General features: G+C 59.8%; 53 protein-coding genes and 1 rRNA gene. 24 read left to right on the forward strand and 30 right to left on the reverse strand.

Annotation, left to right across the window (positions count from 1 at the left end; genetic code table 11):
* Together LGN17_RS34735 and LGN17_RS34740 are read left to right on the forward strand one after the other, a co-directional pair.
* Positions 1-115: transposase (locus tag LGN17_RS34735; protein ID WP_197360042.1), on the forward strand; the 115-nt coding region annotated here is incomplete at its 5' end.
* A gap of 165 nt (positions 116-280) precedes the next feature.
* Complete coding sequence (locus tag LGN17_RS34740; protein WP_226201335.1) at positions 281-748, forward strand: hypothetical protein; 468 nt, start codon at positions 281-283, stop codon at positions 746-748.
* A 32-nt stretch (positions 749-780) separates the two neighbouring features.
* On the opposite strand, the gene LGN17_RS34745 is transcribed toward LGN17_RS34740, so the two are convergent.
* The 4 genes from LGN17_RS34745 to LGN17_RS34760 all read right to left on the reverse strand — a co-directional run bounded on the left by LGN17_RS34745 (position 781) and on the right by LGN17_RS34760 (position 5,040).
* Positions 781-1,545, reverse strand: a complete 765-nt coding sequence (locus LGN17_RS34745; protein ID WP_226201336.1) for a hypothetical protein — start codon at positions 1,543-1,545, stop codon at positions 781-783.
* 123 nt (positions 1,546-1,668) lie between these two features.
* Positions 1,669-3,435 carry a hypothetical protein gene (locus tag LGN17_RS34750; RefSeq protein WP_226201337.1) on the reverse strand — a complete coding sequence of 589 codons (1,767 nt, stop codon included), beginning with the start codon at positions 3,433-3,435 and terminating at the stop codon, positions 1,669-1,671.
* Between the two features lie 30 nt (positions 3,436-3,465).
* Positions 3,466-4,293 (reverse strand): hypothetical protein, encoded by an 828-nt coding sequence (locus tag LGN17_RS34755; protein WP_226201338.1) that lies wholly within the window; start codon positions 4,291-4,293, stop codon positions 3,466-3,468.
* A 21-nt stretch (positions 4,294-4,314) separates the two neighbouring features.
* Entirely contained in the window at positions 4,315-5,040 is a 726-nt protein-coding gene (locus LGN17_RS34760) for a hypothetical protein (RefSeq protein ID WP_226201339.1), read from the reverse strand.
* 76 nt (positions 5,041-5,116) lie between these two features.
* Here LGN17_RS34760 and LGN17_RS34765 point away from each other — a divergent pair, with 76 nt between their 5' ends.
* Both LGN17_RS34765 and LGN17_RS34770 read left to right on the forward strand, forming a co-directional pair.
* Positions 5,117-5,653 (forward strand): hypothetical protein, encoded by a 537-nt coding sequence (locus tag LGN17_RS34765; RefSeq protein WP_226201340.1) that lies wholly within the window; start codon positions 5,117-5,119, stop codon positions 5,651-5,653.
* Positions 5,654-5,662: 9 nt separating this feature from the next.
* The gene (locus tag LGN17_RS34770) at positions 5,663-5,866 is read left to right on the forward strand and encodes a hypothetical protein (RefSeq protein ID WP_226201341.1); all 204 of its coding nucleotides are present in this window, start codon (positions 5,663-5,665) and stop codon (positions 5,864-5,866) included.
* Positions 5,867-6,006: 140 nt separating this feature from the next.
* On the opposite strand, the gene LGN17_RS34775 is transcribed toward LGN17_RS34770, so the two are convergent.
* The 10 genes from LGN17_RS34775 to LGN17_RS34820 form a co-directional block, all read right to left on the reverse strand.
* The gene (locus LGN17_RS34775; protein WP_226201342.1) at positions 6,007-6,531 is read right to left on the reverse strand and encodes an ATP-binding protein; all 525 of its coding nucleotides are present in this window, start codon (positions 6,529-6,531) and stop codon (positions 6,007-6,009) included.
* Positions 6,528-6,992 (reverse strand): ASCH domain-containing protein, encoded by a 465-nt coding sequence (locus LGN17_RS34780; RefSeq protein WP_226201343.1) that lies wholly within the window; start codon positions 6,990-6,992, stop codon positions 6,528-6,530. Before LGN17_RS34780 ends, LGN17_RS34775 begins: the two co-directional genes overlap by 4 nt.
* Positions 6,952-8,403 carry a GNAT family N-acetyltransferase gene (locus LGN17_RS34785; protein ID WP_226201344.1) on the reverse strand — a complete coding sequence of 484 codons (1,452 nt, stop codon included), beginning with the start codon at positions 8,401-8,403 and terminating at the stop codon, positions 6,952-6,954. The genes LGN17_RS34780 and LGN17_RS34785 overlap by 41 nt, the downstream gene beginning before the upstream one ends.
* 98 nt (positions 8,404-8,501) lie before the next feature.
* A complete protein-coding gene (locus LGN17_RS34790; RefSeq protein ID WP_226201345.1) occupies positions 8,502-8,930 on the reverse strand; it encodes a hypothetical protein in 429 nt (142 codons plus the stop codon).
* Between the two features lie 256 nt (positions 8,931-9,186).
* On the reverse strand, positions 9,187-9,762 hold the full coding sequence (locus tag LGN17_RS34795; RefSeq protein WP_226201346.1) for a hypothetical protein: 576 nt from the start codon (positions 9,760-9,762) through the stop codon (positions 9,187-9,189).
* Positions 9,763-9,836: 74 nt separating this feature from the next.
* Positions 9,837-10,079: a hypothetical protein gene (locus LGN17_RS34800; protein WP_226201347.1), complete on the reverse strand. Its 243-nt coding sequence runs from the start codon at positions 10,077-10,079 to the stop codon at positions 9,837-9,839.
* A gap of 25 nt (positions 10,080-10,104) precedes the next feature.
* On the reverse strand, positions 10,105-11,142 hold the full coding sequence (locus LGN17_RS34805) for an FRG domain-containing protein (protein ID WP_226201348.1): 1,038 nt from the start codon (positions 11,140-11,142) through the stop codon (positions 10,105-10,107).
* A 191-nt stretch (positions 11,143-11,333) separates the two neighbouring features.
* Entirely contained in the window at positions 11,334-12,089 is a 756-nt protein-coding gene (locus LGN17_RS34810; RefSeq protein ID WP_226201349.1) for a hypothetical protein, read from the reverse strand.
* Between the two features lie 120 nt (positions 12,090-12,209).
* A complete protein-coding gene (locus LGN17_RS34815; RefSeq protein ID WP_226201350.1) occupies positions 12,210-12,788 on the reverse strand; it encodes a hypothetical protein in 579 nt (192 codons plus the stop codon).
* A gap of 211 nt (positions 12,789-12,999) precedes the next feature.
* Entirely contained in the window at positions 13,000-13,251 is a 252-nt protein-coding gene (locus tag LGN17_RS34820; RefSeq protein WP_226201351.1) for a helix-turn-helix domain-containing protein, read from the reverse strand.
* A 165-nt stretch (positions 13,252-13,416) separates the two neighbouring features.
* Here LGN17_RS34820 and LGN17_RS34825 point away from each other — a divergent pair, with 165 nt between their 5' ends.
* Complete coding sequence (locus tag LGN17_RS34825; RefSeq protein WP_226201352.1) at positions 13,417-14,397, forward strand: OB-fold protein; 981 nt, start codon at positions 13,417-13,419, stop codon at positions 14,395-14,397.
* A gap of 56 nt (positions 14,398-14,453) precedes the next feature.
* A complete protein-coding gene (locus LGN17_RS34830; protein WP_226201353.1) occupies positions 14,454-15,272 on the forward strand; it encodes a hypothetical protein in 819 nt (272 codons plus the stop codon).
* A gap of 489 nt (positions 15,273-15,761) precedes the next feature.
* Here the strand turns inward: LGN17_RS34830 and LGN17_RS34835 are convergent, their stop codons facing one another.
* Positions 15,762-16,481 (reverse strand): recombinase family protein, encoded by a 720-nt coding sequence (locus LGN17_RS34835; protein ID WP_226201354.1) that lies wholly within the window; start codon positions 16,479-16,481, stop codon positions 15,762-15,764.
* Positions 16,482-16,955: 474 nt separating this feature from the next.
* On the opposite strand from LGN17_RS34835, the gene LGN17_RS34840 reads away from it, so the two are divergent.
* Complete coding sequence (locus LGN17_RS34840) at positions 16,956-19,697, forward strand: 3'-5' exonuclease (protein ID WP_226201355.1); 2,742 nt, start codon at positions 16,956-16,958, stop codon at positions 19,695-19,697.
* Here LGN17_RS34840 and LGN17_RS34845 read toward each other — a convergent pair.
* On the reverse strand, positions 19,597-20,820 hold the full coding sequence (locus LGN17_RS34845) for a tyrosine-type recombinase/integrase (protein ID WP_226201356.1): 1,224 nt from the start codon (positions 20,818-20,820) through the stop codon (positions 19,597-19,599). The two genes, LGN17_RS34840 and LGN17_RS34845, sit on opposite strands and share 101 nt — an antisense overlap.
* A gap of 876 nt (positions 20,821-21,696) precedes the next feature.
* Here LGN17_RS34845 and LGN17_RS34850 point away from each other — a divergent pair.
* The gene (locus LGN17_RS34850; RefSeq protein ID WP_226201357.1) at positions 21,697-22,299 is read left to right on the forward strand and encodes a hypothetical protein; all 603 of its coding nucleotides are present in this window, start codon (positions 21,697-21,699) and stop codon (positions 22,297-22,299) included.
* A 50-nt stretch (positions 22,300-22,349) separates the two neighbouring features.
* On the opposite strand, the gene LGN17_RS34855 is transcribed toward LGN17_RS34850, so the two are convergent.
* From LGN17_RS34855 to acs, 3 genes are all read right to left on the reverse strand, one after another.
* Positions 22,350-24,365, reverse strand: coding sequence for a sodium:solute symporter family protein (locus LGN17_RS34855; protein WP_226201358.1), 2,016 nt, complete (start codon positions 24,363-24,365; stop codon positions 22,350-22,352).
* A gap of 3 nt (positions 24,366-24,368) precedes the next feature.
* Positions 24,369-24,713 (reverse strand): DUF4212 domain-containing protein, encoded by a 345-nt coding sequence (locus LGN17_RS34860; RefSeq protein WP_226201359.1) that lies wholly within the window; start codon positions 24,711-24,713, stop codon positions 24,369-24,371.
* An 83-nt stretch (positions 24,714-24,796) separates the two neighbouring features.
* A complete protein-coding gene (gene acs, locus LGN17_RS34865) occupies positions 24,797-26,779 on the reverse strand; it encodes an acetate--CoA ligase (protein ID WP_226201360.1) in 1,983 nt (660 codons plus the stop codon).
* Between the two features lie 316 nt (positions 26,780-27,095).
* Here acs and LGN17_RS34870 point away from each other — a divergent pair, with 316 nt between their 5' ends.
* From LGN17_RS34870 to LGN17_RS34910, 9 genes are all read left to right on the forward strand, one after another.
* Positions 27,096-27,992 carry a DMT family transporter gene (locus tag LGN17_RS34870; RefSeq protein ID WP_226201361.1) on the forward strand — a complete coding sequence of 299 codons (897 nt, stop codon included), beginning with the start codon at positions 27,096-27,098 and terminating at the stop codon, positions 27,990-27,992.
* A 113-nt stretch (positions 27,993-28,105) separates the two neighbouring features.
* Positions 28,106-28,729: a TIGR00645 family protein gene (locus tag LGN17_RS34875; protein WP_175953659.1), complete on the forward strand. Its 624-nt coding sequence runs from the start codon at positions 28,106-28,108 to the stop codon at positions 28,727-28,729.
* 34 nt (positions 28,730-28,763) lie between these two features.
* Complete coding sequence (locus LGN17_RS34880) at positions 28,764-30,287, forward strand: fumarate hydratase (protein WP_039370104.1); 1,524 nt, start codon at positions 28,764-28,766, stop codon at positions 30,285-30,287.
* A gap of 194 nt (positions 30,288-30,481) precedes the next feature.
* Positions 30,482-30,958, forward strand: a complete 477-nt coding sequence (bfr, locus tag LGN17_RS34885) for a bacterioferritin (RefSeq protein WP_226201362.1) — start codon at positions 30,482-30,484, stop codon at positions 30,956-30,958.
* 40 nt (positions 30,959-30,998) lie between these two features.
* Entirely contained in the window at positions 30,999-31,859 is an 861-nt protein-coding gene (murI, locus tag LGN17_RS34890; protein WP_226201363.1) for a glutamate racemase, read from the forward strand.
* A 150-nt stretch (positions 31,860-32,009) separates the two neighbouring features.
* Positions 32,010-32,246 (forward strand): bacterioferritin-associated ferredoxin, encoded by a 237-nt coding sequence (locus LGN17_RS34895; protein WP_175953665.1) that lies wholly within the window; start codon positions 32,010-32,012, stop codon positions 32,244-32,246.
* A 218-nt stretch (positions 32,247-32,464) separates the two neighbouring features.
* Positions 32,465-33,196 carry an energy transducer TonB gene (locus LGN17_RS34900; RefSeq protein WP_226201364.1) on the forward strand — a complete coding sequence of 244 codons (732 nt, stop codon included), beginning with the start codon at positions 32,465-32,467 and terminating at the stop codon, positions 33,194-33,196.
* A 36-nt stretch (positions 33,197-33,232) separates the two neighbouring features.
* Positions 33,233-33,964, forward strand: a complete 732-nt coding sequence (locus LGN17_RS34905; RefSeq protein WP_175972041.1) for a MotA/TolQ/ExbB proton channel family protein — start codon at positions 33,233-33,235, stop codon at positions 33,962-33,964.
* Positions 33,965-33,977: 13 nt separating this feature from the next.
* The gene (locus tag LGN17_RS34910; protein ID WP_021163407.1) at positions 33,978-34,406 is read left to right on the forward strand and encodes an ExbD/TolR family protein; all 429 of its coding nucleotides are present in this window, start codon (positions 33,978-33,980) and stop codon (positions 34,404-34,406) included.
* A 368-nt stretch (positions 34,407-34,774) separates the two neighbouring features.
* Here the strand turns inward: LGN17_RS34910 and LGN17_RS34915 are convergent, their stop codons facing one another.
* Positions 34,775-35,749: a LysR family transcriptional regulator gene (locus LGN17_RS34915; protein ID WP_175972043.1), complete on the reverse strand. Its 975-nt coding sequence runs from the start codon at positions 35,747-35,749 to the stop codon at positions 34,775-34,777.
* 122 nt (positions 35,750-35,871) lie between these two features.
* On the opposite strand from LGN17_RS34915, the gene LGN17_RS34920 reads away from it, so the two are divergent.
* From LGN17_RS34920 to LGN17_RS34935, 4 genes are all read left to right on the forward strand, one after another.
* A complete protein-coding gene (locus LGN17_RS34920; RefSeq protein WP_226201365.1) occupies positions 35,872-36,744 on the forward strand; it encodes a pirin family protein in 873 nt (290 codons plus the stop codon).
* A gap of 100 nt (positions 36,745-36,844) precedes the next feature.
* Positions 36,845-37,327, forward strand: a complete 483-nt coding sequence (locus LGN17_RS34925; protein WP_226201366.1) for an SRPBCC family protein — start codon at positions 36,845-36,847, stop codon at positions 37,325-37,327.
* Between the two features lie 138 nt (positions 37,328-37,465).
* Entirely contained in the window at positions 37,466-37,711 is a 246-nt protein-coding gene (hemP, locus tag LGN17_RS34930; RefSeq protein WP_226201367.1) for a hemin uptake protein HemP, read from the forward strand.
* A gap of 109 nt (positions 37,712-37,820) precedes the next feature.
* Complete coding sequence (locus LGN17_RS34935) at positions 37,821-37,958, forward strand: hypothetical protein (RefSeq protein ID WP_226201368.1); 138 nt, start codon at positions 37,821-37,823, stop codon at positions 37,956-37,958.
* A gap of 24 nt (positions 37,959-37,982) precedes the next feature.
* Here the strand turns inward: LGN17_RS34935 and LGN17_RS34940 are convergent, their stop codons facing one another.
* From LGN17_RS34940 to uvrB, 5 genes are all read right to left on the reverse strand, one after another.
* Positions 37,983-39,380, reverse strand: a complete 1,398-nt coding sequence (locus LGN17_RS34940) for a 4Fe-4S binding protein (RefSeq protein ID WP_226201369.1) — start codon at positions 39,378-39,380, stop codon at positions 37,983-37,985.
* A complete protein-coding gene (locus tag LGN17_RS34945; protein WP_226201370.1) occupies positions 39,377-40,219 on the reverse strand; it encodes an FTR1 family iron permease in 843 nt (280 codons plus the stop codon). Before LGN17_RS34945 ends, LGN17_RS34940 begins: the two co-directional genes overlap by 4 nt.
* A 58-nt stretch (positions 40,220-40,277) precedes the next feature.
* Positions 40,278-40,610 carry a cupredoxin domain-containing protein gene (locus tag LGN17_RS34950; RefSeq protein ID WP_047898577.1) on the reverse strand — a complete coding sequence of 111 codons (333 nt, stop codon included), beginning with the start codon at positions 40,608-40,610 and terminating at the stop codon, positions 40,278-40,280.
* Between the two features lie 45 nt (positions 40,611-40,655).
* Positions 40,656-41,207 carry an iron transporter gene (locus LGN17_RS34955; RefSeq protein ID WP_039370067.1) on the reverse strand — a complete coding sequence of 184 codons (552 nt, stop codon included), beginning with the start codon at positions 41,205-41,207 and terminating at the stop codon, positions 40,656-40,658.
* A gap of 220 nt (positions 41,208-41,427) precedes the next feature.
* On the reverse strand, positions 41,428-43,518 hold the full coding sequence (gene uvrB, locus LGN17_RS34960) for an excinuclease ABC subunit UvrB (protein ID WP_226201371.1): 2,091 nt from the start codon (positions 43,516-43,518) through the stop codon (positions 41,428-41,430).
* A gap of 263 nt (positions 43,519-43,781) precedes the next feature.
* Between uvrB and LGN17_RS34965 the strand changes: the two genes are divergently transcribed.
* Positions 43,782-44,981: an amino acid aminotransferase gene (locus LGN17_RS34965; RefSeq protein WP_226201372.1), complete on the forward strand. Its 1,200-nt coding sequence runs from the start codon at positions 43,782-43,784 to the stop codon at positions 44,979-44,981.
* 119 nt (positions 44,982-45,100) lie between these two features.
* On the opposite strand, the gene LGN17_RS34970 is transcribed toward LGN17_RS34965, so the two are convergent.
* Positions 45,101-45,889 (reverse strand): 3-hydroxybutyrate dehydrogenase, encoded by a 789-nt coding sequence (locus tag LGN17_RS34970; protein WP_226201373.1) that lies wholly within the window; start codon positions 45,887-45,889, stop codon positions 45,101-45,103.
* 164 nt (positions 45,890-46,053) lie between these two features.
* Between LGN17_RS34970 and LGN17_RS34975 the strand changes: the two genes are divergently transcribed.
* Positions 46,054-47,025, forward strand: coding sequence for a potassium channel beta subunit family protein (locus tag LGN17_RS34975; RefSeq protein ID WP_226201374.1), 972 nt, complete (start codon positions 46,054-46,056; stop codon positions 47,023-47,025).
* A 112-nt stretch (positions 47,026-47,137) separates the two neighbouring features.
* A complete protein-coding gene (locus LGN17_RS34980) occupies positions 47,138-47,983 on the forward strand; it encodes a 23S rRNA (adenine(2030)-N(6))-methyltransferase RlmJ (protein ID WP_175958559.1) in 846 nt (281 codons plus the stop codon).
* Between the two features lie 15 nt (positions 47,984-47,998).
* Here the strand turns inward: LGN17_RS34980 and LGN17_RS34985 are convergent, their stop codons facing one another.
* From LGN17_RS34985 to rrf, 4 genes are all read right to left on the reverse strand, one after another.
* On the reverse strand, positions 47,999-48,367 hold the full coding sequence (locus LGN17_RS34985) for a hypothetical protein (RefSeq protein WP_175972136.1): 369 nt from the start codon (positions 48,365-48,367) through the stop codon (positions 47,999-48,001).
* Positions 48,368-48,481: 114 nt separating this feature from the next.
* Positions 48,482-48,628, reverse strand: coding sequence for a DUF3563 family protein (locus LGN17_RS34990; protein WP_006478295.1), 147 nt, complete (start codon positions 48,626-48,628; stop codon positions 48,482-48,484).
* Positions 48,629-48,843: 215 nt separating this feature from the next.
* Complete coding sequence (gene cueR, locus LGN17_RS34995) at positions 48,844-49,248, reverse strand: Cu(I)-responsive transcriptional regulator (protein ID WP_226201376.1); 405 nt, start codon at positions 49,246-49,248, stop codon at positions 48,844-48,846.
* A 252-nt stretch (positions 49,249-49,500) separates the two neighbouring features.
* A 5S ribosomal RNA gene (gene rrf, locus LGN17_RS35000) occupies positions 49,501-49,613 on the reverse strand.
* Positions 49,614-49,746: the final 133 nt, after the last annotated feature.

Here is a 49,746-nt window from a genome sequence, read left to right on the forward strand (position 1 = left end):
TGTCGAAGGCATCAACAACACCATCAAGGTCATCAAGCGCAGGGCCTACGGCTATCGCGACGAGGAGTATTTCTTCCTCAAGATCCGCGCCGCGTTCCCCGGAATTCCGCGTTGAACCTTTTGTTTTTGGACCCATCACGCACTCCATCATCAGACGCGAATTCGCCCCTTCGCCGATTTTCGCTATCACTCTGAACGCGGCAGCGCTCGGACACCAAGCCAACGTGTCCCGTTGTTAAAGTTGAATCTTGTTCGACCATAAAGGTGAGACGCACCGCCCGTGCTCACGATCGCTATGAAGCCCCGCGCGAAATCCTCGACCCGCCGAAGCAAAAAGCCGCTGAGCAAAGACATGCTACTGCCCTTGCCAGCGGCCGCCGCTCGAAAAAGGTCATTGGAACATCACCTTGCGCTTGCCTCATTGCAGAGCGGCAGCGGAACCACCGATGCCGTCAGCAAGATATTTCAGACGATCTACGTCGCCTACTTCATCCATGAGGCGACAGCGGGTCGTCACGACCTAGAACAGTTCCGGGTCGCCGAAACCGCAGTGGTCGAATGTGCGGTTGCCGCGAAGAAAACCGGGGCCTTCGAAATTCCCTCCAGCGGTCGCACCGCTGTCGAACACGTCCTGTTGACGCACGACCAGCAACTGGCGAGCGTGCCAGCCCACGTGATCGCGACGGCTCACACCCGTCTGGCTCAATTTGTGGCAAACGACAATTTGTCGCCGATCGCAGATGCGTAAACGGACTCCTCTGGATGTGGAGAGGCGGTATGTCACTGTGGCCATAATGCAGAGAGCACTCCCCGCTCATAGCGCCGACTCACTTCCTTCGCGAACAAGCTGATAAGTTTATTGTCGGAATCTTGTTCTGCCTTAATAATTTCTGCTTCGTTGCTAGCAAATTGCATGTAGAGTGAAATTATCGGCTCACCTACGGCGTGCACCCTTGCCTTTATCTCATTCCGCGCATTAGGGGTATCATCATTTAGCTGAATCGTATCTCGCAGTAGCTTCATCGCCGACTCCGGCGCAAATTGGCCACTCAACTTATTTATCAAGATATCACGCTGCGCATGCAGAGACTGAACTGCGGAATCACGCTCCCCCGCGATTTTTACGAATTGATTGTACGTTGCAGTGGCAAGTGCAACCTCTTCATATTTTCGATAAAGCTCCGGTGAGCAAGTGTCGAGCTTGGACTTCAGCTCATCGACACGCGCCAACATCTTACTATTAGTCTCAAGAAGGGACTTCGGTATCACTTCGTAGGCAGGAGTCAGTGTCGCCGGATCAGAACTAGCCATATGATCCAATTCATTCATCATAAGCTTGTATGTCCCGGCTACACCGCCGTAGGCCGACATAAGCTGCCGCTCGGTTGAACGACATTCAAATTGCATTTCGCGCATTGGCCTATAAAAATCTAGAACGAGGTCTTTTCTAGAAGACATGTCATTTTTATAGCCCTCAATCAATGCAGAAAACAATAGCCCACCGAAAAATAATGGCACGATCGAAATTACAATCTCGCGCATCATCGACAACAATTTCTGACCAATCAAAATAAAACTCCCGCGCCCAATAACTCCACCATTCCATTCAATTTCAAATCAATTCTCCTCGTAAAAAGGGTAACTGCGACACCTCAAACGCGTCGACATCTACGCTACTTTCTTTTTTGAATCGCCGAAGAGTAACTTCCACGTCCACCACACGGATCGACCAAAGTTGAGAATTAGCTGCTCCCCCTGACGCATGAACGAACGGCTAACATCAATTTCGGCAAGTTTGAGAGCTTCCGCAATCTTCGAACTTGTCGGGTGTGCATCGCCTACCCGCATATCGTAGGTACCGGCGATCGGACCGAAGACACAACGGGCTTTTTCCGCGCCAACCTTTTGCGCCAAGATATCCTGTAGAAGCTTGTTCGAGCCGAGCTTGTCCTTGTCAGCATGCGTCGAAAGTTTGCGAAGTGCGCGCACATCGAGCCGGTCCGAGAACACCCGGACAAGCTCTTTTGCGAGCCTCAGCAACGTAGCTTGGTCTTTGCTGGCGAAGCGCGACACATGCTGCATGACCTCGGCATCATCAATTTCGTGCGTGTACAAGCCAACGCCGAAATTCTCGTGAAAGCCTGCGTCAAGCATCCGCATACTCTTGAACAGCATAGTCTCAACTGCATGCGTGGGCGCTACCTGCGCTTTCACCTGCGCTGACAGCAACTCGTTCGAAACCTTTCCATCGGGTACGACGTTGTGAGCGGCCCAAACGTGCTGCTCCCATGCGGCAACGCGAGCAACGTCATAGGCGTAGACAGTCACCAAATCAGACGAGTTGATTCCGAAGTGCGCCGAGTAGCCAGACGTGGACCGAATCCCGCCCGTTTCAGCCGTGTACCACTCAAGAGAGAAGCCGCGACGCCCGAGCAATTCGGTAACGATGCTTGAACGGAACCACAGCCAACGGCCCACATCCTCATTGTTCAAGTCGGACGACGCCGCCCGCGTTCCATCAGTTTCAACGATGAATTGCGGAAGATTTTTGTCGGCATCGCCTCGAACACGGATGCTCTGCCCTTGGTGCTCGATCCATTCGTCGCGCCAAAACTCCCCCTCTACCCTCACACCTTCGAAACCGCTGTGGTGCCCCTGTCCGGTTTCATAATCGGTGTTATGGTCGCTCTCCGGTCCCATGACGGGCGCGTCGTCATCTTCATCAACGTCCGTGCGCCAAGCGCGGAACATTGCCCAACTGCCGCCATACACATCCTCTAAGGTGCGGACAAGAAGCTTGAATCGCCCATCGTCTCGTTCCTCATCCCGGCCTTCCAAATTCTCGTACGCGCTGCCTTCGAGCGCGGCGACATTTTCGACTCTTTGGCGGTAGTAGGACAGGCGAAGCGAAAGATTCCGCGCCGCCAAATAGTCCATGAGAAACTCGCGCTTTATCTCGATCAGGCGATATTCTCCCTTTTCACCGACAACCTCACGGGCTACGACCACGAAATTCTCTTCTGGCCTTACCCACTCGCTCCCCTCTTTTATGAGGTGAAGGGCAACGACAAGATCGGGATTCAGAATCCACTGCGTTCCGCCGACGACGGGTTGCGGATGTTCGAAAACAAGTTCGACCCCGATAGGTTCCTTGTCGTTGTACTGATACTGATCGATAGGCGAATAGTGACCGTCCTCATAGGCATATGGCTGCACGTTATGGCCGATTCCGATATCAGACCAGCTAAGTCGTTCTGCGACCTCGCGATGCTCGGGCGGAAATGCAACAGACCCACACCCGAAATATTCGCTGACGTAGCCCACTTCCCGAACATCACCCCGATCGTCATTGTGCGACGCCCTTAAAGGAACCCAAGTTGCTTCAGCGAAGGTGCGGCGCGTTTCTTTTGTTTGCAGAATCCAGTCTCGGTTCATCGTTCTTCCATTTGAAATACCACACTCCACCTATTCGCCAAAGCTCGCCACGCCCTGTTCCGCAACGTGCCGCCACTGACGCATAAGCATCTCTAAATCGTCGCTGACTGCTCCCTGCGCGTCCGGCCACAGTGCGGTCATGGTGTCGATAGCCTTCACAATGAACGGCATCGTGTAGCGCAGTGGCATCGATGAGAGTCCGATTGAATCGAGGTCGCCCGCCTTCGCGTTCATCAGTTGGCGTATCGCAAACGGATAGGTATGCACATATTGAGACAAGAACATCGTCGCGGTCACGTAGAAATCGTGATTGATGCCGTGCGCTAAATTTAGCTCCTTCTGCGTCAAATGAGACGGCTCCCCTCTAGTCACACGAGCTTGCAAAGCCTTCGTTGCATTCGCGAAGAACTCGTGCGCTTTGATTTGCTCCGAGAGCGCCGCGGCCTTCTGGCGAATTTCTTCGACGCGACCATCGACCGATCCGATTTTTTCGAGCATCGCCAGACGACGCGTTTGGTCGTGCGCATCCCACAGCAAGATTCGAAATTCACGCTCGGACGAGCTGAGATTCGGCGCACCGATGTAGGCCAAAGCGTCGTACGCTTCAATCAACGAACGCGCCACAGCGCACGCGGATGGCAAATCCCAAAGCTCCTGCGGGGTGACTCGCACATCAAGGGTTGGAGAAATCCGCCGCAAGATGATGCCGTGGCAAATAAGCTTCGTGTAGATCGTATCGACATACGCCAAGTGCAACCCTTCAATCGGACGGCCCGTCAGTTGGTTACAGAGCGCGTGAGCATGACCAAGCAGCGTGTCGAACTCAGCGAGAGTTTCCTTGTATTTTTCTGGCGTCATACGTCCCCCGGTCTGCTTACGTCACCGCCAAGTCGGCACTTCAACAGGCGCGAAGTGCGTTCGGTACAGAAATATCCGTTCGAAGGCCCCGGCGTGGACCGTCGCCTCTTCCGGCCAAGATATGTCTTGATCCGATGCCGGATTCCAGAAATTTACGACCATCAACAACCAGTACGCGTCGCACGCTCGGTACTCCTTCGCCAGTCCCGTCTTTTCGGCTATGGCCTTTTCGACGCGTGGCAACGAGAGCAAAGGCGTAGCATAGCTTTGCGTCACCTGCCATCTGGCATCGGGATATTCCCGACCGTTCCAGAATGCCCAAGTCAATTCAGGGATGTGTCCGAACATGTCATCAGGAACGTTGCCTGACGGTCCGCTTTCGATACGAAGCCCTAGCTCCGCGATTGCCTTTGCAAGCGGCTCAATCTTACGGATAGGTTTGTCGAAATCGAAGGCGAAATGAAGCTCTGTCGAGCGCCCGCCCGCTTCGAGATACAGTGTTTGTGCTCGCTGGACCGCTACGTCACGGTGCCGTCGCTGCACCTGCTCGCTGTCTGGCTCGCTTCCATCGGCAAGGTACAAGTCTGTAATCTCGATGCCGATCTTACGCTGCCCATTGATGACGACATCGGGTTTGTCGCCGTATAGGATTTCCCCGGCAGGCAGTCCAAAGTCGCGTGCGAACATTTCGAACACGCGTTTTTCCTGCTCTTGCTTTCTCTGGTTCTTGGTGGAGCGTACCCTCATCCTCGTCTCCGATTCCCCGAATTCGACCGGCCACCTCTTTCCACTATCATGACCCATCTTGGATGGGACTCCGGCCATGAAAAGAGCACTCGATATCGCGGACCTTGCCCTGAAGGTGTTGTCGTGCCTCGCGATCTTAGGTGGTGGCGTATGGGCGTACTATCAGTTCGATCTTGCCGGGGCTACCAACTGGCAAAGCAATCTGTCGATCGAAACGCAGGTACTCCCATACCGGGACGATCTACGCCTGCTCGTCGTACATGTGAAGTCGAAGAATCCGCGAAGTGTGGCTTTTCGGCTGATCAAGAAAGACGGTGATTCGTTCGTACTTCACGTACAGAGAGTATCCGATGACGCGAAGGCTAATGCGATCGTCACGCCCGGAAAGCAGGATGCGGTAGTCCCCGATATAGACCTGCTGGCAGACACCGGAGGTGAATATGAGTTTGCACCCAATGCCGAAATGGACGACATGCGCACCATCGTCCTGAAAGTCGGCAGTACCGTAGCACTGACGGCCGACATGGAAGCAAACAACGGCGCACTTGATGCCCACGGCAAACCCGATACGGATTTCGTCTCCGCCTCGACCGTCGTGCACGTCGGTCCGTGACACGCTGCATTGTCCAACCGCCGCCGCCTAGTAGCCGGGAAGAAAGCCGGGGCCTTCGAAATCCCGGTCAGTGGTCGCGCCGCTGTCGAACACATCCTGTTGATGCACGACCAGCAACTTGCAAATATGCCCGCACACGTGATCGCGTCGGCACATGTGCGCTTGGCCCAATTCATCGCAACCGAAAAGCTGTCACCGATCATGGATGTGTGAATCTCTACTGTAGTCGTAGCGTCACCGAATGACGCCCGCGACGCTTGCGCAAGCGGTCGCCAACACCCTACTTGACGGCGTTGCCTTGATATCCTCGCCGTAGCAAGCAAGCTGATGGAGCACCATCGCACAACTGCAAGTCACACGCCAAGTCCTATGAGCGCTTCTCGCACATCAAGCGCAGAGGGCGAGCACAATCTCACGAGCGGTACACCCAATTCAGCGCAGACTGTCTGTGCATGCTCCAGCTCCGCTTGAGCGAAAGCCTCAATTTCGGATTTCCCCCAGGTCGCATCACCTCTCTTCAGAAGCCTGTCGGCAATGGTCTCGGCAGAAGCCTCCAAAAGGATCACCCCTTGCACCATGAGTTGGGCGAAGGTCTCGACACCAATCTTTTCGTGGATATCGACACCTCGACGTAAAACGAAATGGCCGTCAAGGACGACCGTTTCTCCACCTTCATCAAGCCGCTGCACCGCTGCAACCAAAGCCCTTTGGTTCTCATCGATATCATCGACCTGTCGAGAGACCGTCCAGTTCGCAAGTCCTCGCTGCTCTTTGATAAGTTGGCTCGCAGTTGCATGCCGCACCCCAAGTTCCCCACATACCGGCTGCAAGACAAACGTCTTGCCGACGGCATGAACCCCGCCGACAAATACCGTCATCGCTTACCCTTCCTCGTAGTCATCTTCTCAATTTTCATGTACTCGCTCACATCCAAGTATCTAAACGATTGGGGAGGCACAAAGTTGCCGAACACGTCCGAAGGCTCTACATGCTTAGCGAGCTTGACGACCTTTCCCAGCAGCACGGCTACCCCCTGCGACTTGTCGGCGAAGTACGATCGAAGCTCTTCCCTCGTCAGCCCACCGCCTCTTTCGACACAGGTCCTCCAAAGCGAGGTTGGCGACGCGACGACAATTTCATCCACTTCGACAGTACCAACGATCTTCTGAATCGGGGAACTCGAATAGAGCACGATCATGCTCACATGCTGCGTGGCCCAGGACCGACGAAACTCGACCCGCTTGGAGCCTGCAAGTATCAAGTCGGCGTACTTGGGCTTGATGGAAAGCAGAACAGCCCTACCGCCCTGAGGCGACAAGGACTCTTGAAAAAGAGACATCAGAAACCTTGCGAATAGATTGAATCGGCCCTGTCACGACACCGTCTTGCATGAGCCGCTCATACGGAACGACGGTAGGGAGATGGCCGACTAGTCGAAAGAGGATAACCTTCGTGGGCTTCTTCGCCAACTCGTCGATTTCGCCGAGGCTATAGACAGTACGGCGACTGACCAAGCTTGCGATTTGGGCACCGTCACTAGATACTTCAAATCGTTCAACGACGCCTAACGAAGTCACTGCCTTCTCGTCATCGGTCCGATAGAACAACAGGACATCCCCTGGACGAACCGATTTGGTCTGTGCATGGCAGAGATACGCAAGCTTGATGGCGTTACCTACGTTGCCCGTTGGCGCAAAAAGCCCCGGTTGGAGCGACACGTAGTCAGGAAAAAGAATTTCGTGATAGCGCGGCTGGATAGGGACCAGAAATTTCTGCACCAGCGAATCAGATCGATAGTGTGGAAAGTACCGCCGTACGTACTCGATGGGATCAGCACCGTCCGTGGGTGGCTGGACAACGGGGTGCGACTTGACCAGTACCACGTCCCCACAATAAGTACCTCGTTCCGCAAAGCCAAAATCCATCAGAACTCGGATCAGGTAATCCTGACTTTCCGCGCTTGCAGTGATGAAAAGGTGTGCACACTGGTTCTCAGTCGCGAAACGAAATGCAGCCTTCAGGAATAACTCGCCAATCTTTCGTCCGCGCACAAGTTCGCCAACTTTGAATGTACATAGCTTCAGGGCCGGACCTGGAAGAGTCTCACCAGCATCGTTCAGCACTTCATCATTCTTGATCTGATATATACAGATGGCCCCCAAGACACCATTGTTGTCTCGGTATATCCACGCATGCCGATCCTCTCTAGCCTTGTCGCGAAACCATTCATCAAAACCGACACGACCAGGGGTAGGCGGATATCCGTTTCGTAGGCTGTCGAAAAATGCTCCCGGCAACTCGGGTGTCAGACTATGAAGGGGAATATCCTGGATGTTCGGCAGAACGATCTGCCGCGTTTCATGGAGGCGCTTTAGCCAATCTTCAGCGGTTTGGACCGTATAGACTCGATGCGCAAGCCCGCGTATTCGGGCCTTCGCATGGATACCTCGATCTTCTGTGACTAGTGCATGTACAGCATCGCAATGAAGTGCGTATAGAAGTTCGTTATCACATGCGTCATTCGGACCTGTCTCGGATGTGTTCCAAATGCATGGCGCCGGATCATGTAGAGCGGGATACTGCCTAATACGCTGAAGGTTCCGCAGACGCCGCTCAGAATTGCTGTCCCGCTCGAAGTCCGCGATGTTGGCGGGGTGATACGTCAGTTGATGACCACCAATGCTTGCCAAGCGAACAAAGTTCGCCAAGTTCCCCTCAAGTACTTGAAGCGAATCCTGAAGTGGAATCAAGACATTTGTGTCTAACAAGAACCGTAAGCGCTGCGGCACTCCTAACTACCCCCGTTCATTTTCTGAGACACTCCGCCCAACTAAAGGCGACCCGCTCCCTAGACCCACGGGTTCTCGTAGATAGTTCTTCGAAGCGCACGTGCAGCAAAGAACGCCATGCGCTCAAGCTCACATTCCGTTTCTTCTGGATTTTCGATCAAGCTTCTATCGCACCAGGGATCATCAACATGCACCCAACGATTGCGGTACCTTCGCAACTCGTGGAGATCAGCCTTCAAATCATCCGGTATCGAAGATCGCTCTATTAAGTCAACCAGGCGATCCCGGCTCGTCACTGCATATTCCGAACGAAGATAAGTCTCGATCCCGGAAACCGCCGTGAGGATCGTGGCCAGATGGGCACCGCTCACGAATGCGACATCCGTCTCCCTAACGATGAACGAACACCACTCGGAAAGAATAACACCTCCTTGCAGCAGTTCTTCATCCAGCGCAACAAGATGCGACCAACGCTCGTCAGTGTTCATGGAGAAATCACCGCCTGTATACTAAGATTTTTCCACCAAATGATGCCAGTGCATGGCCTCCGGCTTTCGACGGACTTGCTTCACGATATCTTCTTACTAGGTTCTCATATGTTAGCCGCGCCGCAAGTCGGGCAAACACCGTGCCGCCGGGAAACGCCTCGCGGCGCTGATTTTCAACGATCGCGTGCTGCACCTGCTATCCCCTTCGCACCTGATTCGTGAACCATGCCATCGTAACGTCTCGACAGCCGATTTTTCATAACTGCGGCGACCGTTGATACGGACGGTCGAACCGTATGTGCTCGGCCCCCTTCATGTCGGGATTGCCGTCCCTGAATTCTTCCCAGACCGATTCCGCTGTCCTGTGCGGCCACAGATGGTTAATAAGGTGCATGTGCGGCCCGCCCTTGAAGTGATTTTTGTACTGCCACACGTCACGATTGTCGAAATAGAAGAACTGCCAGTTCGAGTGATCAGGTAGATAAAAGATGTGTCCGACAAGATACCTGCGCTCTTCGAGAAGCTGATACCACTTGCGCATCGCCTTCGTTTGCACCTCAGTCAACGGGCCGTTGTCCATGTCCCCGATCCTCTTCGCGTCCTCGTCGGTCCACCGCCAGTTCGGCAGGAAATCCCGATACGAAATGTGGTGTATCCAAGGGTGCAACAGTCCTGAATCGCAGGCCATGATGAAGTCGGCGAAGGCTGTTTCAGTAATCACCGTCCGCCTGCAAATCTTCCTCAGATCGCTGAGCTTTTTTGCGTTCACCAAGTCCTCGATGGCTTGCATCGCGGCCCTGTCTTGCAGCGTGGGATTCAGATTGATTGGCATGCGGCAGAATAATCTAGGGCGTGCTGAGCCACGAATGTTAAGAGTGCGATAGTCATGACGCGGGGATTTCCGAATCAATCGTCCTCAATAAAAATAGCGATGGCAAACAGGATTCCAGCGACAACCGCTCCCTGCGCAGCCCAAAGATTCTCTTGCAACGACAGGGTTTGAAGCGACCTAATTGCCTTCTCTGCGGTTGACGGTAAGGCGGCAGCCGCGATACCCGCTTTCGCCGAAACGTGCCACATGGTGGCAGAGAACGCAGTCGCCATCGCACCAATAGTCGCGACGGTTCGCCGCATCGATTTTTTGAACATAGCGATGGCCTGTAGGCTTGAAGTTTCAAGTGGCCGAGTCAGCCTCGGGGGCTGCGTTCGACGGTGAAATTTCTACACGGCTAACCGCGACTGCTTTCGCCGTTACCGCTCCAAGCATCTGCTTAACCCACTTTGGGTCTGCAAGAAGAGGCGCAATCTGCTGCTCTGTCAGGAGCCGTCGATAGTCCACCAGATTCGCGAGTGTCGAAATCTGCGTGCGCAAAGCCGGTAGATGCTCGGAAATTATTCCGTATGGGTATTTTGCATACGACTCTAGTGCAGCCTCCACGATGTCGCTCGGGATTTCGCGGCAAGCCAGAATTTCAGCCGCAACGTCGGCAAGAGGGTCCGGCGGAAACAACCGCTCGCCACCTTCGAACATTTCCAAGAAGTGCTGGCCGACATCCCGATCGTGCTCGAACGGCAATAATTCGACACCCGGCCATCCCTCGAACGAATGACAAAATGGAAGCGCGGTGACCCACGCACACTGTTCACTTGGTCGAGGTAGGCGCTGCGGCCCAAGCGCTATGTAGCTGTCAAACGGTGCCTCCAACTTCCGAAGATGAACCCGATAGATCACCCCAATGCCTGAATCGACCGGCTTCCAACCATCCTTGGTTTCGTGGCAAGTTGCGAAAAAGGCGCTGACGTTGAAATCATCCGAAAGGTCGAGGTATCCGGTCGGAATACCATAATGCTGAGCGAGCGCGATCGGGTCAAGATCGAGGCGCTGGCCTGCCGCATGGTGCGAAATGGGGTGGTGCGTCAGTTCGCGCGAAAACCACCACGCCTGAGCTACCCGAAGAATTATCTTCGCCTGATCGGCAATCGAGCCTTGATGTATTTTTTCGATGTCGGTGGATTGCAAGCCGCGACCGATCGATGGAAGCATGGGTGTGTGGTGCGCGTTCTGCCCTCGATAAAGTTCCGAGACAGCAAATGGTATTGCGCCACCAAGGTCCCCTTCTTCGTACCAGTACCAACTGGCTTCGCGGCGTGACCGATGCCCCTCTTTACGGTTCGACATTTCAATGAGCGCAGAGGCCGGAGCTATTTCCATACCGAGACTTCCCCTGTGAATCGTCGGCACGCAGCGCCCACGAGGCCCGACCAGATCGAGGACCAGTCGATCTACTTCATTTCCATCAAATGACACAAAGGTCACCGTGGAATCGCAATAGCAGCAATCATTCTGATCACGGTTTCGACGGCGACCGATACCAACGCCGTACGGACGATGGTTGCAAAATATCAGCTGCCCGTGGGAAACGGCCAAGCAGCCGTAGGATTCATGGCCGTCATTACTCCCGGTGAGCGATCCGTGGACGTTGCATCTTCCTGTTCGACAGTGTTATTCGCTCCCGACACGGCTTGGTCGTCCCGCGCCAACCTGTCGGATTGAACAGATTGGGCGATCAGCTGCACGATATCCTCGTTTGTCCCTTGGACAAACTCGGCGACCTTCATCCACGGAACCTTGCCTTTACTCAGCAGTGCCTGTCCGCTGTAATCAAGGATGCTCAACCGGAATGCGTGCGCTTCGCTCTGTACGAGAGCTTTCGCTTTTTCAGAGGAAGCCAGCCGTCGAAGGGCGACGATACGAATGGATTCAGCCATCAGCCACGGTCCAAGCCACTCCTGCTTACCTTCCGCGATTCGATTTTTCGCGTAGGCGATCAATTCCATGATCCGGGTGACTGCAGGCCCAAGCATTCCATCGTTCTCAAACTCGATGGCGAAGTGAACCGATTTGGCTTGAGCGGTCAGCAACTCTAGTTGGTCACGTTCAATCTTCTCGACAACATTCCCGACGATACTCTGAACGGCGCCCTCAAGCCTCTTCGCGACATCATCGACCGCGCTGGCGAGCTTTTCGTTCGAACGTGACGCGGCCACCACGAGCGCCAAGTCTGGCTCGCTACTACGCGTGACGTCCTCACGAAAGAACGAGAGGAATTCCCCGGCCAGTGTCAGCCCTTTGTCCAGCAACCCCGCATACCAAACCATGCACCCCCCGTATGATCTTTATTGTGCAAATGTCTCAAGCACGCTCTACCAGAATATTATGTCGATCAATGTAGAAGCCATCAACACCCTCGTTACGGTTGACAATAGCCATCCCGAGTGTCAATTCTTCATTTTATATATGACACTTCTGATCCAATCGATCGCAGTCCAGTCAGAATTCTGAGGATTTTTCAAACGCTTCGACTCGCGCATTTCGATCACTTTGTCATTCCATTCCTTCCGATTCGGCGAGAATTCTCCCAAACTATCAACGAGCATAGCCAAAAGAATGCCAAGACGCAATCGAAGTATGGCGAGAGCATAATTATCGCTCCTTCTTCCTCCAAGCGCTGGCGCATTAAGCCGACAACTGTACTCAATGTAAATCCCGCAGCGCGAATTTGACGCAACACCACCTGCCACCCATCCATCATCAGCCGCATTCGTTGGTTGCAATGTCCTACTGTAGAGATGCACTTTCATTTGCACACCTCGGTTTGAAAGACGCTGTTCAATCAGACGACCAATCTTTTGAATTGCATTTGTTCCGTGCTTGTTTTCCAACTGTTGAAGCTCAGGAATTTCGCAAGGACCTAACTTAATATCCGTGAGAAAAAAGTACTTCTCGTTATCTTTCCCGCGTGGCTCGATTTCACTGGCCTCGAAACCAGCAATCAGTGCTTCGACAATGTGGGTCATGTGCTCGTTACGTTGCGCTGAAAATGGGTATGCATCGAGCCAGCCGCAGTAGCATCACGACAGAGTTACCATAATGCGCCGCCCGATTCTGAGTAACGCGATCATTCTAGCCCCGTTTTGGGATCAAGGTGAACCAGCCCTTTGCACATCCCTCACCTCTCGTCGCGCACCCAAACAAGCGCCCCGATGAAAGCGCGTGGGCGCTTCCCGCTCATGGTCGGGAAAACAATTGCGCTGGATCGACATCCAGAGCCACGGCGATTCGTTCGATATTGTCAATCGATACGTTTACCCGCGCCCGTTCAACTTGACTGATAAACGTCCTATCCAGACCGGCGGCAAAGCCGAGCTCCTCTTGAGACAGCGCCCTTGCAACCCGCTGCGCACGAACGTTGTACGCCAACACATCCCGCAACGAGACGAGTTTGGCTTTCGGATTGGGACCTTTGAGCGGCGCGGACATGCACCGATCTTTGCGATATGATGCATTTTCATCTACGGACTTTGCATCACATAGCTAGTCGATGTACCGCCGATCAATACCGAAAACGGCAGATTTTGGGATCAAATCGAGCCAAAAGGTACGCTGATAAGGGTTCGTTCGACACCAAGTAACACGGGGAACAACATGCAATCCAGAACGAAAAATGCGATCGCCGCAGTCGTCGGACTCTCTCTTGTCGCCGCAGCGATCGCCGCCTTCGTGGTGCAGCACCCGTCACCGACGCAGGAAGAAGTTCGTGCCGTAAAAGACGGCGGCACTGACACCGCAACGACCAGTTCGAACCGGACGGCCGCGGCGACTGCACAAGCCGCGTCGAACGATTCGGGCATCCCGCCGCAGGTACAAGCGCAACTTGATATCGCCGGACAGCAGGCACAAGCACGAATCGTGACGCCGCTCTCAACGATCATCGCTGACTACAAGGAAAACGAGGTCAACGCGGACAACAAGTACCGGGGGAAATATGTTCACTTCCGTGGCGTGGCCGGGAGTGTCGAAAAAGACATTGGCGACAAGCCATTTCTGTACGTGAAGCCAGCTGATCCCACATCGGATGATCACGTATCGGTACGTTTCGATGCCGACGGTCTCAAGGAAGTAGCGAACGTGCGGCCAGGACAAATCATCGACCTGTCCTGTGTTGGTGATGGCAAGGGCCTTGCGACGCCCCGCTTCGCTTCATGCAGTTTCCTGTCCGGTGACTATGTATCAGCACCGTATGCAGCGTTGCAGAGCGAGAATTCGGCGGCTGCAACCAACGATCCGATCTACCAGCCGTCGTTCGACTGCACCAAGCAGAAAGGCGCAGCGTACTGGTTGATCTGCCACGACGCGGACCTTGCAGCAGCGGACGTGCGGCTTGATCGCATCGCTCACAAGTTGCAGAACCAAGCGCAGACGATTGACAACTTGGGCGCTTCGGCAAACAGCCCTGAGCAATTCAGAAATTCATTGCGCTCCATGCTGCAAAAGCGCAACCAATGCGCCGACGTACCCTGCTTGGCCGAATGGTACTACGGCATGGAAAGGAAATTTGGGGATGCAAGCGGCAAGCTTGACACATTCATTGAGCAAGCGAAGTTGGAACGATCGCTGCAAGAGTAAATAAAGGCGCGGATCGATCATCCCGCCGCAACAAACCACCCATTCGGGGCAAGACCATGAATCGAAATTCCGCCGCGACGCTCGCCAAGACGGCCGTCGTGTCCGCCGCCGCAATCATCACCTGCGCAGCGCACGCCGCAGGTGCGGCACTCCCACAATCGTGCGAAACGGTCGCGCGCTTTCTGGATTCCTGCGCAGCAGACCTGAAGCTACTGAATTACGAAATGGGCGGCGACAAGTTGTCCGGCCCGAGCGGTGGGGAACTTCGCAGCATGATGCGCACGGTAGTGCAAAAGAAGGGGGCCGCGCTAGCTGATCAAGCGTGCATGGCCGGTGCGGCCAAAGCGTACGGTAACTTCGCGAATCTCATGACGGCCGCAAGTCTGGCACGTTACGAATTCTCCAACCGCTGTCAGGCTACGATGGTCGGCGTGATGATGGTTGCCAAGCGCGCAGAAAACGCCGCAGAAGCTGCAATCGCAGCGAAGGCGGCAAACGCCAACAGCGACGCTGCCCGTGAAAATGCGATCGCTGACCATCGCGCATCCACCGCCGTTCAGTGGGCGCATGCCGCGAAAGATCGTGGTATGGATACGGATCAGGCGAGCGAATCCGCGCGACAGAAACTGCCGAACGTTTCCGCATCCTGCCCGGACACCAAGCTGATCAAGCAAACGCCGGTCGACTTCAATTCGCCGGTCTACAAGCCCACGATCATCTTCGCTAGCAAGCAGTGTGGTTACGCCGTGTCGTACTGGCCTGCGGACCGTGATGTGCAAATCACGTTCGATTCGAGCGAAATCGACGGTTGGATCGGCTACTGCTCCACGAAAGCAACCGGCATGACTACCACATGTACCGAAAACCACGGCTGACGGCAACGCATTCGCTACACGTACTGGGCGCGTTCATTTTTCGCGTCAGCGCTGGATACTTCGGCCAGCCCGGGTGTATACAGGCGACGCTGGCACGATCAGGGGCGCGGCAAATAATCGCGCTGTAGTAAATAAACGCGTTGAATTTTCCGGCGACGCGGCGACTGTATATATTCCACGGGTGCAAGAGTGAATATTTCAACCTGCGTCGGTAGACACTCGCCGCACGGAAACACGGACCGCCGCTTGCCGAGTGATCACTGAACCCGGCGCGAATACTCACTCGACATCCGCGACCATCATGGTTTGCGACGGCCACGTGCACAAAGATCGTTGATCACTGCCTCCGGTCTGGCACGGCGTGCAGCGCTCAGCATTTCAGGTGTCGGTCAAACGCGCAGCTGACAATTCCTGCTGCGGCCGTAAATACATTTCATCGACGTACGACGGCGCTGTTATCGAACCGAGCAGCGCGACGCGCGCAGAGGATCACGCAGCCAGTGCAATAGTTTCGCTGTTGCTTGGCACACCACCCTGCTGTGCGTCGATTCGTTTGAGCACATGTTGCAGTTGAAGCAGCGACCATTGCCCGCCGCGCGCGGCACGGATGTTCAGACGGTTGAGCGCATCAACCATTTTCCGTTGCGACATGCCTTGCGCGCGAAAGCCGTTGATGACCGGCGCGAGGCTCGACGCGAAGCTATCCGCCTCTCTCTGCCGATGCTCGATGTTCGCCTTCAGGTTGGTCGGGCCGGTAGCACCAAGCACTATGCCCCGAGCCTTCGCGGCGCGAAGGGCATCGCGAGTCCGCTCAGAAATCCGCTTCGCCTCGTACTGCGCGAACGCGGCCATCATATGCAAAGTTAATTCGTTGGCCTCCGGCAGGTCGCACGCCACGAACCGAACCCGGCTTTCCATCAACTCGCTGATGAACCGGACATTTCTGGAGAGCCTGTCCAACTTGCCGACCAGTAGTGCAGCGCCGGTCCTTTTACAAAGCGCGAGCGCAGCGGCAAGTTGCGGACGCTTCGCAAGCGCGTTGCTGCCCTTCCCGGTTTCGTGTTCTTCGAACTCGGCGACAACCTCAGCACCGTTGACGCCGTTCAGATAATTCGCGATGGCTTCGCGTTGCGCCAAAATTCCCAAGCCGGAAATGCCCTGTCGTTGCGTGCTCACACGAAGGTACGTCACGAATTTCTGTGAGACCATCTTTTTCTCCGTCGAACAGCCATTATTTCGATGCTGACTTATCTACTGCACGAACGTCCAATCATTAGTCAAGTTTACGGAAAAGGATCGCCGTATACAATCGTCACCGCCGAATGGGAAGGAGACAGTGAGCATGTAAACAACATCGAAGAGCAATTGTGGGAAAGCCGTTGACGTGCTGCGCAGTTGATGTTAACCAAAATAATGAGTTTTCCAGTACACTCCGGGCCATATTGAACTAAACAACCTGACGCAAGTTGTATCCGTAGCAATTTGGTGAGAGGTTGTACGCCGCGCGGCAATAATAATACCTTACCCCCTTCCGCCCTCTCTCACTTCCCAAAAATCTGTTTCTCTGGATTTTCCCTAGTCTTTTCAACGCTTTCGCCATCCAAGACACCTTCAGCTTTTCTCCGCAGACAACAGTAAATAGATCATGCCGATATCAGGCAATCATCTCTTACTGGAAAAAACATGACTGCGCCATCGCGTCTACCAAGTGCGACTCAGCGTGCACTCTCATATATCTCGGATTCACTCTGCAACTTTGACCGACTAACCATTTGGTTTGACGATCCCAATCCGATCGTACGTATCGACCTGATAAAAAAACACTGCAGCCACGTTAAGATTATGCCATGTACCGTGGCATCTGCTTATCAGCGCTATTGGAAGTCCAAACTGATTCTTGTTAATCCAACGCCGTATGCTCTAAAGATTCTTGGCGAAGACATTGGCACTCGCTACCAAGTGAAAATCTCGTACGTTGAAATTGCACTCGATTTGATTACCGAGACGATCAAGGCAGCAAAGCATGTGCAGCGGTATACGGTAGCTCGCTTGTCACCAGATACTCAGCGCTTTCGTCAAGAGGTGGAGTTTGAAGAAAGCGATGGATATTGGACCGCTTACTATAACCACGACCCGAAGCACGATATCAAGATCAGGAATTATATCCCCGTCGAAGGCAGTAAGCTTGCAGCAGGAAAACCGTGCAATCGTACAGAATTCGCTTTTCGCGGGCTGCCCGAAGTGATGAAGCAAGGCATCACAAATGTTCAGGATTTGATTCGCTTCGATTTCAAGGACTTTCTTGAGCATCACTTCGTTTTGAGTGAATTCGAATCCCTCGAAGATATGGGGCGCCTGATCGCTCCCGCCGACGCAGGCAAATCCAAACCGATGCTCTACAAGCACGCGAATCGCTTCATTGAGGAGCGGAGCGATTTCTTTTTCCCGTTCCTTATTCACAACTGCCTGCTTGCGCGAGCAGATATTCCGACTACGGACTTGGATGTCTCGCACTTCTTGCCAGCTTCATATCCGGGGTGTGAGCCTCCGTCGATTCCGGCTCCCATTGTTCCAACGTTTGCCGCTGCTTCCAGTTCTGTTACATCTACGAAAATCTTCGAACCGTCGCAAGAACAGTTGGACATAGTGAAGTACGTATCTACCCGTTATAAGCGCAATCAAATCGTGAAGCTCGTAGTTGACGCTGTAGCAGGCGCGGGGAAATCCTCGACCGTCGTACTGCTTGTTGAATGCTTGCTCGCTCTTGGCATCGATCCGCAACAGATTCTGTTGATCAGCTTCACCAACTCGTCAATCGACGCACTGCACGGGAAGCTGAAAGAGAAAATCCCCACTCTCAACATCCGGACGTTTCACTCCCTCGGACTTTCGTTCATCAAGCAGAACACCGGTTCCGAGACAGATTGGGCGAAAATGATATCACGTGGTCATCGCGCGCTTAAACGTGGCCTAAACATCAACTATGAGTTTGTCATTGTCGATGAATCTCAAGACATGACGCTCTCGATGTTTGAGTTCTTCCAAGAAATCATTTTGCAGGTGCCGAATTTCGTAATGCTCGGTGATTCGTGGCAAGCGATTTACGACAGCTTCAGTGGCGACAAACCGAAGCCCGACAATCTTGCTGAGGCTTTGGGTGCTTACACATTGCCGCTTTCGACCTCCTACCGGATGACGCAGCAGATTGCCGATATTGCCGGTGAAATTTGTAATCGCGAAATTACTGGTACGGGCCACGGCCCGACACCCCGTCTTGTCCAATTCGGTGCGAGTGACGACCCGAATGTAGTTATAGCACTGGAAATCCAGAAACTGCTGGCTAATGGCGAATCGCCGTCCGATATTGCCGTTTTGACGCGTGAGAAAGCACAGCAGCGCCCACTTGATCGTGCGCTGATGGCTGTTGGTATCCGCACTAAGGCTAGTTATCTGGAACACAAGTTTCATTGTCGGCTTGAGAAGCAAATACCACCTTATCGCAAGCGTAACGTACGCCAGCCCGTCACTAACGACCTCTGTGGCGAGAGCGTGGAATTCGCCTTTGAAATATTGAAAGAAATCGAAAAATACTCAGACAAGCAGCTTGTTCGCAAGGATCACATGGATATTGCCCACTACATCAGCGCCATGGCACCTCCCGGCTTGACGGAGGGTTTGAAAAAGAAGTGCCGCCAGACATTTTGGCACGGCGTGCGCACACCGTCGTTTCAGGGTAAATACCTGCAAGCGACCCGTATTTTGACCTGCCTGAAAGGCAAGGATTGCGACGATAATAACGATGACAACGACGAGCTCGATAACGTCAAATACCAATTGAACCGCTTCGCCGCAGTTGCAGCCGGATTTTCGTGTGCATCAGAGTTCAAGAGGTTTCTTAATCAATGGGCCGAACAAGAGCCCGTAGAATTGATCACGCATCACTCGGCAAAGGGAAAGGAATTCAAACACGTATTTGTCATGAATGTCGTTGATGGGGCATTACCACATTACCGGAGCCGCGACGTGAATGAAGAAAAGCGGTTATTTTACGTTGCACTCAGTCGTTCGTCGCAATTCCTCTATCTCTGCCAGAACCCAATGTTCGAGGTTCGCGTTAAGAAGGAAGGTGTTGTTCACGATAGACCGACACCGTTCCTGACAGTCGAAGTGTTGGGGCTAACAAAAAAAAATTGGCCCCGAAGGGCCGAATTAAATAAGAACATCTTGAGGATTTTACACAGCTACAAAATTGACAGTGCGGGCGAATATAAAAATTCGCCCGCTTGCGGAAACCGACCACGTCCCGCTCGGACGACGGATTTTTCTAAACCAGCGAGCAAACAAAATTGCCCCATTCCGCCATCATCGGTCGGCGATTATCAAGAAGATCGGTACGGTGATACGCCGCTTCCGTCTCGTCTTTGATGGCGTGTGCAAGGGCGCGTTCAGCAAGATCGCGATCATAGCGATTTTCGCTCGCCCAATCGCGAAAGCTTGAACGAAAGCCATGAGCCGTTGCAGTGCGGTCCGCATCGCTCGGCGCATTTACATCACGCAGGAATTTCGTCAGCGTCATGTCGCTGATCGTGGTTTTCACGCCGTCCACTTTGCGCCGGGACGGGAAGATGAGCGTACCATCCAAATCCTGTGCCCTTATCGCCTTCAGCACGGCGGTTGCTTGATCCGACAACGGCACGCGGTGCTGCTTCTTCATCTTCATTCGTTCGGCCGGGATAGTCCACATCCGAAAGTCAGGGCTGATTTCACGCCATGTAGCCTCGCGGACCTCTCCACTACGCGCAGCCGTCAAGATGAGAAAGAGCAGCGCAGCACGCGTCACATCGTTTGACTGTCGATTTGCCACGTGCCGTTTGACGAATGCCGGAATGTCACTCCAAGGCATTGCCGGGAAATGCTCCTCCTTCCACGACTGCTTCGGCAAAAGATGATCGACAACTGCGACAGGGTTCGTCATGACGTGACCGTGCGCCACGGCCCAATCCATAACCGCGTGCATACGTTGACGCACCCGCCGCGCGGTTTCCTCCTTAGCCAGCCAGATCGGCCTCAGCACGTCGGAGCAATCTCGCGGTGTGATTGCGTCGAGCTTCTTGTGTCCGAGTAGCGGAAACGCATACTTTTCGAGGGTAGAAATCCATTGCATCGCGTGTTTCTCGTTTCGCCAACCGGGCTTCAGTTCTTCGTATTTCGTACGCGCCGCCTTCTCGAAATTCAATTCGGCTGCGGCGATTGTCGCCGCTTCGCGTTCGCGCTTGCGTTCGTCAATCGGATCAGCACCTGCTTCGATGATTTTTCGCATCGCAAGCGCCTTGTCGCGCGCCTCTGGAACGCCGACCTCTGGAAAGGTACCGAGTCCCGCATCGCGCCGCTTGCGTGTTGTCGGACTGACGTAGCGCAGCGTCCACCGTGCGCCCGCTTTTGTCGGCGTCAACATCAATCCTGTCACCCTCCCGTCAAAGACAGGAGTGTCATACGGTTTCAGTGCCCGTGCCTGCCTGTCGGTCAGCGGCTTTGCCGTGCGTGCCATGTCTAGTTCACCCTAACTTTGACCCATCATTGAACCCATCATCCGGCAGCAACTCGCGTAGGAATTTTCACGTGAAGCCGGGTGAGGTTTATTGTAGAACGAATCTAGATAAATTTCCCGTAAACCCTTGCTGCACAAAGCATCAACAAGGAATGACGTTCTGTGCAAATCGACCGCACGAAGCATCAACAAGCGAGGAGATAAATCGAAAAACCTAGTTGGATGGCGGACCCTCTCTCCGCCAGTATTCAATGCCCGCGCCAGCGGGCATTTTCGTTTCCGGAGAGAAGCAAGCCGACAGTTCGGCTTGCGCGGGATTCGAAGGGATTCGCTTGTAAGCGAATCCGCGGCCCGCGCTCGTGTGGGCGAATCCCCTTCTCTCCGCCAGGACATCAGCAAAAACGGGCCGCTCGGCCCGTTTTTCATTTCTGCGCGCCGAAGCGCCCGTCAATTCGTCGACGCAACGACAGTGGACGGGCGCTCTTGGTGCGTTGATTCGCCCTCTCCAGGCCGCGCGTTCCGAACCCGCCCGCCATCACAGGCTTCGCATGGGTTCCACACTCACGCGCTACGCGCAGGCGCAGGCCATGCAATTCAGCGCACCCTGTCCTCAATGGCTCCATTGCCTTTCTCGGCCCCAAAGCGGCCAACTGAACCCGTCATTCAAAGTTGAATAGCGACCGCATTCCGGCGCTGCATCGCATCGAATGATGTACGCCCGCAGCATTGCCCCAATTTGGAGAAACTGCGCTCGCGGCACCCCACTCATATGTCCACGCCCGTTCCATCGCGAGTACCGCAACTCCCGAACACCGCACGTTAAAGATGTGTATTCTTCTGACGATATCCGAGGTTTCATCTCCGCGAGTCAGATCCATGCGATTCAGTCCACGGTTCGCCATGATGGCTGTCGCTGCGACGATGCTGTCCGCTTGCGCAACGGCATTCTCGCCTGCGTCGATCAGCACCACCGTCGCGGTAACGTCTCCCCCGCCGCTCGAGAAATCGTTGCGCGACGGCGGATCGTCGACCGACCTGTCGGTCATCGGTCAGCCCGCATCTCAATTTCGCACGCTTCTTTCCGTTCGCGAATGCGTCGCCGCCAAATGCGCGGCGGGAATCGCCAAGCCGACGCTCACGGTCACGGTCCAGCGCGTGTCCGAAGGACAGGCAGCGATACGCTTCTCGGTCAACGGGGAAATCGGCAGCAGCCAGACGCTGAAATCGCAAGCCGGAAAAGCCACGTCGGAAGTGACCCTGTCGATCCCGTCGGGCGTGACGCCGATCAACGATCAATTTGCCGTCGAACGGGTCGCGACGATCAAGGTTGGCGAGTTTCGACACGTGGCCTTGCCACACGGCATGCGTGCCTATGTCTGCGTCGCCATCCCGAACGCCAATGGCGTGACGGATGGCAGCTGTGATTTCAGCCGGGTGCAAACAACCAAGGGAGCCGAGCTCGCAATTTCGGCGCTCTGACCGGCCCGTCACCGCGCCGGTACGGACAGCCATGCCGAACGACATCCGCGTCACGGATGCCGGATGTAATCCACCAGCGCCCGCGTATATTCATCCGGCTTTCGATCGAACAGACTCACGACGATCGCCACCGCAAACCCCGCCGGCACCCCGAACACCCCCGAACTGATCGGTTCGATCCCGAACCACGTGCGCCCCGCGAACCCCGTCAGCTGCGTGAAGAACGGATAGGTCGACACGATGTAGTACACGCACACCGCGAGCCCCGTCACCATCCCGGCGATCGCACCGCGCGTCGTCGTGCGCTTCCAGAACACGCCGAGCACGAGCACCGGGAAGAAGCTCGATGCCGCCAGCGAAAACGCGGCGCCGACGAGAAACAAGATCTTCCCCGTATTGAGCGACGCGACATACGAAGCGAACAGCGCGACGCCGAGCAGCAGCACCTTCGAGATCGTCACGCGCCGCTGGCTCGATGCGTCGGGCGCGACCATGCAGTAGTAGACGTCGTGCGACAGCGCGTTCGCGATCGTCAGCAGCAACCCGTCCGCGGTCGACAGCGCCGCGGCAAGCGCACCGGCCGCGATCAGTCCCGACACCACATACGGTAGCCCGGCAATCTCCGGCGCGGCCAGCACAACCATGTCCGGCTGCATCTGGATTTCCGACCAGTGCACGATGCCGTCGCGAATCACCTCGACGACGCTGATCAGGTCGGGTTCGAAGTGATGCCATTGCGTGACCCACGCCGGCAATTCGGCGAATGGCCGTCCGACGAGATTCGCGAGGATCTCGTACTTGATCAGCACCGCGAGCACCGGCACGCTCAGGTAGAACAGCGCGATGAAGAACAAGGTCCAGCCGACCGAGCGCCGTGCCGATGCGACCGACGTGGTCGTGTTGTAACGCGTCAGGATGTGCGGCAGGCTCGCCGTGCCGAGCGAAAGGCACAGCAGCAGCGCAAGGAAATTCCGCTCGCGCGGTTTGCGTTCGTCATCGCTCGCGGCGGGAAATGGTTCGTGCATCGGCACGGGCGGCTCGGCACGGGCCAGCAGATCGTCGCGCGCCTGCGTCCACGCGACGCGCGCCGCCGCCGGATCGCGCGGGAAGTCGGCCAGTTCGCGCTCGCGCTGGCTGATCTCGCGCAGCGGCCCGTTGTGGCGCCGCAGGTCGGCAAGCTGGTCGACGAGATGCCGGCGTGCATCCGCATAGGATGCCGGCAGCCGGTCGAGCCGCGTCTGGATATCCGCGGCTTGCCGGCGATACGCGTCGCGCACCTGCTGCTCGTCGAACGCGTCGCGCACCTGCGCCTCGCGCGCCGCGACGCGCTCCATCAGCTTGCCGTAGCTGAACTGCGGCACGGGGCCGAGCCCGTTCTTCATCGCGATCAGCGACACCGGAATCAGGATCGCGCTGATCAGGATGATGTACTGCGCGACCTGCGTCCACGTGACCGCGCGCATCCCGCCGAGAAACGAGCACACGAGAATACCCGCGAGCCCGCAGAAAATCCCGATCGCGAAATCGACGCCGATGAAGCGCGTCGCGATCAGGCCGATCCCCTGGATCTGCGCGACCAGGTACACGAACGAACACAGGATCGCCGCGCCGGCCGCCAGCGCGCGCACGGCCGTGCTCGAAAAGCGCGTCCCGAGAAAATCGGGAATCGTGTAGCGCGCGAGCTTGCGCACATAAGGCGCGAGCAGGAACGCGACGAGGCAGAACCCGCCCGTCCAGCCCATCACGTAGGCGAGCGCGTCATAGCCGGTCGAGTAGAGCGAGCCGGCCAGGCCGATGAACGACGCGGCCGACAGCCAGTCGGCCGCCGTCGCCATCCCGTTGAATGCGGACGGCACGCGCCGCCCGGCCACGTAGTACTCGACGAGATCGGACGTGCGCGACAGCAGCCCGATCACCGCATACACGGCGATCGGCACGAACAGGAACACGTAGCCGATCCAGACACCGGAGCCGGTGGCACGCTCGATCCGCCACATCAGCAGCACGAAGCCGAGAAACCCCAGCGTGTAGAGCGCGTATGCGCGGATCAGTCGATGCGTCAACATGAATCAGCGCCCGCCGTTCGCATGGCCGGCGCGCGCCGCATGATCGTCGTACGCACGGCGCAGCGTGCGGTCCGCGCGTTGCATCAGCCCGATGTAGACGACGATCAGCACGAGGTACACGAGAATCGCGCCCTGCGCGCCGACGTAGAACGGCAGGCTGAACCCGGCGAAGCGAACCGCGGCGAGCGCGGGCCCGTAGAACGGCACGACGAACGACACCGCAAAGCCGATCGCCATCAGCACCGCGATCAGCGCGACGTTGAAGCGCCAGTAGCGTGCGTGGGCACGCGCGAGCGGCTCGGGAACGGGCGGTGGCGCGGCAGGCGCCGGACGGGTCGGAACGGTCATGCCGTTATGTAACAAAAAGCCCCTGCGCGGGCAATCGGGATTGCCGCGCAGGGGCTCGTGCGCGTGATGCGCAACCGGTACGCTCAGCGCACTTCGGCGAGCTGCTCGAGGATGGCCGGGTTCTCGAGCGTGGACGTATCCTGCGTGATCGCCTCGCCCTTCGCGAGCGAGCGCAGCAGGCGCCGCATGATCTTGCCCGAGCGCGTCTTCGGCAGGTTGTCGCCGAAGCGGATGTCCTTCGGCTTCGCGATCGGCCCGATCTGCTTGCCGACCCAGTCGCGCAGCGTCTTCGCCAGCGCCGCGGCTTCCTCGCCCTCCGGACGCGAACGCTTCAGCACGACGAACGCAACCACCGCCTCGCCCGTCGTATCGTCCGGACGGCCGACCACGGCCGCCTCGGCCACGAGTTCGTGCGACACCAGCGCCGATTCGATTTCCATCGTGCCGAGCCGGTGGCCCGACACGTTCAGCACGTCGTCGATCCGGCCCATGATCGTGAAGTAGCCGGTGTCCTTGTCGCGCACGGTGCCGTCGCCGGCCAGATACAGACGCCCGCCGAGTTCCTCGGGGTAGTAGCTCTTCTTGAAGCGCTCCGGGTCGCCCCAGATCGTGCGAATCATCGCGGGCCACGGGCGCTTGACGACGAGGATGCCACCCTGCCCGTTCGGCACGTCCTGGCCGGTTTCATCGACCACCGCGGCCATGATGCCCGGCAGCGGCAGCGTGCACGAACCGGGCACGGTCGGCGTCGCGCCCGGCAGCGGCGTGATCATGTGGCCGCCAGTCTCGGTCTGCCACCACGTGTCGACGATCGGGCAGCGCTCCTGGCCGACGTGCTTGTGATACCACATCCACGCTTCCGGATTGATCGGCTCGCCGACGGTGCCGATGATGCGCAGGCTCGACAGGTCGTAGCTCTTCGGATGCACCTTGTCGTCGGCCTCGGCCGCCTTGATCAGCGAGCGGATCGCGGTCGGCGCGGTGTAGAACACGGTGACCTTGTGGTCGCCGATCATCTTCCAGAAGCGGCCGGCGTCCGGGTAAGTCGGCACGCCCTCGAACACGACCTGCGTGCCGCCGCAGGCGAGCGGGCCGTACGTGATGTACGTGTGGCCCGTGACCCAGCCGATGTCGGCCGTACACCAGAACACGTCGCTGGGCTTCCAGTCGAAGGTCCACTTCATCGTCTGCGCGGCCCACAGCAGGTAGCCGCCCGTGCTGTGCTGCACGCCCTTCGGCTTGCCGGTCGAGCCCGACGTATACAGGATGAACAGCGGATGCTCGGCGCCGACCCATTCCGGCTCGCACCGGTCGGATTCGCCGGCCGTCAGTTCGTGCATCCACAGGTCGCGCTCGGCGTGCCAGTCGATCTTGCCGCCGGTGCGGCGATAGACGATCACGCTCTTCACGGCCTCGCAGCCGCCCAGCGCGATCGCTTCATCCGCGATGCTCTTCAGCGGCAGTGTCTTGCCGCCACGCGCCTGTTCGTCGGCCGTGACGAGCGCCGTCGCGCCGACGTCGACGAGCCGCTCGTTCAGCGACTTCGCGGAGAAGCCGCCGAACACGACCGAGTGCGTCGCGCCGATGCGCGCGCAGGCCTGCATCGCGACAATGCCTTCGATCGACATCGGGATATAGATGACGACGCGGTCGCCCTTGCCGATCCCGCGCTTCTTCAGGGCATTCGCGAAACGCGACACGCGCGCGAGGAGATCCGCATAGGTGACGCGCGTGACGGTGCCGTCGTCGGCTTCGAAGATCACCGCGACGCGCTCGCCGTTGCCGGCTTCGACGTGGCGGTCGAGGCAGTTGTACGACGCGTTCAGCTCGCCGTCGTCGAACCACTTGTAGAACGGCGCGTTGGACTCGTCGAGCACTTTCGTGAACGGCTTGTGCCACGTAAGACCCTCGCGCGCGAGACGCGCCCAGAAGCCTTCGTAATCGTTCTCGGCCTCGGCGACGAGCGCACGATAGGCCGGCATGCCGGAAATGGTCGCCGCCTGTTCGAGCGCCGCGGGCGGCGCAAACTGACGGGTTTCGTGAAGAACCGATTCAATCGCAGACATCGACTACCCCTTGGTGAACATGAATCCTCTGCATGGCGGCGCGATCGTGCGCACCGCGCGTCTTGGCCGGCGCAAGCGCGCCGCTGTCTCCTACCCACCACCCGCGCACGGCCCGAAGGCTGCTGCGCGATGCTGCGCCGCACCACGTCGCGCGATGGCGAACGGGCGACCCGACAGTGTCCACAATAAGCGTTCGAACTTACCCGTCACTTACGCGGCACGGCCGTTTCGCCCGCCGGGCGGCGCCGCTTGTAGCTTTACGCTGTAACGAGCGCGACCCTACAATCCTAACTGAACTCGCCTTCCGGATTCCAGCTTGAATCGCTACGCTTTCTTTCTCGTGCTGTCGATGCTGTTCGTCGGCAGCAATGTCGGTATCGGCAAATCGATCGTCGTCTTCGTCCCCGTCGCCATCCTCGCCACGCTGCGCTTCGTGATCGCGATCGCCGTGCTGTGGCCGCTGTTCAGCCCGGTGAAGATGCGTACGGTCAAGCGCGGCGAATGGCTGAACCTGTTCCTGCAGGCGTTCTTCGGCACCTTCATGTTCACGCTGCTGATGCTGAACGGCGTGCAGCGCACGAGCGCAGTCGCCGCCGGCGTGATCACCAGCACGATCCCGGCGATCGTTGCACTGTTCGCGTGGCTGATCCTGCGTGAAAAACCGAACGGCCGGGCACTCGTGTCGATTGCACTCGCGATCGCCGGCGTCGTGACGATCAACCTCGCGAACGGCGGCGCGGCCGGGCACGGCGCGTCGTCGTCGCTGACCGGCAACCTGCTGATCCTCGGCGCGGTGTGCTGCGAATCGATCTACGTGATCCTGTCGCGCCGCCTCACGCAGACGCTCGCGCCGATCGACATCTGCGCATACACGCACCTGTTCGGCCTGTGCCTGATGCTGCCGCTCGGCGCGACGGCGATGTGGCATTTCGATTACGCGAGCGTGCCGGCCGGCACCTGGGTGCTCGTCGTCTGGTACGGCCTGTCGGCCAGCATCTTCTCGTTCTGGCTGTGGATGAAAGGCATCCGGCACGTGCCGGGCAGCCTCGCCGGCGTGTTCAGCGCGGTGCTGCCGGTCGCGGCCGCCGCGTATGGCATCGCGTTCCTCGGCGAGCGCCCGACGCTCGCCCACGGCATCGCGCTCGCGTGCGTCGTCACCGGTATCGTGCTTGCCAGCCTGCGCGTGAAACGCGTGCCGGCCGCCGCCTCCTGATCCGTCCCTGGAAGAGCCGGCGCGTCGCTGCAGTCGCGCTGGCCGACGCGTTACAATAGCGCGCCGTTTCAAGATTACCCCCGATACCTGCGCACCGCGCCCGACTTTCCACCATGTCTGCCCCGCATTCGCCCGGCCGCCCCGCGCGTCGCCCGCTTCGCCCGCTTCCCGCGCTGATTTTCATGAGCCGCTGGCTCCAGGTTCCGCTCTACCTCGGCCTGATCGTTGCGCAGGCCGTCTACGTGTTCCTGTTCCTGAAGGAAGTCTGGCACCTGCTGTCGCACGCGACCAGCCTCGACGAAATCAGCGTGATGCTCGCGGTGCTCGGCCTGATCGACGTGGTGATGATCTCGAACCTGCTGATCATGGTGATCGTCGGCGGTTACGAAACGTTCGTGTCGCGCCTCGGCATCGAGGGCCACCCCGACGAGCCCGAATGGCTCGACCACGTGAACGCGGGCGTGCTGAAGGTCAAGCTGTCGATGGCGCTGATCAGCATTTCGTCGATCCACCTGCTGAAGACGTTCATCAACCCCGACCAGCACACGATGCACGCGATCATGTGGCAGGTGATCATCCACGTGTCGTTCCTGGTGTCGGCGCTCGTGATGGCGTGGGTCGACCGCCTGACGACGCACACGCACCCGGCCCATTTCCACGAGCCGCACGCCCGCGACGCGCACGCGCCTGCGGCGAACGAGCCCCGCAAGCCGGCCGACGCAGCCGTCAACGCATAAACGCATTCCCCACAGTCCTCACAGAGTCTCAGCCATGACCGTCATCAAACAGGAAGACCTGATCCAGAGCATCGCGGATTCGCTGCAGTACATCAGCTACTACCATCCGCTCGACTACATCCAGGCCCTCGGCCGCGCGTACGAGCTGGAAGAAAGCCCGGCCGCGAAGGATGCGATCGCGCAGATCCTCACGAACAGCCGCATGTGCGCGGAAGGCCGTCGCCCGATCTGCCAGGACACCGGCATCGTCACGATCTTCGTGAAGGTCGGCATGGACGTGCGCTGGGACGGCGCGACGATGGGCCTCACCGACATGATCAACGAAGGCGTGCGCCGCGGTTACACGCACCCGGACAACGTGCTGCGCGCATCGATCGTCAACCCGCCGGAAGGCGCCCGCAAGAACACGAAGGACAACACGCCGGCCGTGATCCACTACGAGATCGTGCCGGGCGACAAGGTCGACGTGCAGGTCGCGGCGAAGGGCGGCGGCTCGGAGAACAAGTCGAAGTTCGTGATGCTGAACCCGTCCGACTCGATCGTCGACTGGGTGCTGAAGACGGTCCCGACGATGGGCGCGGGCTGGTGCCCGCCCGGCATGCTCGGGATCGGCATCGGCGGCACGGCCGAAAAGGCGATGCTGATGGCGAAGGAGTCGCTGATGGAGCCGATCGACATCCAGGAGATCATCGCGCGCGGCCCGAAGGACTGGGTCGAGGAACTGCGCGTCGAACTGCACGAGAAGGTCAACGCGCTCGGCATCGGCGCACAGGGCCTCGGCGGCCTGGCAACCGTGCTCGACGTGAAGATCATGGCCGCACCGACGCACGCGGCATCGAAGCCGGTCGCGCTGATCCCGAACTGCGCGGCTACGCGCCATGCGCACTTCGTGCTCGACGGCTCGGGCCCGGCCAAGCTTGAAGCGCCGTCGCTCGACGCATGGCCGAAGGTCAACTGGGAACCGAATACCGAAACCAGCAAGCGTGTCGACCTGAACACGCTGACGCCGGAAGAAGTCGCGAGCTGGACGCCGGGCCAGACGCTGCTGCTGTCGGGCAAGATGCTCACCGGCCGCGACGCCGCGCACAAGCGCATCGCCGACATGCTCGCGAAGGGCGAGAAGCTGCCGGTCGACTTCACCAACCGCGTGATCTACTACGTCGGCCCGGTCGATCCGGTCCGCGACGAAGTGGTCGGCCCGGCAGGCCCGACGACGGCCACGCGCATGGACAAGTTCACCGAGACGATGCTCGCGCAAACCGGCCTGATCTCGATGGTCGGCAAGGCCGAGCGCGGCCCGGTCGCGATCGACGCGATCAAGAAGCACAAGGCGGCCTACCTGATGGCCGTCGGCGGTGCGGCTTACCTCGTGTCGAAGGCGATCCGCGGCGCGAAGGTGCTCGCATTCGAAGACCTCGGCATGGAAGCGATCTACGAGTTCGACGTGCAGGACATGCCGGTGACGGTGGCCGTCGATTCGTCGGGCACGTCGGTGCACCAGACCGGTCCGAAGGAGTGGCAGGCGAAGATCGGCAAGATCCCGGTCGCAGCCGCTTAAGCGCGATCGAACGATAGGCCGGACGGAAGTCCGGCCTTTTTACTTCTCATTCTCATTATTGTGTGTGGCCGGTTATTCGAGGCTGATTCTCATTACACGCAAAAGGCAGGCCCGGCAAGGCTTTGAGGCTTGGCTTTTCTCGTTCGAGCGATTATCTTTCGGTTTCTGAAGCCCCACTGAACAAGGAACAAGCCATGCAAGGCGACAAGAAAGTCATCGAATATCTGAACGCCCAGTTGAAGAATGAACTCACGGCGATCAACCAGTACTTCCTGCATGCGCGCATGTACAAGCACTGGGGCCTCGAGAAGCTCGGCAAGCACGAGTACGACGAGTCGATCGGCGAAATGAAGCACGCCGACTGGCTGATCGAGCGCGTCTTCATGCTCGACGGCCTGCCGAACCTGCAGGATCTGCACAAGCTGCTCGTCGGCGAGGAAACCGAAGAGATCCTGAAGTGCGACCTGAAGCTCGAGCTGATCTCGCAGTCCACCTGCAAGGAAGCGATCGCCTACTGCGAATCGGTTCGCGACTACGTGTCGCGCGAGATCTTCGAAAAGATCCTCGACGACACCGAAGAGCACATCGACTGGCTGGAAACGCAGATCGACCTGATCGGCAAGGTCGGCCTGCAGAACTACCAGCAAACGATGATGGGTTCGCCGGAGTAAGCTCGCTTCACGCTTCCCGTTAGCGCCCCCCGGCCCGTTCATGTCGACACCTTCCGCTACTCCTGCGACGGCCACGACCGTCGCCCCCATCGGCATCTTCGATTCCGGGCTGGGCGGCCTGTCGGTGCTGCGCGCCGTACGCGCGCAGTTGCCCGACGAATCGTTCATCTACGTCGCCGATTCGCACCATGCGCCGTATGGTCCACGCGACGAGGCGTTCATTACCGAGCGCACGCTGGCAATCGGCGAGTGGCTGGCCCGCGAAGGGGCGAAAGCGCTCGTCATCGCCTGCAACACGGCGACTGCTCGCGCGATCGCCGCGACCCGCGAACACCTGTCGATGCCACTCGTCGGCGTCGAGCCGGGCATCAAGCCGGCCGCCGCCGTGTCCGCGAGCGGCGTCGCGGGCGTCCTCGCCACGCAGTCGACGCTGAACAGCCCGCGCTTCCAGGCGCTGCTCGACCGCTATGGCGCCGGTCGCCGATTCGTTTGCCAGCCCGGCCACGGGCTCGTCGAAGCCATCGAGCGCGGTGACACGAATTCGCCAGCCTTGCGCGCGTTGCTCGACAGCTACCTGCAACCGATGCTCGACGACGGCGCCGACACGCTGGTACTCGGCTGCACGCACTACCCGTTCTTCACGGAAACGATTCGTGACCTTGTGGGCGACCGCCTGACGCTCGTCGACACCAGCGACGCGATCGCGCGCCAGCTCATGCGGGTACTCGACGAACGCAACCTGCGCGCGCCGGCCGGCACGCGCGCGGCCCCGCCCCGCTTCTGCTCGACCGGTGACGGCCGCCAACTGCAGGTCCTCGCATCGACGCTGCTCGGCCTCGCTGCGCCGGTCGAATCCGTCACCATTTCCTCGCCCAACGCGCGCGCCTGCGCGACTGCCTGACACGGGCCGGCACGCCCTCTTCCGCGTGCCGTTCCACCACCCCGGCGTTTCAAGGGTCCGATGACCTTAAAAAAAGCCCACCCCAGGCTTGTCAACGTCCGCAAATTTAATGATAATAATTCGCATTACCGTTAGCTATCGCAACTCATCATGATCGTCTGCGTGTGCAAGTCTGTTTCCGATCGCAAGATTCGCGCGTCCCTCGCGGAGGGCATGAACTCTTTCGATGAACTCCAGTTCGAGCTTGGCGTGGCCACGTGCTGCGGCAAGTGCGAGGAGTCCGTGCGCGACCTCATGGCCGAACAAGGCGTCTGCGCGAGCCAGTGCGGTGTCGAGCATCATGCTCACCCGATCCCGGTCACGTTCTACGAACGCAAAGCCGCCTGACCGGCACCGAGTGTGCGCATGCGGCCCAGGCCGCATTTTTTGTTTTGACCGTCAGCAAGCCACCGTCTGCGCGAGCCAGCGGCTTACCTGCCAAGGAGCCTGTCATGGAATTGCTGATCGGATTTGTGACCACCGTTTGCATCTCGCTGCTGATCTTCCGCAAGTGATGCCGATTCACCCGCCGCGCCCCGGGTGCGACATCGTTCTTTCAAGCTAACATGCAGGCTTCGCATCTCGCTCCTGCCGGCGCCGTGCCGGCTGCACCACGTATGAACCCCCGAGTGATCGTCGTCGCGGTCGGCGTGCTTGCCGCACACGCGATCATGCTGACGGCCGCCTGGCTCCATCGCAACGCGCCGCCGCCACCGAAGGAGATCGAGGTTCAGTCGATCACCGCGCAACTCATTCCGCCCGCGCCCCCTGCCCAGCCGGTCGCGGTCCAGTCGGCCGCGCAACAGCCTACGCCGCCCAAGCCCACGCCGCGCGTGAAGCCGAAGGTCGAGCCGAAGCCGGTGCAGAAAGTGGTCCCGACGCCTCAGCCGGTCTCGCAGGCTCCGTCACCGACGCCCGCGCCGGCTGTGGCCGATCCAACACCGGCTCCCGCGGCACCTGCGCCTGCTGCACCGGCTGCAGCACCCGGCCCGGCGCGCGAGACGATGCAGGTCAGCGCGCCGAAGAACGTGTCGGCGCTCACCTGCAATTTCGTGAAGCCGACCTATCCGCCGATGTCACGCCGTCGCGGCGAAACGGGCACGGCCTATGTTCACTTCATCATCGGCGTGACGGGCAAGATCGAAAGCGTCCAGCTGCAGAAGAGCAGCGGCTACCCGCGTCTCGACGAAGCGGCACTCGATGCGACGCGCGCCAGTACCTGTCCGCCGTATATCGAGAACGGCCAGGCGATCCGCGCCGCCCATACGCTGCCCTTCAACTTCACGCTTGACGACTAACCCGTCATATTCGGTAGATTCAAAGGAAACAAGAAAATGCAAAGCTACGGTATCGCGCACGTCTGGGCGCAAGGTGATTTCGTCACGCGCGCCATCGCGATCACGCTGCTCGTGATGTCGATCCTGTCGTGGATCGTGATCGTCATCAAGGGCTGGAACGTGATCCGCCTGAACCGCCTGACGAAGAATGCCGAACAGGCATTCTGGCATTCGGACGACTTCGACGACGGTATCAGGAAACTCGGGCTCGCCGCATCGACGCCGAACGACAACCCGTTCCTCGCACTCGCGCTGTCGGGCAAGGAAGCCGCCGATCACCACCACCAGACGCAACCGCACCTGCACGACCGCATGGACGTGTCGGACTGGGTCACGCGCTGCCTCAAGGACACGATGGACGAAGGCATCTCGCGCATGCAGAGCGGTCTCGCGATCCTCGCGTCGATCGGTAGCACGGCGCCGTTCGTCGGCCTGTTCGGTACGGTCTGGGGGATCTACCACGCACTGCTCGCGATCGGCGCGTCCGGCCAGACGTCGATCGACCAGGTCGCGGGCCCGGTCGGCGAATCGCTGATCATGACCGCCTTCGGCCTGTTCGTCGCGATCCCGGCCGTGCTCGGCTACAACGCACTCACCCGTGCGAACAAGGGCGTCGTCAGCAAGCTGCGTCGCTTCGCGCACGGCCTGCACGCGTATTTTGTGACCGGCGCGAGCCTTGCCTCGTCGTCGACGCGCGACGGCCTGCGTCTCGCGACGCGCGCCAGCTGAGGCGGGGTGAACCATGGCAATGAACACCGGTTTCAGCGACGATGACGACGATGCAGTGATGAGCGAGATCAACATGACGCCGCTCGTCGACGTCATGCTCGTACTCCTGATCATTTTCCTCGTGACGATCCCGGCGATGCAGCATGCGGTGAAGATCGACCTGCCGCACGCCAGCAGCCAGCCCGTCGACGAAAAGCCGCAGACGGTCGACGTCGCGATCCAGGGTGACGGCACGATCCTGTGGGACGACCACACGGTCACGCGCGAACAATTGCAGGAACGCATCGCGGAAGCGGCAAAACGCACGCCGCAACCGGAGTTGCACCTGCGTGCAGACCGCAAGGTCGCGTACGAACACGTCGCGGAAGTGATGTCGGATGCACAGGCAGGCGGCCTGACGAAGCTCGGCTTCGTAACGGAGCCGACCGCGAAAGCGAAGTAACGCACGCGCTATCCGACGCGCCGGCCGCGCCTCGCCGGCCGCACACAAAGTAAAAGGCCTTCATCGCCAGATGAAGGCCTTTTTTCATGCGCACGCGGGCGCCTTCGGGCGGCGGGCTCTTTGGCGGTATCGGTTGCGCCTCGAGCAACGCAAATGCGACTCTGCCGTGGTCTGCACGGACTGCGCGTTCTGCCCTATCTGGCTCGCAATATATGCGGCCACCTGATTTCGCTCAGAACTTCCTTCACGAAATGGGATTTCAATATAGGCCCGCGCGCACGCGCATTCAAGGTTCCGGCGATTGAAACTTGCGATTGCAGGCGACGCTTCAATGACAAAACAAATTTGCCTCGCCGTGCGCGTCGTGTTCAGGTCGCCGAAACATCGGCCGCCGCTTCCTTCTTCGCTCGTTCCGGGCACCCCGGTTCCTTGTAGGCGCCGTGATCGAGCTTCTCGACCAGATAGTCGACGAACGCACGCACCGCAGGCGGCATCCCCTGCCGCGACACGAACACCGCATACAGTTGCGGCACCGGCAGCGTCCAGCCCGGCATCACCGGCGACAACTGCCCCGCACGCAGCGCGTTGCCGTACATCATCTCCGGCAGCGCCGCGATGCCGAGGCCATCGAGCACGGCTTCACGGATCGTCATCAGGTCGGCCGTCACGAGCCGCGGGTCGTGCTCGTGCACGTGGCGCGTACCGTCCGGCGCGATCAGGTTGAACACGTGCCGCCCGTCGACGCTCGGCGTATCGAGTGTCTCGAATCCGCTCAGGTCGTCCGGTACCAGCGGCGGCGCATTCTGGCTCAGCAGGCTCGGCGCGCCGACCAGCATCTGCTCGGTACGCCATAGCGGCCGCACGACGATATTCGCGTTCTGCGGCGGCTCCGAGCGCACGCGCAGCGCGACGTCGATCGAATCCTCGAACAGGTCGATCACGCGATTCGTCACGCGAACATGCACCTTCACCTCGGGATAGCGACGCAGGAATTCGGGCAGGATGCGCGACAGCATCGTCTGCGACAGCGTCACGGGCACGCTGACGCGCACCGAACCGCGCGGCGACGAGCGCAACTGCTGGACAGCGTTCATCGCCGCCTGTGCTTCGGCCAGCATCGCCTGGCAATGCTGGTAGAACAGTTCCCCCGCCTCGGTCAGCGCGAGCTTGCGTGTGGAGCGCTGCAGCAGGCGCACGCCGAGCGCCGCCTCGAGTTCGGTCAGGCGCCGCGACAGGCGCGATTTCGAGATGCCCAGCACGCGCTCCGCAGCCGAGAACCCGCCATGTTCGACGACCTGCGAAAAGTACATGAGGTCGTTCAGGTTGTGTGCATCGATAGTCATCTCATCGTTCCATTTTCAGAACAATCCATTGCGAACCGTCGCGAATCGACCGGTAAAACGCCCAATATAATAGCGCTGTGTTTCAAAAATAATGCTATTCCGATCATTTCGAGGGTATCCGCATGACGACCGCTCGCTCGCTTGACCGCACGTACCCCGCGCTCCGCACGACCGAAGGCGGCGGCTTCGTGGTTCATCGCCCGTTCCCGACCCGGCTGCTGATGGATTTCGATCCGTTCCTGCTGCTCGACGAAATGGGCCCCGTCGACTACGCACCCGGCGAGGCCAAGGGTGCCCCCGACCATCCGCATCGCGGCTTCGAGACCGTGACCTACGCACTCGACGGGCGCTTCCGCCATCGCGACTCGTCCGGCCATGCCGGCACACTCGGCCCGGGCGACGTGCAATGGATGACGGCGGGCGCCGGCGTCGTGCACAGCGAGATGCCGGATCCTGAATTCGCGCAGGCGGGCGGCCGCTCCCACGGCTTCCAGCTGTGGGTCAACCTGCCGCGCCGCGACAAGCTGATCGCGCCGCGCTACCAGGAGATCCCTGCCGACCGTATCCCGAGCGCAACGTCGCCGGACGGCCGCGCACGCGTACGCGTGATCGCCGGCGAAGCGTTCGGCGTGCGCGCCACGATCGAAACGCGTACGCCGATCCTCTACCAGCATTTCACGCTGCAACCCGGTGCAACGGTCACGCAGACCGTCCCCGCAGGCTATCGTGTGTTTGCCTATCCGATCGATGGAACGGGCCTCTACGGGCCCGCCAGACAGGCTGTCGACGCACGACACATGGTCGTGTACCGCGACGACGGCGACACGGTCACGTTCGCCGCCGGCGACACGCCGCTCGACCTGCTGCTGATCGGCGGCGTACCGCTCAACGAGCCGATCGTTCGCTACGGCCCTTTCGTGATGAATACCGAGGAAGAGATCCGGCAGGCGGTCGTCGACTATCAGACCGGTCGCATGGGCCGCATCGAAGCCTGACACATGGACGGGCGCGCAGGTGCCGCAAAACCGCCCGTTTTGCGTCACAATTGATTTCTCGAACCACGTGGCCGCCTGCCACCAGAAGGAACCCGTCCCCTTGAACTTCGAACATCTGATCCAGATCAATTCCGACGATCCGGCCGTGCCGCCCCTCACCCGCGAACAGCTCTGGGAAGGTCTCGTGCTGCGCGCAGAACAGCCGCAACTGTTCGTGCTCGGCCTCGACAGCTGCGTCGTCCACGAACGGACGGACACGACGCTCGAACGTGAACTGCACTACGGTCACGCGACCGTGCGCGACCACGTCACGTTCACGCCGAACCAGCAGGTCCGCTACGACATCCGCGCCGCCGACGGCGAGATCGGCGGCTCGCTGACGATGACGATCGAGGAACGTGACGACCACGAGCTGTTCCTGCGTTTCGAATACCGCACGACGCTGGTTGTCACGGACGACAGCGAAGACGCTCGTCAGACGCACGGGATCGTCAAGGAAGCGTACCGCACGTCGGATATCGACACGGTCCGCCTGATCCGCGAATACGCGCAGGGCCGCAGGGACCCCGATCCGCTGCACTGAACCCGATGGCGGCCCGCAGGCCGCCTCTTTGATTCACGCTATCAGATTCACCATTCCGATCGATAAAGAGTTTTTGTAAATGGGAATAGTTATCATTTAGAATTCATTCCATCGTATCGACAGTCACCGATCAACCGAATGACCGACACCATGCGCCCGACCACGCTGACCTTGCGCCGCACGACCGGCACCGCAGGCAGCAGCCGTCACAAGACGGCAGCGGTCACCACGCCGGCGAAACCCGCCGGTAACCGCGATGCAGGCACGCGGGTCGTCAGCAGCGATACGCTGCTGCAAGGCCAAAGCCACGTCAGCATCGCGCATAACGGAGAGACCTATCAGTTGCGCGCCACCCGGCTGGGCAAACTGATCCTGACGAAGTAACGACAGAGTATTGTGGGGACCACCTCCCTGAGAGGTGTTGGGCAGTAGCCAGCGTAACGGCTTGCACGCGAGATCTAGACCCCTTCGTGCAAACACACTCAAGCAGCCGTTGCAGCAAGCCAAGCCATTTTTTTGGTTCTCGCACAAGGAAGAAAAAAGCGACACGTCCTTCGACGTGTCGCTTTTTTGTTTGGGCGGCCAATGCGTGAAGCACGCCGCCCAGCTTCGTTACCGCATCGATGCCTGACCGCCGCAGCGGCACGCGATCCGCTTAGAAACCCCAGAACATCAACCACCATGCGCTGTCGATGACGGCAAGCCCGACGGCGAACCATACGAACGCCGCAAGCCGGCGCGGCCAGGCCGCATAGCGCCCCGTCACGTTCCACGCGAGCCACGCACTCCATGCGTTGGCGCCGACCAGGATCGCGATGCGCACATCGGCCGCCCAGCCGAGCGGCACATGCTCGGCACGCAGCAGCGACAGTGTCGTGGCCGACAGGCCAAGAAATACGCCCGCACCCGCGATCGGGATCAATGCCTGCGCAAGATGATGCAGCCGCACGCGATCGAAGCGACCGAGCATCAGCGTGGCGCCGGCCAGCAGCATCAGCAGCGCCGTGCCATACACGAGCCCCGTGCCGACGATGTAGCTGACGACCAGCCCCCCGTCGAGCCAGGAGAACACGTCGTTGCGATCCGGGTAGTGCGTGAGCAGGAACCACGGCGCATTGGTCTCGAGCGGCCACGTGATGTCATGGTCGATCAGCCAGCCCGCGAGCCATTGCTTGATCTGCACGAACCACGGGCTGACGGTCCAGTGGAACGCGCCGATCGCGACGCCGAGCAGGCCGTACAGGATCAGCGCGGTGTCCCACGGATTCGCCTGCTGCGCGCCAAGGTTCACGACTTCGTCGGACGGCGAGCGCAACGACAGCGAGATCGCATCGCGATGCCCGCTGCAGCGGCCGCACATGTGGCAGTCCGCCGCGCCCTTCATGTTACGCAACGGCACGAGCGGCGCGCAGTTGATCGGAATCACGCGATGGCCATGCTCGCCGTTCTTGTACGAACGGCGCCATGCATCCTCGTCGACCTTGTAGCGCATCGGCGCGAGCCGCGCGAGCAACCCGAACACGCCGTTGACCGGGCATAGGTACTTGCACCATACGCGCTTCTCGCGGCCGTACAGCACGCCGATCACGATCGCGCCGACGGTCGAGCCGCCGAGCACGAACAGCACCGCAAGCGGGTACTGGTACACGCTCACCATCTGCCCGTAGATCGTCGTGAGCCCGAACGCGACAAACGGCCAGCCGCCCCACCGCATCCAGCGCGGAATCGGGCCGCCGCGGCCGAACTTGCTCGCGAATTCGGTGAGCGCACCTTCCGGGCACAGCACGCCGCACCAGACGCGGCCGAGCATCACCATCGACAGCAGCACGAACGGCCACCAGATGCCCCAGAACGTGAACTGCGCGATCAGCGTGAGGTTGCTCCACAGGTGTGCGGAGTCGTCCGGCAGCGGCAACACCGCCGGCACGATGATCAGGAACGCATAGACGGCGACGACGGCCCACTGGATGCCGCGGATCAGCGGGCCGTGCCGCTGCATCCACTGGCCGGCCTGCGCGAGCCAGCCCTGCTTGCCTGCGGCGACAACACTCATGCCGCGCGACCCACCGCGACGGCCGGACGACGGCTCGCGCGCTTCATCAGCAGCCAGACCACCGCCCAGTACACGGCATAGGCAACCAGGTTGGTCAGTGCCGGGTGCGCGCGATAGCCGGTCAGCGTTGCGACGAGCGAGCCGAACGTGCCCGAATCATCGAGGATCGCGGACGTGTCCCACACCTGCGAAATGCCGAGCGGCAGGATTTCCTTGTCGATCAACTTGTCGACGCCGGTCTGGAACAGGCCCGCGCCGAGGAACAGCAGCATCACTTCGGTGACGCGGAAGAAATGCCGCCACGAGAAGTACTTGCCGCCGAGCTGCAGCAGATAGAACGTGAAGAATGCAAGACCGAGGCCGATCAAGACCGCGAGCATCTGGCTGCCGTCGACGTGACCCGATTGGCCAAAACCGAGACCGTACAGGAAGATCACCGTCTCGCTGCCTTCGCGCGCGATCGCGAGCGCGACCAGCACCGCGACGCCCCACCAGTTCGAATCGCGCGTGCTCTGCTGCAGCGATTGCTCCATGTCGCGCTTCAACGTGCGGCCGTGCCGGCGCATCCACAGCACCATCTGCACGATCAGCACGCATGCGATCAGCACCATGGCGGTCTGGAAGTAATCCTGCGCGTCGCCGGACAGCACTTCGGTGAAACCGACCAGTGCGGCACCGAGGCCGACGGCCATCAGCAGGCCGACACCGACGCCGGTCCAGAGGAAAGGCAGGCCACGGCGCGCGTCGTCGTCACCGTTTTTCAGCCATGCATAGAGAATGCCGACGACGAGCAGCGCTTCGACGCTCTCCCGCCAGACGATGAACAAGATCTGACCCATCGATATCTCCTGACGCGCGGTACACCGGGCAGGTGTGCCCGCGCGCAGATAAAACGCGTTACTTCGCGACGATCACGCCCTGCGCCTGCTGGTGGAAATCGTCGAAAAACTTGTACTCGCCCGGCGACAACGGTGCGACGACCACGAACGAATCGGCGCCCGGCGCGAGCACCTTCTCCTTGCGCAGTTGCACGCTCTCGAATTCGGCGGCGCCCTTGCCGGTGTTCTTGATCTCGATCTTGAAACGCTGGCCGGCCGGCACTTCGATGCGGGCGGGATTCAGCTTGCCGTCCGCCATCTCGAGCTTGAACGTCGGCAGATCGGCAGCGTACGCTGCGCCGGCAAGCCACAACGCAGCAGCTGCGGCAACGATTTTCTGGGGAATTTTCATTCTGGGTTCTCTACGCCGACGGCACGCCGTCCGTGATGCCACCGATCAGTAACCGCCCTTCTTGCCGATACCGGCGAACGGGAAGTCGTACTCGAGGGTAATGGGCTTGAACCATGCGCCCACGCCCGTTTCCTTGTCGATATGACGGCCGAACGCCATATGGCCCGTCTGCATCGGCGGCTTGACGACCATCGTCAGGTGGTACTTGCCCGGGCCGTTCAGCTTCACGTTGTCGCCGTAGTGCGGGCCGTCGCTCGCGACCATGCCCATCAGGTCGCCTTCCGCCTTCCACTTCGCGTCGCCCTGCTTCGTCAGCTTGTACGTGACCTGCAGGTACGGCATCCAGTCGCCTTCCGCGAAACCCGTCGGGTTGTTCTTGACCGCATGGATGTCAGCCTCGAGGTGGATGTCGGAATCCGACGCCTTGCGCATCATCCCTTCCGGATCCATCGTGATCGGCTGCAGGTACACCGCGCCGATTTCCATGCCGCCCTGGATCTGCTGCTTGCCGATCGGATATTCGGCAGCCGAGGCCGACATCGCGGCAAGCGCCGCCGCTACCGCAACCGTCGTGCGGATGAACGAAGAACCCAACATGGACACTCCTTGTTATTTGATCTGGAACCATGTGGACCGACCGTCAGGCCGGCCCACTGAAAACACTAACGCGACGAAGAACGTTAATGCGAACAATTCTCAATAATGGCGAAGTTTAGCACCGAACCTGTTTCGGAACAAACGGGGAGCCGTGTAAACCCCTGATCCGACAAGGCTTACAGGCTCGCTACCGCAGGGTCTAGGTGACGCTTGGCAAGATTTACCGGCCGCCGTTGACGTGATCGCCGACGTTCGCACCGAACACGCGCTCACGCAGCAGCGCAAGTTGGTCGCGGGTCGCGGCGGCCTTCTCGAACTCGAGGTTCTTCGCGTAGTCGGCCATCTGCTTCTCGAGGCGCTTGATTTCCTTGGCGAGTTGCTTTTCTGACATGTCCTCGAATTTCGCGCGCTGCTGCGCTTCCTTCAGCTCGGCGCGTGCCTCGTCCGCGTTGTAGACGCCGTCGATGATGTCCTTGATGCGCTTCACGACACCGCGCGGCGTGATGCCCATCTTTTCGTTGTGCGCGATCTGCTTCGCACGGCGCCGCTCGGTCTCGCCGATCGCACGCTTCATCGACTCGGTCATGTTGTCCGCGTAGAGGATCGCCTTGCCGTTCACGTTCCGCGCCGCGCGGCCGATCGTCTGGATCAGCGAGCGCTCCGCGCGCAGGAAGCCTTCCTTGTCCGCGTCGAGGATCGCGACGAGCGACACCTCGGGAATGTCGAGCCCTTCCCGCAGCAGGTTGATCCCGACCAGCACGTCGAACGTGCCGAGCCGCAGGTCGCGGATGATCTCGACGCGCTCGACCGTGTCGATGTCGCTGTGCAGGTAACGCACCTTGACCCCGTGATCGGCGAGAAACTCGGTGAGCTGCTCGGCCATGCGCTTCGTCAGCACGGTGATCAGCACGCGCTCCTCGGCCTTCACGCGCGCGTTGATCTCGGCCAGCACGTCGTCGACCTGCGAGCTCGCCGGCCGCACTTCGATTTCCGGATCGACGAGGCCCGTCGGCCGCACGACCTGCTCCGCGATCTGCCCGGTCACGCGCTTCTCGTAGTCTGCCGGCGTGGCCGACACGAACACGACCTGGCGCATCTTGCGTTCGAACTCCGGAAACTTGAGCGGCCGGTTGTCCAGCGCCGACGGCAACCGGAACCCGTAGTTGACGAGGTTTTCCTTGCGCGCGCGATCGCCGTTGTACATCCCGTTCAACTGGCCGATCAGCACGTGCGATTCGTCGAGCAGCATCAGCGCATCGGGCGGCAGGTAGTCGACGAGGGTCGGCGGCGGATCGCCGGGCTCCGCGCCCGAGAAATGCCGCGAGTAGTTCTCGATGCCCTTGCAGAAGCCGAGCTCCTGCAGCATCTCGAGGTCGAAGCGCGTGCGCTGCTCGAGACGCTGCGCCTCGACGAGCTTGCCATCGCGGTGAAAGAACTCGAGCCGCTCGCGCAGTTCTTCCTTGATCGTCTCGACCGCGCGCATCACGGTCTCACGCGGCGTCACATAGTGCGACGACGGATACACGGTAAAGCGCGGGATCTTCTGCCGCACGCGCCCCGTCAGCGGGTCGAACAGCTGCAGCGTCTCCACCTCGTCGTCGAACAGTTCGACGCGCACGGCCAGCTCCGCGTGTTCGGCCGGGAAGATGTCGATCGTGTCGCCCCGCACGCGGAACGTGCCGCGCTGGAAATCCTGCTCGTTGCGCGTGTACTGCATCGCGATCAGCCGCGCGATCACGTCACGCTGGCCGAGCTTGTCCCCGGCGCGCAGGGTCAGGATCATCTGGTGGTATTCGGACGGGTTGCCGATACCGTAGATCGCCGACACCGTCGCGACGATCACGACGTCGCGGCGCTCCATCAGGCTCTTCGTCGCCGACAGCCGCATCTGCTCGATGTGCTCGTTGATCGACGAGTCCTTTTCGATAAACAGGTCGCGCTGCGGCACGTACGCTTCAGGCTGGTAATAGTCGTAGTACGAGACGAAGTACTCGACCGCGTTGCGCGGGAAGAACTCGCGAAATTCCGAGTAGAGCTGCGCGGCGAGCGTCTTGTTCGGCGCGAACACGATCGCCGGGCGGCCGAGCCGCGCGATCGTGTTCGCCATCGTGAAGGTCTTGCCCGAGCCCGTCACGCCGAGCAGCGTCTGGAACGAGAGACCGTCCTCGACCCCTTCGACGAGCGTCTCGATGGCGGTCGGCTGATCGCCTGCGGGTGGATACGGTTGATACAGCTGGAACGGCGACCCTTCGAAGGTCACGAATTTCGATTCGTCGAGCGCGTCGCCGGTTTCGGCTTTATGTTCGGACATGGAATGCGGCCGGAGCGAGGGCAAAGAAAGCATTCTAGCGCTTCGCGGCCTCGCGAACTGCTGTCGGCTCCTGACGTGCGGCGACCGCCCGGCATCTCGATTTGCCGCCGAATTTCGCCGCGGATTCGTCGCCCCCGCCTGCACGAATTCGCTACAATGTCAGGCTGCTGCGCTTTCCGGCGTCGTGCCTGCCCGCGCGCGGTCCGCCGCGCCCGCCCCGCTCGTTGAAAGCCTGACCCTCTTTTCACTACTGCCGAATCATCATGTCGCTCTTCTCCGCTGTCCAGCTTGCTCCCCGCGACCCGATCCTGGGCCTGAACGAAGCCTTCAACGCCGACACGCGTCCGACCAAGGTCAACCTCGGCGTCGGTGTGTACACGAACGAAGAAGGCAAGATTCCGCTGCTGCGCGCGGTTCGCGAAGCAGAGAAGGTGCGTGTCGAGGCCGGCCTGCCCCGCGGCTACCTGCCGATCGACGGCATCGCTGCCTACGATGCGGCCGTGCAGAAACTGCTGCTCGGCAACGACTCGCCGCTGATCGCGGCAGGTCGCGTGGTCACGGCCCAGGCACTGGGCGGTACGGGCGCGCTGAAGATCGGCGCCGATTTCCTGCGCACCGTGAACCCGAACGTAAAGGTCGCGATCAGCGATCCGAGCTGGGAAAACCATCGCGCGCTGTTCGAAGCAGCCGGCTTCGAAGTCGTTGCGTACCCGTATTACGACGCGGCCACCAACGGCGTGAACTTCGAAGGCATGCTGTCGGCATTGAACGGCTACGCGGCAGGTACGGTCGTCGTGCTGCACGCGTGCTGCCACAACCCGACCGGCGTGGACCTGACCGAAGCGCAATGGCAACAGGTCGTCGATGTCGTGAAGGCGCGCAACCTCGTGCCGTTCCTCGACATGGCCTACCAGGGCTTCGGCGAGAACATCGAGGCCGATGCTGCTGCCGTGCGCCTGTTTGCCGCGGCCGACCTGAACGCATTCGTGTCGTCGTCGTTCTCGAAGTCGTTCTCGCTGTACGGCGAGCGCGTCGGCGCACTGTCGATCATTACGTCGAGCAAGGAAGAAGCGACGCGCGTGCTGTCGCAACTGAAGCGCGTGATCCGCACGAACTACTCGAACCCGCCGACCCATGGCGGCGCCGTGGTCGCAGCGGTGCTCGCATCGCCGGAACTGCACGCTTCTTGGGTGCAGGAACTCGGTGAAATGCGCGATCGCATCCGCGCGATGCGTAACGGTCTCGTCGAGCGCCTGAAGGCAAGCGGCGTCGATCGCGACTTCAGCTTCATCAACGCACAGCGCGGGATGTTCTCGTATTCGGGCCTGACCTCGGCGCAAGTCGATCGCCTGCGCGACGAGTTCGGCATCTATGCGGTCGGCACGGGCCGGATCTGCGTCGCAGCACTGAACACGCGTAACCTCGACGCAGTCGCCAATGCGATCGCAGCCGTCCTGAAGTAACGCGGCTTGAGCAGGCGGCAGCCGTCATCGGCCCCGCCCTGCCAAAATGAAAACGCACTCTACGGAGTGCGTTTTTTTATGCCATTCGCCAGCGGGCAGCTACCCCGCCCGCCCCCGCATCACTGCATGAACCAGCCGTGGCTGACGACAACCGACTGGCCCGTGAGCGCGGCGCTCGGGAAGGCCGACAGGAACAGCACCGTCTGCGCGACGTCCTGAACGGTCGTGAACACGCCGTCGACCGTATTGCCGAGCATCACCTTCTTCACCACTTCCTCCTCGCTGATCCCGAGCTCCTTCGCCTGCTCCGGAATCTGCTTGTCGACCAGCGGCGTGCGCACGAAGCCCGGGCACACGACGTGCGAGCGCACGTTGTGCTTCGCGCCTTCCTTCGCCAGCACGCGTGCCAGGCCGAGCAGGCCGTGCTTGGCCGTCACGTACGCTGACTTCAGCGGCGACGCTTCGTGCGAGTGCACCGAACCCATGTAGATCACGACACCGCCGCGATCGTCCTTGTACATGTGCTTGAGCGCGGCCTTGGTCGTCAGGAACGCGCCGTCGACGTGGATCGCCTGCATCTTCTTCCAGTCGGAGAACGAGTAGTTCTCGATCGGATTGACGATCTGGATGCCGGCGTTCGACACGAGGATGTCGACCGAGCCGAACGTTTCGGCCACCTTGTCGATACCGCTGTTCACGGCGTCCTCGTTCGTCACGTCCATCGCGACGCCGATCGCCTTGCCCCCCGCCTTGACGATCTCGTCGGCAACGGCGTTCGCGCCGCCCTGGTTCAGGTCGGCGATCGCGACGACCGCGCCCGCCTTCGCGAGCTCGAGTGCGATTTCCTTGCCGATGCCGCTTGCCGCGCCCGTGACGACTGCGGTCTTGCCGCTCAGATCTGCTGCCATGTCCGTCTCCTCCCGTTGTCGGATCGATAAAACACGCGCCCACCGCATCCGCTACCGTTGCGCGATCGCACTGGCGGGCCAGCCGTCATTGTGCACGATCGGCCCCGCCGTTCGCGCGCAAAACGTCTAAGCTTAAGGTCGGTTCGGTTACTCAGGAGATTCGCATGCACTATCGACGGCTAGGCCGCTCCGGCTTGCAGATCAGTGAGCTTTCGCTCGGTTCGTGGGTGACGTACGGCAACCAGGTCGACCAGCGGGTCGCGCGCGAATGCCTGGCTGCGGCGCGCGACGCGGGCGTCAATTTCTTCGATAACGCCGAGGTCTACGCCGGCGGCAAATCCGAAGAAATCATGGGCCACGCGCTCAAGTCGCTCAACTGGCCACGCATCAGCTATATCGTGTCCACGAAGTTCTTCTGGGGACTCGCCGAAGTGCCGAACCAGTATCACACGCTGAACCGGAAGTACCTGCTGAACGCCATCGACGGCTCGCTGCGCCGGCTGCAGCTCGACTATGTCGACCTCGTCTATTGCCATCGCCCCGACCCGAACACGCCGATCGAGGAAACCGTCTGGGCGATGAGCGACATGATCGCGCACGGAAAAGCGCTGTACTGGGGTACGTCGGAATGGAGTGCCGACGAGATCCGTGCGGCGTGCGAGATCGCCGAGCGGCATCACCTGCGCAAGCCGGTCGTCGAGCAACCGCAGTACAACCTGTTCCACCGCACACGGGTCGAACAGGAATATGCGCGGCTCTACGACGACTACGGTCTCGGCCTCACGACCTGGAGCCCGCTTGCATCGGGCCTGCTCACCGGCAAGTATCGTAATGGCGTGCCGCCCGGCAGCCGCGCGCAATTACAGGGTTACGACTGGATGCGTGACCGCCTGACCGATCCGGCCGCCAACGACATCGTCGAACGGCTCGGCGCAATCGCAGCTGAGCTCGGCTGCAGCACGGCCCAGCTCGCGATCGCGTGGGTACTCGCAAATCCGCGCGTGAGTTCGGTCATCACGGGTGCGTCGCGGATCGAGCAGATCAGTGACAACATGCGCGCGCTCGATGTTGCCGCGAAGCTGACGCCGGATGTGAAGCAACGCATCGAGGACGTGGTCGGCGATGCGTACGAGTAAGGCGATGCGCGGCCACTCGCGTACAATACGCGGCCCGCATCGGCGCCCGGCCTGACGGCCGCGCACGATCGACCGCTTTCATTGATTCACCTTTCGTTTCAGGCAGCCCGCCATGCTCAGTTATCGTCACGGTTTTCACGCAGGCAACCACGCGGACGTGCTCAAGCACGCCGTCGTCGTCCAGCTGCTGCGCTACCTGAACAAGAAAGACAAGTCGTACTGGTACATCGACACGCATGCAGGTGCCGGGGTGTACTCGCTGCGCGACGGCTATGCGGCGAAGACGTCGGAGTTCGACACCGGCATCGGCCGGCTGTGGAACGAAAAGAACCTGCCGGAGGTGCTGGGCGACTATGTGGATGAAGTTCGCGCGCTGAACGACGACGGTGAACTGCGCTTCTACCCCGGTTCCCCATACATCGCATGGCGATCGATGCGCGAGCAGGACCGCATGCGCCTGTTCGAAATGCACACCACGGAAATCGACGTGCTGCGCCACAATTTCCGCGATGCGGGGCGACGCGCGATGATCTTCGCCGGCGACGGCTTCGAAGGCGTCAAGGCGCTGCTGCCGCCGCCGCCGCGACGCGCACTCGTGCTGATCGACCCGTCCTACGAGGACAAGAAGGATTACGCGCGCACTGTGACTTGCGTGACGGAGTGTCTGAAGCGTTTCGCGACGGGCTGCTATGCAGTCTGGTACCCGCAGGTGACCCGGACGGAATCGCAGCGTTTTCCCGAGCAGTTGAAGCGCCTGCAACCGAACAACTGGCTGCACCTGACGCTGACGGTATCGAACCCGCCGACTGACGGGCTGGGCCTCTACGGCAGCGGGATGTTCATTCTGAATCCGCCGTATACGCTCGCCCAGAGCATGAACGAGGCACTGCCCTATCTGGTCGAGATGCTCGGACAGGATAGCGGCGCCCGCTACCAGATCGAGCACCGCGGAAACTGATCGGGCGACCGGCCGTTACGGCTGAGGTCTCGGGGCGAGCCTCGGCTGGCTGGGCGGCTGTCCACCCCACGCGGGGACATTGATATACGGCGCGACGAACAGTGGAACCGACGTGTTCGGTACCTGCCCGGCCGGGGCCCGCATGCCCGCCGGCTCGACGATCGGCTCGGAAGACAACGGTGCCGTCTGCAGCACCAACCCGCCCTTGCCGTCCTGGATACCGCGGTGCGTATCGAGAATAAGCGGCTTGGACGACGTCGCGGCAGCGGCCGCAAGTCCATGGACAAGCACCGCCGCGCCCAGAACGAGACGCGCGTGGGCACTTCGACGCACATCGAGACGCAAACGCATGATCGTGTCCTTTAGGATGAAAAGCAGGTGCATACCATAGCGCTGCACTGACGATTGCGCCAGATCCGGCGCACAAAAAACAAAGCCCCGTCAAATACGGGGCTTGCTTATCGTTCGGTGCCACGTGACACCTGACGGTGACTCCGATTACAGCGAGTAGCCGTTGGTTTCGAGCGAGCGGATGCGGCTCTCGAGCTGGACGATGTCCGACGACGTGGCAAGGTAGGCCTCACGGCGTTCACGTTCTGCGGATTCGAACCAGTTGCTCAGCTTTTCGACGATGTAGGCGATCATGACATTCTCCAAGGAAGGGGGACCCCTGGTGAATCGGTGTTCAGGGATTTCCCGTATAGGGTTATCCCGAATTATAGCGATGCCGCACCAAGATGCTAGTGAAATACTTGCATGGAAACCATTCCATTTTGGAATGGTGGTCCGAGAACGCCACATAACCCATTGATTTTTATCGAGATCGTATCGAGGCGCGATTGGGGCGTCGAGCGTGCGCACTAATTTGGTTCACTGGCGGGTTCGGATAGACGCGCCAAAATCGGGCATTCGGGCCGCCCGTCACCATGACAGTGCGCAGCAAGATCGGCCAGTGTGTCACGCATGTCGCTCAGATCGGCGATACGCTTGTCGAGCTCGGCCACATGCTCGAGGGCAATCGACTTCACTTCGGCGCTCGCGCGGGAACGGTCTTGCCAGAGCATCAGCAACTTGCGGATGTCCTCGACGAGAAAGCCAAGGCGTCGCGCCTGGCGGATGAAGCGTAGGGTATGAATTTCGTCCGTGCCGTAGATCCGGTAGCCGGCATCGGTACGCTTGCTGGGCGCCAGCAGGCCGACCTGTTCGTAGTACCGGATCATCTTTGCGCTGACTCCGGATTCGCGCGACGCGTCGCCGATATTCATTCCTGCCCTCTCCATCAAGCGCTGGTTTTGAACATGAACGTCGACGCATGCAGTCGCCGACGGCACTTCGATCGTATCAAATCGTGTGGTTTCGTTCCGGGTAAGGATTGGCTGCAGGACGACGGTCGGGTGATCTGGCGTGCATGCCAGTGGGATGCGATGAATGGAGCGCTCTTCCCTCGACGCACATGCATTTCCTTCGCTGAAATGCAAAAACCCCCGCCTTTCGGGCGGGGGTTTCTGGCTAAGGGAGCCTGACGATTACCTACTTTCACACGGGAATCCGCACTATCATCGGCGTAGAGTCGTTTCACGGTCCTGTTCGGGATGGGAAGGGGTGGGACCGACTCGCTATGGTCATCAGGCAAAGAGGGTTGTTGTGCTGGCTTCGCAGCACAACCAATCTTGGAAGAAGCAGTAATTTCGTTGGGTTGTGAGGTTGTATCTCACACATACGCGGTAGTTCAACCGCAGTACGTCGAGTGCTTCACACTCGAC

The organism is Burkholderia sp. AU30280 (assembly GCF_020420125.1).
Lineage (GTDB): Bacteria > Pseudomonadota > Gammaproteobacteria > Burkholderiales > Burkholderiaceae > Burkholderia.

What these genes read in the sequence shown, in the direction of transcription:
- LGN17_RS34945 (WP_226201370.1), bottom strand. Translation starts at nt 40,219, where the DNA reads ATGGGTCAGATCTTGTTCATCGTCTGGCGGGAGAGCGTCGAAGCGCTG.
- LGN17_RS34845 (WP_226201356.1), bottom strand. Translation starts at nt 20,820, where the DNA reads ATGGCACGCACGGCAAAGCCGCTGACCGACAGGCAGGCACGGGCACTG.
- LGN17_RS34760 (WP_226201339.1), bottom strand. Translation starts at nt 5,040, where the DNA reads ATGAGGGTACGCTCCACCAAGAACCAGAGAAAGCAAGAGCAGGAAAAA.
- LGN17_RS34880 (WP_039370104.1), top strand. Translation starts at nt 28,764, where the DNA reads ATGACCGTCATCAAACAGGAAGACCTGATCCAGAGCATCGCGGATTCG.
- LGN17_RS34990 (WP_006478295.1), bottom strand. Translation starts at nt 48,628, where the DNA reads ATGATCGCCTACATCGTCGAAAAGCTGAGCAACTGGTTCGAATCCGCA.
- LGN17_RS34815 (WP_226201350.1), bottom strand. Translation starts at nt 12,788, where the DNA reads ATGACCCACATTGTCGAAGCACTGATTGCTGGTTTCGAGGCCAGTGAA.
- LGN17_RS34905 (WP_175972041.1), top strand. Translation starts at nt 33,233, where the DNA reads ATGCAAAGCTACGGTATCGCGCACGTCTGGGCGCAAGGTGATTTCGTC.
- LGN17_RS34750 (WP_226201337.1), bottom strand. Translation starts at nt 3,435, where the DNA reads ATGAACCGAGACTGGATTCTGCAAACAAAAGAAACGCGCCGCACCTTC.
- hemP (WP_226201367.1), top strand. Translation starts at nt 37,466, where the DNA reads ATGACCGACACCATGCGCCCGACCACGCTGACCTTGCGCCGCACGACC.
- LGN17_RS34985 (WP_175972136.1), bottom strand. Translation starts at nt 48,367, where the DNA reads ATGCACCTGCTTTTCATCCTAAAGGACACGATCATGCGTTTGCGTCTC.
- LGN17_RS34835 (WP_226201354.1), bottom strand. Translation starts at nt 16,481, where the DNA reads ATGGTCTCACAGAAATTCGTGACGTACCTTCGTGTGAGCACGCAACGA.
- LGN17_RS34765 (WP_226201340.1), top strand. Translation starts at nt 5,117, where the DNA reads ATGAAAAGAGCACTCGATATCGCGGACCTTGCCCTGAAGGTGTTGTCG.
- LGN17_RS34840 (WP_226201355.1), top strand. Translation starts at nt 16,956, where the DNA reads ATGACTGCGCCATCGCGTCTACCAAGTGCGACTCAGCGTGCACTCTCA.
- murI (WP_226201363.1), top strand. Translation starts at nt 30,999, where the DNA reads ATGTCGACACCTTCCGCTACTCCTGCGACGGCCACGACCGTCGCCCCC.
- LGN17_RS34855 (WP_226201358.1), bottom strand. Translation starts at nt 24,365, where the DNA reads ATGTTGACGCATCGACTGATCCGCGCATACGCGCTCTACACGCTGGGG.
- LGN17_RS34795 (WP_226201346.1), bottom strand. Translation starts at nt 9,762, where the DNA reads ATGCCAATCAATCTGAATCCCACGCTGCAAGACAGGGCCGCGATGCAA.
- LGN17_RS34900 (WP_226201364.1), top strand. Translation starts at nt 32,465, where the DNA reads ATGCAGGCTTCGCATCTCGCTCCTGCCGGCGCCGTGCCGGCTGCACCA.
- LGN17_RS34830 (WP_226201353.1), top strand. Translation starts at nt 14,454, where the DNA reads ATGAATCGAAATTCCGCCGCGACGCTCGCCAAGACGGCCGTCGTGTCC.
- LGN17_RS34860 (WP_226201359.1), bottom strand. Translation starts at nt 24,713, where the DNA reads ATGACCGTTCCGACCCGTCCGGCGCCTGCCGCGCCACCGCCCGTTCCC.
- LGN17_RS34745 (WP_226201336.1), bottom strand. Translation starts at nt 1,545, where the DNA reads ATGATGCGCGAGATTGTAATTTCGATCGTGCCATTATTTTTCGGTGGG.
- LGN17_RS34875 (WP_175953659.1), top strand. Translation starts at nt 28,106, where the DNA reads ATGTCTGCCCCGCATTCGCCCGGCCGCCCCGCGCGTCGCCCGCTTCGC.
- LGN17_RS34800 (WP_226201347.1), bottom strand. Translation starts at nt 10,079, where the DNA reads ATGTTCAAAAAATCGATGCGGCGAACCGTCGCGACTATTGGTGCGATG.
- LGN17_RS34915 (WP_175972043.1), bottom strand. Translation starts at nt 35,749, where the DNA reads ATGACTATCGATGCACACAACCTGAACGACCTCATGTACTTTTCGCAG.
- LGN17_RS34805 (WP_226201348.1), bottom strand. Translation starts at nt 11,142, where the DNA reads ATGGAAATAGCTCCGGCCTCTGCGCTCATTGAAATGTCGAACCGTAAA.
- LGN17_RS34970 (WP_226201373.1), bottom strand. Translation starts at nt 45,889, where the DNA reads ATGGCAGCAGATCTGAGCGGCAAGACCGCAGTCGTCACGGGCGCGGCA.
- LGN17_RS34790 (WP_226201345.1), bottom strand. Translation starts at nt 8,930, where the DNA reads ATGAACACTGACGAGCGTTGGTCGCATCTTGTTGCGCTGGATGAAGAA.
- LGN17_RS34825 (WP_226201352.1), top strand. Translation starts at nt 13,417, where the DNA reads ATGCAATCCAGAACGAAAAATGCGATCGCCGCAGTCGTCGGACTCTCT.
- LGN17_RS34980 (WP_175958559.1), top strand. Translation starts at nt 47,138, where the DNA reads ATGCTCAGTTATCGTCACGGTTTTCACGCAGGCAACCACGCGGACGTG.
- LGN17_RS34780 (WP_226201343.1), bottom strand. Translation starts at nt 6,992, where the DNA reads ATGTCTCTTTTTCAAGAGTCCTTGTCGCCTCAGGGCGGTAGGGCTGTT.
- LGN17_RS34755 (WP_226201338.1), bottom strand. Translation starts at nt 4,293, where the DNA reads ATGACGCCAGAAAAATACAAGGAAACTCTCGCTGAGTTCGACACGCTG.
- uvrB (WP_226201371.1), bottom strand. Translation starts at nt 43,518, where the DNA reads ATGTCCGAACATAAAGCCGAAACCGGCGACGCGCTCGACGAATCGAAA.
- cueR (WP_226201376.1), bottom strand. Translation starts at nt 49,248, where the DNA reads ATGAATATCGGCGACGCGTCGCGCGAATCCGGAGTCAGCGCAAAGATG.
- LGN17_RS34895 (WP_175953665.1), top strand. Translation starts at nt 32,010, where the DNA reads ATGATCGTCTGCGTGTGCAAGTCTGTTTCCGATCGCAAGATTCGCGCG.
- LGN17_RS34955 (WP_039370067.1), bottom strand. Translation starts at nt 41,207, where the DNA reads ATGTTGGGTTCTTCGTTCATCCGCACGACGGTTGCGGTAGCGGCGGCG.
- LGN17_RS34920 (WP_226201365.1), top strand. Translation starts at nt 35,872, where the DNA reads ATGACGACCGCTCGCTCGCTTGACCGCACGTACCCCGCGCTCCGCACG.
- LGN17_RS34910 (WP_021163407.1), top strand. Translation starts at nt 33,978, where the DNA reads ATGGCAATGAACACCGGTTTCAGCGACGATGACGACGATGCAGTGATG.
- LGN17_RS34965 (WP_226201372.1), top strand. Translation starts at nt 43,782, where the DNA reads ATGTCGCTCTTCTCCGCTGTCCAGCTTGCTCCCCGCGACCCGATCCTG.
- bfr (WP_226201362.1), top strand. Translation starts at nt 30,482, where the DNA reads ATGCAAGGCGACAAGAAAGTCATCGAATATCTGAACGCCCAGTTGAAG.
- LGN17_RS34940 (WP_226201369.1), bottom strand. Translation starts at nt 39,380, where the DNA reads ATGAGTGTTGTCGCCGCAGGCAAGCAGGGCTGGCTCGCGCAGGCCGGC.
- LGN17_RS34975 (WP_226201374.1), top strand. Translation starts at nt 46,054, where the DNA reads ATGCACTATCGACGGCTAGGCCGCTCCGGCTTGCAGATCAGTGAGCTT.
- LGN17_RS34775 (WP_226201342.1), bottom strand. Translation starts at nt 6,531, where the DNA reads ATGACGGTATTTGTCGGCGGGGTTCATGCCGTCGGCAAGACGTTTGTC.
- LGN17_RS34950 (WP_047898577.1), bottom strand. Translation starts at nt 40,610, where the DNA reads ATGAAAATTCCCCAGAAAATCGTTGCCGCAGCTGCTGCGTTGTGGCTT.
- acs (WP_226201360.1), bottom strand. Translation starts at nt 26,779, where the DNA reads ATGTCTGCGATTGAATCGGTTCTTCACGAAACCCGTCAGTTTGCGCCG.
- LGN17_RS34820 (WP_226201351.1), bottom strand. Translation starts at nt 13,251, where the DNA reads ATGTCCGCGCCGCTCAAAGGTCCCAATCCGAAAGCCAAACTCGTCTCG.
- LGN17_RS34850 (WP_226201357.1), top strand. Translation starts at nt 21,697, where the DNA reads ATGCGATTCAGTCCACGGTTCGCCATGATGGCTGTCGCTGCGACGATG.
- LGN17_RS34810 (WP_226201349.1), bottom strand. Translation starts at nt 12,089, where the DNA reads ATGGTTTGGTATGCGGGGTTGCTGGACAAAGGGCTGACACTGGCCGGG.